Raw genomic sequence first — 50,029 nt, forward strand, 5'->3', positions numbered from 1 at the left:
TCTCTGTTTTCATTGCATTACCCTGTTGACCTGTCTGACCTTGCGGAATGTCTCAAGCCGCAGCACAAAAACCACACGATTTGCACCGTCGGCTACACGTTCTCTCTTTCCATTGTTTCTGTGTATGGATAAGGGAAAACATGGCGCAGCATCGTAACCGCAATCGTTTACTGACGCAAAACATACCCAGCCGTAAACAGCACACTATTAGTCGAAATTGTGAAGTCAACTCCATCAAGCAGAGGAAATGATTCAGGATGGTGAAAAATGCAACAGAAAAAACCACAACCATAGAACGGTGTTTTACCCAGCCAGCACCTGCATTTGTCATCATTCATTTGCAGAACAAATAGCTTGAGCGCCTGGCAACGCTGACTTTGCGAATTTTTTGCTTACCAAATGTAAATTAATTGTTTCACAGCAGATTCCGCGCGCTCCAGTATTGGCTCATCTTCTCTGACACGAGAGCGTGCCATGTCTTACCGACTAAGTTTACTGGACAAAAGCCCCATCGCGGAGCATGAAACCGCGCAGGACGCGCTCCTGCGCACGCTACAACTGGCGCAGCAGGCGGAAAACTGGGGCTATCACCGCTTCTGGATAGCTGAACACCACAACACTTCACAGCTGGCGAGCCCGTCACCAGAGCTGCTGATCGCCTGGATACTCGGCCAGACGCGGCGCATCCGCGTCGGCTCCGGCGGCGTGATGCTGCAACACTACAGCCCCTACAAAGTGGCGGAGAATTTTAATCTGCTGGCGAACCTTGCGCCGGGACGCGTCGACCTGGGGGTGGGCAAAGCGCCCGGCGGTTTACCGCTCTCCACCCGCGCGTTGCAGCAGGGGGTGAACCCAGACGAGAAGGGGCGCTTTGCCGATCAACTGGCGCAACTGGATAACTGGCTGTCGCTGACCCCGGACGAAAGCGCGGATGAATCCTTACTGGCAACGCCGCTTGCGCCAGTACAGGCGGAGCGTTTCCTGCTCGGTGCCAGCCTTGAGAGCGCCACACTTGCGGCATCCCTCGACTGGAATTTTGTCTACGCGGCGCATCTCAACGGCGACAAAACTCTTTTGCGTGACGTTGTCACTAAATGGCAGCAACTAAGCCGCCGCGACACGCTGGTTGCCGTGCAGGTGATTGTGGCAGAAAACCAGGCGCAGGCTGACATGCTGGCGCAGCAGGTTGAGGTGTGGGGCGTTGAGCTGGCGAACGGGCAAAAAGTGAGTGTGGCGAGTGAAGCGCAGGGGCAGGCCTTTGCCCGCCAGGCTGGCAGCCCGGCAGTGCGTATTGCGCGGCGCGAAAGCGCAATCATTGCCGGCACGCCAGAAAAGGTGCGGGCCGGGCTGGATGAGCTGCACCAGCAGTTTGGCATTGACGAATTTATTATCGACACGCCGGTGGCGGAAGGACGTGCGCGCGTAAACTCGCTCCTGCTGCTGGCGCAGGCGGTCGCGAAGACGCAAACCCTACAGGAGGTGGCGGGATGAGTTTTACCGAACAGTTAATTGCGTGGCGGCGCGAGCTGCATCAGCACCCAGAGCTTTCGCTCCAGGAGTTTGAAACCACGCGGCGCATTCGCCACTGGCTGGAGCATGCCGGGCTGCGCCTGTTGCCGCTCGATCTGCCGACCGGAGTGGTCGCGGAAGTCGGAAGTGGGGAAAAGGTGATTGCGCTGCGCGCCGATATCGACGCGTTACCAATTGAGGAGGCGGTTGACTCGCCGTTTGCCTCGCGCAATCCCGGAGTGATGCACGCCTGCGGCCACGATATTCATACCAGCGTGATGCTCGGCGCGGCTTTGTTGTTAAAGGAGCGTGAGCAGCACCTGCCGGGCAGGGTGCGCATCCTGTTTCAGCCAGCGGAAGAGAATTTTGGCGGCGCGAAACGGCTGATTAAGGCCGGTGCGCTCGAGAGTGTGAGCGCGATTTTTGGCATGCACAACGAGCCGGGCCTGCCGGTCGGCGCATTTGCCACCCGCGGCGGCGCGTTTTACGCCAATGTTGATCGCTTCAGTCTGAAGGTGAGCGGTAAAGGGGCGCACGCGGCGCGGCCGCATGAGGGCAATGACGCCATTCTGCTCGCCAGCCAGCTGGTTGTGGCGCTGCAAAGTATCGCCAGCCGCAACGTCAACACCCTCGAATCGGTGGTGTTAAGCGTGACGCGTATTCAGGGTGGCAATACCTGGAACGTGCTGCCGGAGCATGTCGAGCTGGAGGGAACCTTGCGCACCCATGATGCGGCTATTCGCGCGCAGGTGAAAAAACGCGTTGAGGCGATCGCCGCCGGGCTGGCGCAGGCTTTTGATGCCGGTATTGCGGTGACCTGGTTCGACGGCCCGGATGCGCTGGTCAATCACCCGCAGTGGGCAGACTTCGCCCGCGAGGTCGCCAACGAACATGGATACCGTACCGCAGAGGCGGATCTGCATATGGGTGGGGAGGATTTCGCCGTCTATCTCCAGCAGATACCCGGCGCGTTTGTCAGTATCGGCAGCGACAGCCCGTACGGCCTGCATCACCCCGCGTTTAATCCTGATGAAGGGCTGATTGATGAGGCGGCGCGCTACTTTGCCCGCCTGGCAGAAAAAGCCTTACAGCACCCTTAACAAACCTTTAAATGACCTGGGGCGGTGGCTCCGGGCCACCTGTTGCCTGAATTCCGGAGGGAGTATGTCTACAGCACGACAATTGCGGCTTGGCACCATCTTGCATGGCGCATCGGGAAATATGTCCGCCTGGCGACATCCTGCGGCGGTCGCCGACGCCAGTATTAATTTTGACTTTGTGCAGGAGACGGCACGTATCGCTGAGCAGGGGAAACTCGATTTCTTATTTGTCGCTGACGGCTTATATATCAATGAAAAATCGATCCCCCACTTCTTAAATCGTTTTGAACCGCTGACGGTGTTGTCGGCGCTGGCAAGCGTCACCCGGCATCTTGGTCTGGTGGGCACGCTCTCAACCTCCTATAGCGAACCCTTTACCGTGGCGCGGCAGTTCGCCAGCCTCGATCACCTGAGCCATGGCCGGGCAGGCTGGAACGTCGTCACCTCACCGCTGGAAGGTTCGGCGAAAAACTTCTCCCGTGAAAAGCACCCGGATCACGCCCTGCGTTACCGCATTGCCGATGAGTATCTCGATGTGGTGAAAGGGTTGTGGGACTCCTGGGAGGAGGACGCCTTTATTCGTGATAAAGCCAGCGGGCAATTTTTCGACCCGGCGAAACTGCACACCCTCAACCACCACGGCGACTTTTTCCAGGTCGCAGGCCCGCTGAACATTGGCCGCACGCCGCAGGGCAGGCCGATTATTTTCCAGGCGGGTGCCTCGGAGGATGGCAAAAAACTGGCGGCGCGCCATGCCGATGCCATTTTTACTCACCATGAAACGTTAGCGGAGGCGCAGGCCTTCTACCGCGACGTGAAGCAGCAACTGGAACAGCACGGGCGGCATCATGACGAGCTGCACATTTTCCAGGGCGTCAGCGTGATTGTCGGCGACAGCGAAGCGGATGCCGAGCAGCAGTATCAAACCACCGCCGCGCTGGTCTCCATTAATGATGCGCTCAACTACCTCGGGCGCTACTTCGAGCACCACGACTTTAGCCAGTACCCACTCGACGAACCCTTCCCGGAGATTGGTGACTTAGGGCAGAACAGCTTTCGCAGCACCACTGATGAGATCAAGCGCAACGCCCGCGAACGCCAGCTGACGCTGCGCCAGGTGGCACTGGAGAGCGCCTCGCCGCGTCCGCGTTTTTCCGGCACCGCTGAACAGGTGGCCGACGGCTTGCAGGCGTGGTTTGAGAGCCGCGCCGCCGACGGGTTCATCATCCAGGGCGGTACGCCGGATACCTTCCCGCGCTTCGTCGAAAAAGTGGTGCCGATCCTGCAAGCGCGCGGCCTGTTTCGCACCGACTACCCCGGCACAACCCTGCGCGAAAGTTTAGGCCTGGCGCTGCCCGCACATCCCCGGTCAACACAATAGAAGAAGAGAACGCTATGCAGAGACGCACCCTTTTACTGGCGGCAACGCTTGCATTGACGCCGCTGGCGCAGGCCAGCGAGGTGACCATCAATGGCACCGGCGTTAGCCTTGAGGCCAATTCCACGCCGATCCATACGGCGAAAAACCCGCAGGCGATAAGCCAGCTGCCGCAAGGGTACCGCTTTGTGCAGCCGGGTAAATTCACCGTGGCGGTTGCCGCGCTTAACTCGCCGCCGCTGACGGTGTTTGCCGCTGATAACAAAACCCTGCTTGGCAGCGAAGTGGATATTGCCCGGCTGGTGGCCGATAGCCTCGGGCTTGAACTGAATGTGGTGCCGACCTCCTGGGAGGACTGGCCGCTGGGCGTGGCCTCCGGCAAATATGATGCCGCGATCAGCAATATCACCGTCACCCAGGCGCGCAAAGCGAAGTTTGATTTCGCTACCTATCGCAAAGACTCCCTCGGTTTTTATGTCAAAACCGCAAGCCCCATCAAACAGATTCAGCAGGCGGCGGATATCGCCGGGCTGCGCATCATTGTTGGCTCCGGCACCAATCAGGAGGCGATCCTGCTGGCCTGGAACGCGGAAAACCTGAAGAAGGGGCTTAAACCCTTTACGCCGGTCTACACCAAAGATGACGCCGCGCAGACGCTGGCGCTGCAATCGGGCCGCGCGGATGCCTTCTTTGGCCCCAACGTGATTGGTGCCTGGAAAGCGGCGCTGACCGGCAAAACCCGGCTGGTGGGCAGTGTCGACGGCGGCTGGCCAAAAGCGGCGCATATTGCCGTGACGTTGCGTAAAGGCAACGGACTGGCACCGGCGGTACAGAGCGCGCTGAATGGTGCGATGGCGAGCGGCGATTACGACAAGGTGCTCAACCGCTGGGGTGAAGGGGTAGAGCGTATCGCGCAATCAGAAATTAACCCGCCAGGCCTTGGCGATTAAGGAGCAGAGGATGAACGAACGTTTCCGCGATGTCTCGCCCGACGCCGACGAGCTGCAACCGATCCTCGCCGGGCTGTTTGCCGAGTATGCCGCCCGCTACGGGGACTACTTCTCCCGCGACGCCGAAGTGGAGCTGACTGAGTGGTATTTACCGCCGCAGGGGCTGTTTATCGTGCTGGAGCGCGACGGAAAGATTATCGCCACCGGCGCTTACAAACCTTTTGATCAGCGCACTGCCGAAATCAAACGCATCTGGACCGACGCCTCGCTGCGCCAGCAGGGGCTGGCGGCACGCGTGGTGCAGGAGCTGGAGCGCCGCGCCGAGCTTGCCGGTTATAGCCAGATCTACCTGACTACCGGCTTTCGCCAGCCGGAAGCGGTACGGCTCTACCTGAGCCAGGGCTACCAGCCGCACTTCGACCTGACGCGCGATACGGAAGAGTACAGCCTGCCGCCATTTGATGGCCGGCTGCGCTTCAGCAAAGTGCTGTCGTCGGCCCGTCTGAGCAAAACCGCCTGAGGAGCGACCATGAAAAGTACCGAAACAATCAAAGTGGTGCCGGCCCGCTACCCGCTGCGCACCGTAGGGGCCATCGTCGCGCTGTTTGTGCTGGCGGCGGTGATCCAGTCCGTCGCTTTCAATCCGCGCTGGGAGTGGGGCGTCTTTGCCCGCTGGTTTTTCGACCCGGTGATCCTCGAAGGGCTAGGGCAAACGCTGCTGCTGACGCTGGTCGGCACGGTGTTGAGCGTCATTCTCGGCGGGCTGCTGGCGCTGGCGAGGCTCTCCTCGTCGTGGCTGTTGAGCAGCCTTGCCTGGGGCTATATCTGGCTGTTCCGCTCGCTGCCGCTGATTGTGGTGCTGATCATTTTGTATAACTTCTCCTACCTCTATGACTCGCTCGCCATCGGCATTCCCTTTACCGGCATTGAGTGGGCGCGCTACGAGACAATTAATGTGCTCGGCCAGTTCGCCACGGCGGTGGTCGGGCTGACGCTGGTGCAGAGCGCCTATACCGCAGAGATCATTCGCGGCGGTTTTCTTGGCGTCGATCATGGGCAGTATGAAGCCGCTGCCGCGCTCGGTCTGCCTGCCTGGCGGCGCACGGTGCGCATTATTTTGCCGCAGGCGCTGCGTACCATTTTGCCTTCGGGGTTCAATGAAATTATCAGCCTCGCCAAAGGCACGGCGATGGTTTACGTGCTGGCGATGCCGGAGCTTTTTTACACCATCCAGATGATCTACAACCGCACCCAGGAGGTGATCCCGCTGCTGATGGTTGGCGCTGCCTGGTATCTGGTGATCACCAGCGTGCTGTCGGCGATCCAGTATCTGGTTGAACGCTGGCTGGCGCGCAGTGAACGCCGCTCGGCTATCAATCCGTCCGTTTACCGTGCGGCAGCGACAACGCACACCACCCACGCCACGGAGCCTGCCCATGCCCATCTCTCCTGAAGGCCATATCTCGATTAGCGGCGTCAGCAAATATTTTGGCCGCCATAAAGCGCTGGATAATGTGTCGCTGGAGATCCCGCCCGGCACGGTGACGGTGATCCTCGGCCCCTCCGGCTCCGGCAAGTCGACATTGCTGCGCACCATTAATCACCTTGAGCGCGTCGACGAGGGCTTTATTCGTATCGACGGCGAGTACATCGGCTACCGCCAGCAGGGGGACAAACTCTACGAGCTGAAAGAGAAGGAGATCCTGCGCCAGCGGGTCAACGTCGGGTACGTGTTTCAGAACTTCAATCTCTTTCCGCACCTGACGGTGCTGGAGAATCTTATTGAAGCGCCGATTGCCCATAAAAAGCTGAGCCGTAAAGCGGCGGTCGAGCAGGCTTTTGAACTGCTGGATGTGGTTGGCCTGCGTAACAAAGCCGATGCCTGGTCGCGTCATCTCTCCGGCGGCCAGCAGCAGCGTATCGCCATCGCCCGTGCGCTCTCGCTGCGCCCGCGCGTGATGCTGTTTGATGAGCCGACCTCCGCGCTCGATCCCGAACTGGTGGGCGAGGTGCTGGATGTGATTAAAAAACTGGCGCGGGCCGGATCGACGCTGGTGGTGGTGACCCATGAGATCGGTTTTGCCCGCGAGGTCGCCGACCAGGTGGTGTTTATGGTCGACGGCAAAATTGTGGAGCAGGGGAGTAGTGAGGCGGTGCTGAACCAGCCGCAGCACGCCCGCACGCGCCAGTTTCTATCGAAAGTGCTGTAAGGAGTGCGTATGAAACAGGCATTACTGGCGCTGATAGTGTTCAGCGCAGGCCCGGTTGTGGCCGGGCAGATCGATCTGCGCGCCAATGAGCAGCTGATTGTGGCCAAACGGGATGAAGCGGCGATCGCTAAAATTCCGGCGAATTACCGTTTTGTCGAGCCGGGCACGCTGACGGTTGCCATCTCCGCGCTTAACTCGCCGCCGCTGGCTCTGCTGGCGAGCGATAACCGCACGCGTATTGGCAGCGACCCGGATATTGCCAGGCTGCTGGCGAGCAGTCTTGGTCTCAAGCTGAAACTGGTGCCGACCGCCTGGGAGGACTGGCCGCTCGGCATCACCTCCGGGCGCTACGATGTGGCGCTGGTCAATATTGCCGTCACCGAGGCGCGTAAGCAGAAGTTTGATTTCGCCACCTATCGCGCCGATTCGCTCGCTTTTTCGGTAAAAGCTACCAGCCCGATAAACGCGATTAGCGGCCCAGCCGACCTGGCCGGGCGCAGAGTGATTGTTGGCTCCGGCACCAACCAGGAGCGGATCTTGCTGCGCTGGAATGAGGAGAACCGCGCCGCCGGGCGCGAGGCGGCAAAACCGATTTACCTGACGGATGACGCCTCCGGCAATTTGTATATTCAGTCCGGGCGCGCGGACGTGGTATTTGGCCCGCAGTCGGTCGCGGCATATAAAGCGGCGCTGAATGGCACAACAAAAGTGGTCGGGCTGGGGCCGAAGAAAACCTGGGTGGCGACCACCAGCAAAAAGGGCAACGGCCTGGTGCTGGCTTTGCAGGCGGCGATCAACGGCGCCATCGCGCGCGGCGAGTATCAACAGGTGCTGGCGCGCTGGGGTGAGCAGGGCGAAGGGGTTGAGACTTCGCAGGTCAATCCGCCGGGCGTGAACTGGTAAAAAATGATAGCGCTAACATGATTGTGGCGGGCTTTTGCAGCTTGTTTAGTGCACCAAACTTGTAAAAAAAGTGAAAATGCGATCGGCTGCAAAAATGTCCGTCAGGAGGGTATCAGCTCAGCGGTAATTGGCGTGCTTGTTAATGTTAGCGCTAACATTTTTTGAGTGAAATGGTGAGGTAATGTACTGATTTAAAAGTGAACAGAGGTATTGATTGGAGTTATAGTTATACTACAAAATATAACGTAGCCAATGCTAACGCCTCTGCGGGCTCTGTGAGTGAAGATGGCAAGACCTTCTCGTGCTGTTATCTCCCGCGCGCCGACGCTGGATGACGTTGCCCGCGCCGCCGGGCTCTCCTCCATGACCGTCAGTCGGGCGCTTAACACGCCGGACCAGGTGCGATCGGAAACCGTGAAAAAGGTGCTCGCCGCCGTCAAAGCGACGGGCTACATTCCCAACGCGTTGGCCGGTGGGCTGGCCTCACGGCGCAGCAAACTGGTTGCCGTGCTGGTGCCCCACCTCAACGATCCGCTGTTTGCCGATACGCTTCAGGCAATGGGTGAAACGCTCTCACAGCGCGGTTATCAGATGCTGCTGTGCAGCGCCGGTTACACGCCGCAAACGGAAACCGAGCTGGTGTCGACCCTGATGTCACGCCGCCCGGATGGCATTGTGCTCACCGGTATCCATCACGCTAATGACCTGAAAAAGATCATCTTCAACGCCAGCGTGCCGGTGGTGGAGACGTGGGATATCACGCCAACACCCATCGACATGCTGGTCGGCTTCTCCCATGAGAAAGCGGGCCTGGCAACAGCAGAGTATCTGCTCGGCAAAGGCTACCGGCGTCCGGGGCTGGTATGGACGACAGAGAGAACGGCTGCGCAGCGTAAAAACGGGCTGTGCGAAGGGCTGGCGCGTCACGGCATTACCGATGCGCCTTGTGTTGAGTCGCAACTGCCTGCCCGCTTTGCTGATGGCCGCGCCGGGGCGGCGCAACTGCTGGAAACCACAGAGTTAGATGTGATTATCTGCGGCTCCGACACCCTTGCGCAGGGGGCGATTAGCGAGCTTCAGGCGCGCGGGCTGTGCGTGCCGCAGGATGTGGCGGTAATGGGCTTTGGCGATCTCGACTTTGCCGCAGCAACTGTGCCCGCCATCACTACGGTTGCTCTTGATCGTTACGCTATCGGCGCGCGGGCGGCGACACTGCTGGCTAATCGCATCGAAGGGCGCAGCGACGGCGAGCAGATTATCGATATTGGCTTTCACCTGACTGAGCGGGAATCGGCGTAAAAAGATGAGAATCAACATTATTGGCACCAGCGGCAGCGGCAAATCGACGCTGGGTAAGCGTCTGGCGCGCCAGCTTAACGTGCCCTATATCGATATGGACACCCTCTACTGGCGGCCCAACTGGCAGGGGACGCCGGACGAAGAGCTCTACGCGAAACTTGAACAGCTCCTGCAACAGCCCGGCTGGGTGCTGGACGGCAACTATAACCGCAGCCGCGACATCAAATGGCGTAACGTCGATCTGATTATCTGGATCGATTACGGCTTCTGGCGCACCCTGCGCCAGGCGGTGCTGCGGGCGATAAAACGCGCGCGGCACAAACAGGAGCTGTGGCCCGGCACCGGCAACTGCGAAAGCTTTCGCCGCTCCTTCCTGAGCCGCGAGTCGATCATTCTCTGGACCATCAAGACCTGGCGCAGCAACCGCGAGCGTTACGCGCGTGATATGGCCGATCCGCGCTATCAGCACCTGCGCTTTGTGCGCCTGACCTCGCCACAGAAGGCTGACGAATTTCTCGCCACTCTGACCTAAGCTTAAGCCTCTTGTGACATGCGAGGTAACCCTATGATCACCGTTTATGGCGTACAAGGCTTTGGATCGGCCATCAGCGAAGCGATGCTTACGCTGGCTGATATCCCTTATCAGTTTCACGATGTTAAAGGCTTTGACCAGCCCGGCCCGCAGCAGGAGATGCTGCGCACGCTCAACCCGCTCTGCCAGGTGCCTACGCTGCAACTGGAAGATGGCAGTGTGATGACCGAATCTGCCGCCGTGGCGCTGATGATCCTCGACAGTTATCCTGATTTGGCTCCGCCAGAAGGGACGCCGGAGCGCCAGCAGTTCTGGCGGCTGCTGATATGGCTGGTGGCGAATGTCTACCCGACCTTTACCTATGCCGATTACCCGGAGCGCTGGGTGCCGGACGCGGCGGAGCAGTTGAAAGAGAGCTGCATCGCTTATCGCAAAACCCTCTATCTGTGGCTGGAAAGTCAGTTGCAGGCCGCGCCTTATGCCTTCGGTGAACAGCTTACGCTGCTGGACATCTATCTCTGCGTGATGCGCAGCTGGGGGCCGCGCCGGGCGTGGTTTGCCAGCAACACGCCGAAGATAAATGCTATTGCCGATGCCGTCTGCACGCTGCCAAAACTGCAGGCGGTGCTGCGGCGCAACGAGATTATCGGCTAGCGCGGGTTGCCCGCTGTGTTATCGTCATTTTTTTATTAAAAAAGGAGCAGACCATGCCGCATATCGATATCAAATGTTTTCCCCGCGATCTGAACGACGAGCAGAAAAGTGCGCTGGCGGCGGATATCACCGAGGTGATTATTCGCCATCTCAACAGCAAAGAGAGTTCCATCAGCGTGGCGCTCACCGAGATCGCCCCGGAAGAGTGGCAGGTGAACGCCTGGGATAAAGAGATTGCGCCGCAGATGGAGAAGCTGATTAAAAAGCCCGGCTACAGCATGTAACGGCTGGCCGGGCAGGCCTTACTGCCCGGCAACCATCCTTTTACCGCTGGCGACAAAAGTACCGCCGCCGAGATGATGGATCGTGTTCAGCTGATCATCATCAAACTGCCAGCGCCCCTGCACAAAAGCGCGCTCATCGGCGGCGGCAGAGACCACTTCGCCAAACAGCGTGTCATATTTCTCCTGCGCGGCGGTCGGCGGCAGCAGGCGACACTCCATCCACGCCAGACACTTCTCTTCCACCACCGGCAGGCCCAGCACCGGCCCGGCAATCGCCGGAATGCCATAACAGTTGAACTTATCCTCATCGCGCCCGGTAATGCTGCCGACGGCGTAGGTCCAGTTGGTGGCGGCGACGCCGGGGATGACAATGCCGAACATGCCGCTGCGCTCAATCAGCTCGCGCGACCAGGTGCTTTTATCCACCACGATGGCGATGCGCGGCGGCGAAAACTCGACCGGCATCGACCAGGCGGCGCTCATTACGTTGCGACGGTCGATCTGCTCATCGCGGCTGGTGATCATCACGGTCGGGCCGTGGTTTAACAGGCGGCTGGCGTGCTCTAACGCCACCGGACGAAAATGGCTCATAACCTCTCCTTTAGCAAAATTTCCGCAACTACCCGGCGTGGCGGGCAACCACAATCTGCCCGCGGCCTTGCTCTTTCGCCATATAGAGCGCGAGGTCGGCGGCGCGCACCAGGTTATCAGCCCTGGCGTGGCGTGGCCAGGTGGCGAGACCGATGGAGACCGACACCGGGCCGATATCCTGCGACTCGTAGCGCATCGGGTGTTTAAGTATGGTGTTTAGCAGCCGTTCGGCGAGCATTTTCGCTTCAGTTTCGCTCTTACCCGGCAGGATCAGCAAAAACTCCTCGCCGCCGTAGCGGAAGGCGACGCCGCACTCGCCGAGCGTGTCGGTAATAATGCGCGACAGCTCGCGCAGCACTTTATCGCCTGCGTCATGTCCGTGCAGGTCGTTGAGCTTTTTGAAGTAGTCGACATCCAGCATCAGGCAGCTCAGCAGCGTATTGTCGACCATTGCCTGATCGATCATATTGCGCAGCGTCTCTTCAAGGCTATGGCGGTTACGCAGGCCGGTCAGGGAGTCATAGTTCGCTTTTTCGGTCAGCGTGTCGCGCAGCATCTGGTTGGCTAGCGCCAGCGCGAGGGTCTCCGCCAGCAGTTCAAGATAGATATAGGGCGGCTCTTTGCCCGGCGTGTAGTTATCAAAGGTCAGCAGGCCGATACTTTTGTTCTGCGCATTCAGCGGCACGCAGATTGCCCGTGCGGCGATCTCGGGCACGATGTGATCGCAGGGCATATCAACGTCACCGTTACCGGGGCTGTGTAACTGGCCGCGCTTCAGTGCCCAACAGCTTTCCGGCGCGAAAGGAGCATCTTCGCCGGGCGGCAGCGCCCAGCGGGCGACACAATTCATACGATTCGTGTTGTTATCCAGCAGATAGAGCCGCGCGCCCATATCGGGAACGATCTGCGGCGCAAAGCGGCTTACCACCCGCACAATCGCGTGCAATGAATCACACCCCTGCAAACGCTGGGTCATGCGCGCCAGCAGGGTGCGCGTTGCCCATTCGGCATCGCGCTCCAGCTCGAGGCGCTGGCGGGCGAGCCCGTTTTCACGAAAAATGCGGATTGCCTGCGCCATATCGCCAATCTCATCGACCTGCGCCAGCACCGGCGCTTCGACGTTGTAATCCTGCGTCGCCAGTCGGTTCACCACGTCGCTCAGCGTTACCACCGGGCGCAGGATGCGGTGTTTGATAATAAAACCGAGCACAAACAGAAACAGCAGGGCGGTCAGGCCGACCATAATCTCAGAGAGGGTGCGCAGACGCAGGGATAGGTCGGTGGCGTTCGCAATAGCACTTTGTGTGCGCTGATCGAGCAGGCTGCGAAAATGCGCGAAGCGGTATTCGGCTTCTGAAAGACGCTCCTCATAGCTGGCGCTAAAGAGCAGGTTCATCGCCTCATCGTTTTTTGCCGCCTCAACGTCGTTGATGGCAATTCGCTGCTCATCTTCCAGCTGATCGAGGGTCGTAAGACCATCACGCAAAATAAGCAGCTCCTCATCGGAAGCGCCATTATCGCGCAGCGCGGCGAGATGATTCTCCAGATCGATATCCTGCTCCGCGCGGGTCTTCCAGCTCTGAATGGCTTCAGGCTGCTTTTTTATCACCGCTTCGCGCGCCAGCTCGCTTAACGCCCACGCCTCTTTTTCCAGCGCATCAGTGAGGGTGTCGAAAAGGCGGCTTTGCGTCACCGCCTCGCGTTCATTGCGCTCGGCGCTGGAGGCCAGGAAGAGCGCGACGCCGGAGCTGAGCGTTAACACCACCGTGGCGATATAGGCAAAATTGGTTATCGTGGCGATACGCACGGGCATCCCTTTTTGGTTAAAAACAGCGTTCTTTTCAGTGTAGACATTCCTTAAAAATCAAGGCGCCATATAAGTGTCATTTCACCGTCACACTCCCTGCCTATAGTCAGCCGCAATCAAATCCCAAAGAGGATAACAAGATGTTTGCTCCCCTGACTTCTGCTCAGGTGGATGCGCCCTGCGGATGCAGACCGCGGGTTTCGCACGGCTTCCTGAAACAGGAGGGCGTCGATGAGCGCATTCACTGACATCCGGCTGCAAGGCGTTTCGTACGCTTTCGGCGCGCACACCGTTCTCAATCGTATCGACTTATCCATCCCGGCAGGCACCATCGTTGCGCTGCTCGGCCCTTCCGGCTGTGGCAAAAGCACGCTGCTGCGCCTGCTGGCGGGGCTGGCGCAACCGGTCAATGGCGAGATCTGGTTTGGCGATCGCTGCGTGGCGAAGGCGGGCTGGTCGTTGCCGCCCGAAGCGCGCGACATCGGCATGGTGTTCCAGGATTACGCGCTGTGGCCGCATATGAGCGTGGCGAAAAACGTCGCCTTTCCGCTGAAGATGCGCAGTGTTCCGCGCGCTGAGCGTGAGGCGCGCGTCGTGCAGGCGCTGACGCGCGTCGGGCTGGCGGAATTCGCCGATCGCAAACCCGCCGGGCTCTCTGGCGGCCAGCAGCAGCGCGTCGCACTGGCGCGGGCGATTGTCGCCGAGCCGGATGTGCTGCTGTTTGATGAGCCGCTCTCCAATCTCGATACCGCGCTGCGCGAAGCGTTGTGCCATGAGATGGCGCGCCTGTTGCGCCAGCTTGGCACCACCGCCGTCTATGTCACCCACGATCGCCGTGAAGCAGAGCTGCTCGCCGACCGCATTGTTCATCTCGCTTCCGGCGAGGTGGAGTCTGTTCGCACCGTTACGTCAACCTCAGGGGAATCTGCATGAAAGGTTTACTGTCCGTGAAAAAAGGAGTCGCCCTCGCTATGGCGCTGTCATCGATGATCATCTCCAGCGCGCATGCGCTGACGGTTTACACCGCCGGGCCGGGATCGCTGGCGAAAAACCTCGCCAGCGGCTTCGAGCAGCAGAGCGGGGTAAAAGTGAATATCTTCCAGGCCACCACCGGCAAAGTGATGGCGCGCCTGGAGGCGGAGCAGGCCAATCCGCAGGCGGATATTTTGATCTCCGCCTCGTGGGAGACGGCAGAGGATCTGCATAAGCGCGGCTGGCTGCTGCCGTTTACCAGCGCTAATGCCGAAAAAGTGCCGGGAACGCTGAAAAGTGCGGACTATGTGGCGCAGGGCATTTCGGCGCTCGGCATTGTCTGGAACAGCAAAAGCGGCACCCCGGAGCCGAAAGAGTGGCGCGATCTCACCGCGCCTGCGTTTAAAGATAAGGTCACAACACCAGACCCGGCGCTCTCCGGCGCATCGCTCGATTTGCTGATCGGGCTGCAAAATGGCATGGGCAATAACGCCTGGCAGCTTTTTGACGATCTGAAAAAGAACGGCATGGTGGTGAGCGGCCCGAACGCGCAGGCGGTGACGCCGGTGATGCAGGGGGCGAAAGCGGCAGTCTTCGGCGCGGTCGATTACGTCACCTATGGCAATATCGCGCAGGGCGAATCGCTGAAGGTCATTTTCCCGGCCAGCGGCACGGTGATTGCGCCGCGCCCGATGATGATCCTCAAATCGACCCAGCATGAGCAGGAGGCGAAAGCCTTTATCGACTATGTGCTGTCGCCGGAAGGGCAGAAAATGGTCGCCGACGCCTGGCTGATGCCTGCCCGTACCGATGTTGCCGCCAAACGCCCGCTGTTAAGCGAGCTGAAACTGCTGCCGACCCAGAGCGACACCGGCAGTGAGCGCGGCGAGATCCTCAAGCGCTTCAACACGCTGTTTGCCCAGTAAAACCCACTGCGGGGGCAACCCCGCTTTCAGGATCCCTTGCCGTGAATCAGACCGTTATCGCCCGGATAACCACGGCGCTGCTGGTGATACTGGTGGCGCTGCCGTTACTCTTTATTGTGCTGCAGGCACTCTTTCCCCACTTCAGCGCAGGCTCGCTGATCGACCCCTTTTCGGCGATCCCGCACCTGCTCGCCGAGCCGCAGCTGCCGGCAATGTTCAGCGGCACGCTGCAAATCGCCTTTGGTGTGGCGCTGCTCAGTGCGGTGATTGGCCTGCCGCTGGGCGTCGCACGCGGGTTGTTCGATCTACCGTGCCCGAAGCTGTGGGATCTGCTGTTTCTGATCCCGTTTCTGACACCGCCTTACATTGCCGCGCTCTCGTGGATGCTGGTGCTGCAAACCCAGGGCTACCTGATGCAGCTCATCGGGCTGGATCTCAATAATCTGCTGTTCAGCAAAAGTGGCATTGTGCTGGTGATGACGCTCAATATCTTCCCGGTGGTCTATTTCGCCGTCTCGCGCAGCCTGCTTGCCAGCGGGCAGCGGCTGGCGCTGGTCGCGCGGGTGCATGGCGCAACGCCGTGGCGAGCTTTCTACCACATCACTTTGCCGCTGCTGTCACCCGCCCTGGCGGCGGGGATGCTGCTGGCCTTCACGCTGGCGATTGAGGAGTATGGCGTGCCGGCGGCGCTGGGCACCCGCTCCGGGGTAGTGATGCTGACGGTCGGTATTGAGGAGAAGCTCGCCGACTGGCCGATCGATCTGCCCGGCGCTTCGCTGCTGTCGCTGGTGCTGATTGCGGTTGCGCTCGGCGGCTGGGCGCTGCAACGCAAACTGACCGGCGGCACCGATGTCACCAGCGTCTCCGGCAAACCCGCCGCGCATGTTGGCGCAAAACTGGGACTGTTTACCGCACCAGTGGTGGCGGTGATGGCGATGATCGGTTTTATCGCGGTGGTGCTGCCGGGGCTGTCGATGGCGGTGACCGGTTTTAGCGCCACACTTTCTGGCGGGCTGGCGTGGAACAATCTCACCGGCGCTCACTTTGCGGCACTCTTTGCCCAGCGCGGTGATGCACTGCCTGCGCTCGGCACCAGTGTTTCCCTCGCGTTTGCGGCGGCGCTGGTGACCGGCCTGCTCGGGTTATGCGCCGCCTGGCTGGTGGTAATGCAGAAGATAAAAGGGCGTGCGCTTATCGATGCGCTATCGCTTATGCCCGCTGCGCTGCCGGGTGTGGTGGTCGGGGTCGGGTTGATCCTGCTGTGGAACCGCGCGTTCTGGCCGGTTTCGCCCTATAACACGTGGGCGATTTTGCTGCTCTCCTACTGCTGTCTGCTGCTTCCGTGGCCGGTGCGCTACATCGCCAGCGCCATGCGCCAGCTCGGCGGTAATCTTGAACCGGCGGCGCGCGTGCATGGTGCCAGCGCGTTTCAGGCGCTGCGCTTTATTGTGCTGCCGCTGATTTCCCCGGCAATGCTCGCATCGATGTTGATGGTCTTCGCCATTGCTTCGCGCGAACTGGTTACCTCGCTGCTGCTGTCGCCTGCGGGCACGCAAACCGTGGCGGTCTTTATCTGGCGGCAGTTTGAGCAGGGCTCGGTGGGTCAGGGGATGGCGATGGCGACGCTGACGCTGATTACCGGGCTGGGCTTGATGCTGACGGCGCTGGCCATCATGCAGCGCAGCACAAAGGGATAAAGTGAAGGCACGAAAACGCCAGTGGCGGGGCAAATATGGGTTATAACCAAAGGACATCACACGCAAGGAGCCTGTATGACCCCGTTTTTAAGCGCTTATCTGGATCGCATCGACTGGCCTCACACGCCGGATATTTCCCTTGAGACCTTACGCGCCGTGCATCTGCACCATAACGCCGCGATCCCGTTTGAGAACATTGACGTGGTGTTGCCGCGTGAAATCGATCTCAGCGATGAGGCGATTTTCGCCAAGCTGGTCGTCGGCAGGCGCGGCGGCTACTGTTTTGAGCAGAACGGCCTTTTTGAGCGCGCGCTGCGCGAGATGGGGTTTGATGTGCGCAGCCTGCTGGGGCGCGTGCTGCTCGCTAACCCGGATCAGATGCCGCCGCGCACCCACCGCCTGCTGCTGGTGCAGCTCAACGGGGAACCGTGGATCGCCGATGTCGGCTTCGGTGGGCAGAGCCTGACCGCGCCGATCCGCCTGCAGGAGGAGATTGAGCAGGCGACGCCGCACGGCCTTTATCGCCTGCTGCGGGCGGGGGAAAACTGGCAGCTGCAGTTCCGTCATCACGAGCACTGGCAGACGATGTATCAGTTTGAGATGGGGGAGCAGTACCAGGCGGATTACGTACTCGGCAACTTCCACTCCGCGCACTGGCCGACCTCCCATTTTCGCCATCATCTGTTGATGTGCCGCCATCTGCCAGACGGCGGCAAAATGACCCTCACCAACTTCCACTTCACCCACTGGCAGCAGGGCAAAGTGGTGGTGGAGACGCATCTGCCCGACGTTGCCGCGCTGTATGAGACGCTACAGCAGCGCTTCGGGCTGGGGGTGAGCGATGCGCAGTCGGGCTTTACTCTGCAACAGCTGCAAACCGTGATGGACGGCTTTGATCTGCACAGCGGCAAGCGCTAGCAGAGCTCTTTCTCAATCATCCGTGCCAGATGGCGTTTGAAGGCAGATTCATCGACATCTGGCATGCCGAGGATGCAAATCCCGTCCATGCCGCAGACCATCGCAATCAGCCGCCAGGCAATATCCGCTGCCGGATCGTGCAGGGTAAATTCGCCCGCCGCCACACCCTGTTCGATAAGCCTGACGACTTTGACGTGCCACATCTCCATGGTCAGCAGATAAGCGCCTTTGATTTCCGGATCTTTACTCGCCAGCAGCAGCGCTTCGCGCCACAGATGAATATAGGGCTCCAGCCCGCCTTCATCGCTGCCGAGCATGGCAAACAGTTGCTCGCGCCACGGTGCGGTTTCCGGAACCAGCTCTACCTCCAGCAGTTCATCGATCAGCCGAATAAAGGCCTGCGATTTGAGTTCGTTCGACGAGATGAAATGGTGGTGTACCTGGCCCGTTGCCACCCCGGCTTCGCTGGCGATGCGGCGAACCGTCATGGCGGAAAAGCCCTCTGCCAGCGCGACACGCATGGCGGCTTGCAGGATCACTTCCCGGCGATCGTCCCGATTTAAATAGCTCATGAAATATTTTCCCCTTAAAACGTGCCGCGGAGTGTAACAAAAAGCTGGACATGCGTTCAACAATCCGTAGGATCGCATTTCTGGACAGGCGTCCAGAACGGATAAAAGAGGAAGAAGTTATGTTTCGTCAGTGGTTAACGTTGGTCATCATTGTGCTGGTTTATATTCCGGTGGCGATTGATGCGACGGTGCTGCATGTTGCCGCGCCGACGCTCAGCACCGCGCTGGATGCCAGCGGGAATGAGCTGCTCTGGATCATCGATATCTATTCGCTGGTGATGGCAGGGATGGTGCTGCCGATGGGCGCACTGGGCGACAAAATCGGCTTTAAGCGCCTGCTGCTGATCGGCAGCGGTTTGTTCGGCGGCGCGTCGCTGCTGGCGGCATTCGCCCCCACCGCAGGCTGGCTGATTGCCACCCGTGCGCTGCTCGCCGTCGGCGCGGCGATGATTGTGCCCGCGACGCTTGCCGGGATCCGCACCACCTTTTCTCAGGCGCACCATCGCAACACCGCGCTCGGCGTCTGGGCGGCGATTGGCTCCGGCGGCGCGGCATTTGGCCCGTTGATTGGCGGTATGCTGCTTGAGCACTTTTACTGGGGCTCGGTATTTCTCATCAACGTGCCGATTGTGCTGGTGGTGATGGCGCTTACCGCCCGGTATGTCCCGCGCCAGCAGGGGCGTGCCGATCAGCCGCTGCATCTTAACCAGGCGCTGGCGCTGATTGCCGCCATCCTGTTGCTGGTGTGGAGTGCGAAAACCGCCATGAAGGGCACGCTGCCGCTGTGGCTGGTAACCAGCACGCTGCTGATTGGTGGCCTGTTACTGACCGGTTTTGTGCGCATCCAGCTGGCGGCGAGCCGGCCGATGATCGACATGCGGCTCTTTACGCACCGCGTGATCCTCAGCGGCGCGCTGATGGCAATTATGGCCATGGTGACGCTGGTGGGCTTCGAACTGCTGATGGCGCAGGAGCTGCAATTTGTGCATGGCTTTACGCCTTTCGCCGCCGGGGTCTTTATGCTGCCGGTGATGATTGCCAGCGGTTTTAGTGGCCCGATTGCCGGGGTGCTGGTCTCAAGACTTGGGCTGCGTTACGTGGCGGCAGGCGGGATGGCGCTCAGCGCAATCAGCTTCTTTGGGCTGTCGCTGACCAATTTCTCGACCCAGCCAGTGCAGGCAGCAGTGCTGATGGCGCTGCTCGGCTTTAGCGCCGCCAGCGCGCTGCTCGCCTCGACGGCGGCCATTATGGCTGCTGCACCGAAGGAGAAAGCGGCGGCGGCAGGGGCGATTGAAACCATGTCCTATGAGCTGGGCGCGGGTCTGGGGATTGCGGTCTTCGGCCTGATTTTAAGCCGCACATTCTCCGCAACCATCCACCTGCCACAGCAGCTGAGCGCCGAGGCGGCGGCACAGGCGTCATCATCCATTGGTGAAGCGTTCCGCCTGGCGCGAGAGTCCGAGCCGGCGTTGGGAGAGGGGATTATTGCCGCCGCGAAGACGGCATTTACCCACTCGCACAGCGTCGCGCTCAGCACCGCCAGCATGCTGTTAGTGGTACTGGCAATAGGGATGTGGTTTAGCCTCGCACGCGTTGAGAAAAGCTGATCCCATCATCGCAACAGGGCGCTCTGCCAGCCGTAAAAGCGCGGGGCGCCCATCCCCCTTGTTCCCCGCAATAGATTCACCTTTCTGTAACTGACACCTGACGCAGATTGCGAAACCGCTGCCATCTTCAGAACGACCGCATCTCTCCTACCTCTTAGGAGGCACTAAAACGCAACGGCAGCGACTATTAGGTGTCACGCGCCAGGCGTTATTGATTTACCGCAATTAATTCACTCCGTGAAATGTTTAGTTTCCCCGCCGCAAGCGAAGATTGATTATTGAGGAAAGCAATGAACGTCAACCGCAGACAGTTTTTCCGTATCTGCGCGGGCGGGATGGCAGGAACCACGGTCGCTGCTTTAGGGTTCGCCCCGAAGATGGCGCTGGCTCAGACGCGAAATTATAAATTACTGCGCGCAAAAGAGACTCGAAACTCCTGTACGTACTGTTCCGTGGGTTGCGGGCTATTAATGTATAGCCTCGGCGATGGCGCAAAGAACGCCAGAGAAGCGATTTACCATATCGAAGGGGACCCGGATCATCCGGTCAGCCGGGGCGCGCTCTGCCCGAAAGGGGCGGGGCTGCTCGATTATGTCCACAGTGAAAACCGCCTGCGTTACCCCGAATACCGCGCGCCGGGCTCGGATAAATGGCAGCGCATCAGCTGGGATGAAGCGTTTAACCGTATCGCCCGCCTGATGAAAGCGGATCGCGATGCGCACTTTGTCGAAACCAACGACGCCGGGGTGAAGGTTAACCGCTGGCTCTCCACCGGTATGCTGTGCGCCTCGGCGGCAAGCAATGAAACGGGCATGCTGACGCAAAAATTTGTGCGCTCTCTCGGCATGCTGGCGGTAGATAACCAGGCGCGCGTCTGACACGGACCAACGGTAGCAAGTCTTGCTCCAACATTTGGTCGCGGTGCGATGACCAACCACTGGGTTGATATCAAAAACGCCAACGTGGTGATGGTAATGGGCGGCAACGCCGCTGAAGCCCACCCGGTCGGTTTCCGCTGGGCGATGGAAGCCAAAAATAACAATGACGCGACGCTTATCGTTGTCGACCCGCGCTTTACGCGCACGGCGTCGGTGGCGGATATCTATGCGCCGATCCGCTCCGGGACGGATATCACCTTCCTCTCCGGCGTGCTGCGCTATCTGATCGAAAACAACAAGATCAATGCGGAATACGTCAGACACTACACCAACGCCAGCCTGCTGGTGCGGGATGACTTTGCCTTCGAAGAGGGCTTGTTCAGTGGCTACGATGCTGAAAAACGGCAGTACGACAAAACGACGTGGAACTATCAGTTTGATGATAACGGCTATGCGAAACGCGATGAGACGCTGACTCATCCGCGCTGTGTCTGGAACCTGCTCAAACAGCATGTCGATCGCTACACTCCGGAGACGGTGGAGAATATCTGCGGTACGCCAAAAGCGGACTTCCTGAAAGTGTGCGAGGTGCTCGCCTCGACCAGCGCCGTAGACAGAACCACGACGTTCCTCTACGCGCTGGGCTGGACGCAACACACTGTCGGTGCGCAGAACATCCGCACCATGGCGATAATCCAGCTGCTGCTCGGCAATATGGGCATGGCCGGCGGCGGGGTTAACGCCCTGCGCGGTCACTCCAACATTCAGGGGCTGACGGATCTGGGTCTGCTTTCGACCAGCCTGCCGGGTTACCTGACGCTGCCGTCGGAAAAACAGACCGATCTGCAACAGTACCTGGCGGCGAACACGCCGAAAGCGATGTTGCCCGATCAGGTGAACTACTGGAGCAACTATCCGAAGTTCTTCGTTAGCCTGATGAAATCGTTCTATGGCGATGCGGCGCAAAAAGAGAACGACTGGGGCTTCGACTGGCTGCCGAAGTGGGATCAATCCTACGACGTCATCAAATATTTCAACATGATGGCGAAGGGTGAAGTAACCGGCTACATCTGCCAGGGCTTTAACCCGGTAGCCTCGTTCCCGGATAAGAACAAGGTTGTCAGCACCCTCAGCAAGCTGAAGTACATGGTGGTGATCGATCCGCTGGTCACCGAGACCTCCAGCTTCTGGCAGAACCACGGGGAGATGAACGACGTTGACCCGTCGGCGATTGCGACGGAAGTGTTCCGTCTGCCCTCCACCTGTTTTGCCGAGGAGGATGGTTCGATTGCCAACTCTGGGCGCTGGCTGCAGTGGCACTGGAAAGGGCAGGATGCACCGGGCGAAGCGCTCAACGACGGCGAGATCCTGGCGGGCATTTACCACCGTATGCGCGCAATGTACCGCACGGAAGGCGGTAAAGGCGCGGAGCCGCTGCTCAATATGTCCTGGCACTACAGCCAGCCGCATAACCCGCACTCCGAAGAGGTGGCAAAAGAGAACAACGGCTACGCGCTGGAAGATCTCTATGACCCCAACGGTCAACTTCTGGCGAAGAGAGGCCAGTTGCTGAACAGCTTTGCGCTGCTGCGTGATGATGGCTCCACCGCCTCGTCGTGCTGGATCTATGCGGGCAGCTGGACCGAGCAGGGCAACCAGATGGCAAACCGTGATAACGCCGACCCGTCGGGGCTGGGCAATACGCTCGGCTGGGCCTGGGCGTGGCCGATGAACCGCCGGGTGCTCTATAACCGCGCGTCGGCGGATTTCATGGGCAAACCCTGGGATGCGAAACGGATGCTGATCCAGTGGAACGGTGCGAAGTGGGTCGGGAATGACATTCCGGACTACAACACCGCGCCGCCGGGAAGCAATACCGGGCCGTTTATCATGCAGCAGGAAGGGATGGGGCGTCTGTTTGCGCTCAATAAACTTGCCGAAGGACCTTTCCCGGAGCACTACGAACCGGTGGAGACGCCGCTCGGCACCAACCCGCTGCACCCGAACGTGATCTCCAGCCCGGTGGTGCGTATTTACGCAGAGGATGTGAAGCGTATGGGGAAAAAAGAGCACTTCCCTTATGTCGGCACTACCTATCGTCTGACGGAGCACTTCCACACCTGGACCAAGCACGCGCGGCTTAACGCCATTGCCCAGCCGGAGCAGTTTGTTGAAATCAGCGAAACACTGGCCGCAGCAAAAGGCATCCGCAATGGCGATCGCGTTAAGGTCAGCAGCCAGCGCGGTTTCATTCGCGCGGTGGCGGTGGTCACGCGACGTCTGCAAACCCTGCAGGTGCACGGTCAGCAGGTTGAAACCGTGGGCATTCCGCTGCACTGGGGCTTTGAAGGCGTGGCGCAGAAGGGGTATATCGCCAACACCCTGACGCCTAACGTCGGCGATGCGAACTCGCAAACGCCGGAATATAAAGCGTTTTTGGTCAATATCGAGAAGGCGTAAGGGCGCGACATTATGGCTATGGAAACTCAGGACATTATTAAACGCTCTGCGACCAACCCTGTCACGCCGCCGCCAAAGGCGCGAGACTATAAAGCGGAGGTTGCCAAACTCATCGATGTCTCCACCTGTGTGGGCTGCAAAGCCTGCCAGGTGGCCTGCTCGGAGTGGAACGATATTCGCGACGAGGTAGGGCACTGCGTCGGGGTCTATGACAACCCCGCCGATCTCAGCGCCAAATCCTGGACGGTGATGCGCTTTAGCGAAACCGAGCAGAACGGCAAGCTGGAGTGGCTGATCCGCAAAGATGGCTGCATGCACTGCGCGGAGCCAGGCTGCCTGAAGGCGTGCCCCTCTGCCGGCGCAATCATTCAGTACGCGAACGGTATCGTCGACTTCCAGCAGGAGAACTGCATCGGCTGCGGCTACTGCATCGCCGGGTGTCCATTTAATGTCCCGCGCCTCAGTAAAGAGGATAACCGGGTCTATAAATGTACGCTCTGCGTCGATCGCGTCAGCGTCGGCCAGGAGCCCGCCTGCGTGAAGACCTGCCCGACTGGCGCTATTCATTTCGGCACCAAAAGGGAGATGCTGGAGCTTGGCGAGCAGCGCGTTGAGAAGCTGAAAGCGCGCGGTTACAGCAATGCGGGTATCTACAATCCGCAGGGCGTGGGCGGCACCCATGTGATGTATGTGCTGCATCATGCCGATAAGCCAGCGCTCTATCACGAACTGCCCAACGATCCGCATATCGACACGGCGGTCGGGCTGTGGAAAGGGGTATTGAAACCGCTGTCGGCGGCAGGCTTCCTTGCCACGTTCGCCGGGCTGATTTACCACTACATTGGCATCGGCCCCAATAAAGAGGTGGATGACGAAGAGGACGATCATCATGAGTAAGTCGAAAATGATTGTGCGGACTAAATTTATCGACCGCGCCTGTCACTGGACGGTGGTGATCTGCTTCTTTCTGGTGGCGCTCTCCGGCATCTCCTTCTTCTTTCCGACGCTGCAGTGGCTGACGGAAACCTTCGGTACACCACAGATGGGGCGCATTCTGCATCCCTTCTTCGGTGTGGTGATCTTCCTGGCGCTGATGTTTATGTTCGTGCGCTTCGTGCATCACAACATCCCGGACAAGAAGGACTGGCCGTGGGTGAAAAATATCGTTGAGGTACTGAAGGGCAACGAGCACAAAGTGGCGAAGGTCGGCAAGTATAATGCCGGGCAGAAGATGATGTTCTGGACCATTATGAGCATGACGACCGTGCTGCTGGTCACCGGTGTGGTGATCTGGCGCCCGTATTTTGCCCACTACTTTCCGATACAGGTCATTCGCTACAGCCTGCTGCTGCACGCGACCTCGGCGATTATTTTGATCCACGCCATCCTGATCCATATGTATATGGCTTTCTGGGTCAAAGGCTCGATCAAAGGCATGATCGAGGGCAAAGTGAGCCGCCGCTGGGCGATGAAGCACCATCCGCGCTGGTATCGCGACGTCGAACGTCTCGAAGCGAAAAAAGAGAGTACGGAAGGCATTAAGTAATGCGTTTACCGCTCCGGCATCCTGTCCGGAGCGGTTTTTTAGCTGCACCCCGTCGCGCTTTACTCCCGTTTTGCCGCGCGACTCAACGCAACATAATCTTCTCTTTTCTCCATCCATTCCCATCATCTCCTCCCTGGTTTTGTGCAGCGAAAATTAGCAATCCGCCATCATGCAAACAACGTCCTTTCTTCAGGCTTATGCCGAAATTGCGAGGTCGCTTCCTGAATAAAGCAACGCCATGCAAACGGTGAAAATCTTTGCGAGGCATCTTCCAGAATCCTGCATTCCCTTTGGTTTTCCTGGTGACGGCGCGCGGCGTTATGACGATGATGGCGCCCGGCGAAGAGCGTGCCGGGCGCTTTTTGTTATGGGTGCGACACTGCGCTACGCAAGGCCAGCTTCCTCTGCAACAGCGGCACCAGCAGAGGAAACAGAAGGGCGCTGAGGGCGCAAACTATCAGTAATGGCTTAAGGGCCTCGAGGGTCAGCGCTCTGGCGGAGAGCAGCCACGAAGAGAGTGAAAATGCGGCGGTGGTGGCGAGATGCATCAGCGCCGTTTGCAAGGAGCCAAATCCCGCGCGTTGCGCATTATCCGGGAACTGCAGGGTGAGCACCGATGAGGAGACCAGGCGGCTATAGGCCCCTGAGAGAAACAGCACCATAAAAAGCCAGGCATTAGAGCAGTGCAGTGCGGGGATCAGCAGGCTGGCAACGAACAGGGCGCTGGAGGTCAGCGCCAGCGCCAGGGCGGTATAGCGTTGCGTGAGCAGGCCGGTAAACCGGGTCGCGAGATACCCGGCGATACCACCGGCAAAAAAGAGCCAGGCAAGCTCCGTGACCGTTGCGCCAAGCAGCTGCAACAGCGGCACCAGTACAGGAATGAGCAGCATTGGGCTGAACTGTACCAGCGCATTGCCGGAGGCGAAGAGCAGCGTCTGCGCATCAAGGGTGATCTTCTGGCGTGGGCCTGAGCAGCCCTGCTGGGCGGGAATGACGCACACAGTCAGCACCAGCGCCACAAGGCAGCAGGCGCTGATTGAGAGCAGTGAGGTTTTCCACCCCCAGCGGGAGCAGATAAACAGCACCGCTGGCATGCCGACAATGCTGATCATGGAAAACGCGGCGATCACCGTCGACACCATCTTGCCGCGTAGCTGCGCTGGTGCGGCGTTGATCAGCAGGCTGGTCGCCACCCCCATTGTCGTGCCGCCGACCAGCCCGGCAAAAAAGCGCAGCGCCAGCAGCACGCCAAAGTGGGTGGTGAGTGTCGTCATAAGAGTCAATATGCACAGCAGCGCCATATTGCCGATTAAAAAGCGCTGCTGATTGATTGCGCCGATGAAGTAGAACGCGATCGCTCCAGAGAACATCGCGGCGAAGGTGTAGGCCGCAGAGACATAGCCGGAGAAGGCGAGCGGCACTGCAAAGGACGGGGCCATAAAGGCGAATATTGGATTGAAGGCCATATATTCCAGCGCGTTAGCGAACTGGATAAAGGAGACAACGATGGCCATGCTGGTAAGCATCCGGGAGGCGTTTTGTTGTGACATAAGTAACGAGTAAACCTGTAAAAAAGAGGAACAGGCACTCTAATACCTGGCACTTTTGAGAATAAGACGGTAAAAGTGACCGTCATTGTTATCAAAAATGGGATAAATATGCGGACAGGGCTGGATTTTACCGCGTTGAAGATCTTCTGTGCGGTGGTGGATAAAGGAAGTTTTGTGGCGGCGGCGAAGGCGCTGACCATGCCGACATCGAACGTCAGCCGGACGGTTGCCCGGCTTGAAGAGATGCTCAACGTGCAGCTTATTGAGCGCACAACCCGGCACCGGAAGCTGACGCCGTCCGGGCAGCTTCTCTATACGCGCTCAAAGCCGCTGCTTGAGTCGCTGGAGCAGACGGAGGCGGAGTTGATGTCGCGGCAGGTGCAGCTAAAGGGTCCGCTACGCATTTGCATTCCGAGCGAGATGGGGCCAGCGCTGCTCGGCGATCTGCTGGCGGATTTCGCCTGCCGTTACCCGGAACTGGAGATCAGCTGCATAACCAATCTCTCCGGCTTCGAATCCCTGCGCGAAGAGGTGGATCTCGCCGTTATCGTCACCCGTGGAGATCTGGATGACAGCGATTACATTGCCCGGCCACTGGCGACGTTTCCCTGCACCATTGTGGCTGCGCCTGCGCTAATTGAACGCTTCGGCCTGCCGGTTTCCATCCGCCAGTTTGAAAACTTACCCTGCATTACCACCGTCAGCGCGCTGAATGGCGCGGCCTGGCAATTTGTCGATGCCGCGGGTAAGCATGAGGTGGTCAACGTGAAAGGGCATTACCGCGTCAACAGTGGTGAGATGGCCTTCAAAGCTGCGCTTGCAGGAGTGGGATTCGCCATCCTGTCAAAACAGGCCTGCCAGCAGCCGATTAATGAGGGGCGTCTGGTAGAGATCGTTTTCCCGCAGGCAGCAGCGCCGCTGCGTCTGGTTGCCATCTACTCAAGCCGCCGCTATCTGCCGGTCAAAACGCGGGCGTTGATTGATTTTCTGCAGCAGGGGCTGCAAAGCCCCGCAGATTAAGCAGGGGCAGAAAAACTGTATTCATGGATTAAAACGTCAGCGGACGGGTTTCAACTGGTCTGCCTTACGCGAATGGTCAATAATGCCCGTCGCAAACTTTTAACAAGTGGTTAGTGGTATGAAAAAAACGGTTTTTTCGTTGGCACTTGCGACCTTTGGTCTTGGGATGGCTGAGTTCGGTATTATGGGCGTGTTGACCGAGCTTGCGAATAACGTGGGGATCTCGATTCCGTCTGCGGGGCATATGATTTCTGCCTATGCAGCGGGTGTGGTGATTGGCGCGCCGATCATGGCGATGTTCTCCAACCGCTTCTCGCTGAAAAATGTGCTGCTCTTTCTGGTGGCGCTCTGCTTTGTCGGCAATACGATTTTCACCTTCTCCAGCGCATATCCGATGCTGGTGATTGGTCGGTTAATCTCGGGTTTTCCACACGGCGCTATCTTTGGCGTCGGTGCCATTATCCTCTCGAAAATCGCGCCGCCGGGCAAAGTGACGATGGCGGTGGCCGGGATGATCGCCGGGATGACCGTCGCTAACCTGATCGGTATTCCACTCGGTACGTGGATCGGCCATCTCTTTAGCTGGCGCTACACCTTTGTGCTGATCTCGCTCTTCTTTGTACTGGTGATGGTGTCGGTCATTTTCTGGGTGCCGAGCCTGTATGACACTGCGCCGACCCGCCTGAGCGAGCAGTTTCACTTTCTGAAGAAACCGGAGCCGTGGCTGATCTTCGCCGCTACCATGTTCGGCAATGCCGGGGTGTTTGCCTGGTTCAGTTACGTGAAACCCTTTATGGTGAGCGTCTCCGGCTTTTCACAAAATGCCATGACGCTGATTATGATGCTGATGGGGCTGGGAATGGTGCTGGGGAACATGTTCAGCGGCAGAGTGTCGGCGCGATTCAGCCCGATACGCATTGCGGCAGCGACCGAACTGGTGATCATGCTGGCGATGGTGGCGCTATTCTTCCTCGGCGATAGCAAAGCGGGGGCGCTCTCGTTGGGCTTTATCTGCTGTGCCGGGCTATTTGCGCTCTCTGCGCCGCTGCAAATCATGCTGCTGCAAAATGCGAAGGGTGGCGAAATGCTGGGTGCCGCAGGTGGGCAGATGGCGTTTAATTTCGGTAACGCTGTGGGAGCCTGGTTTGGCGGGCTGATTATTGCTTTTGGCTTTAGCTATAACTATCTGGCGCTGCCAGCGGCGGTGCTGACCTTTGCCGCGCTTACCTCGCTGCTGATTTATAACCGTCGCATCACCAGACACCAGGCAGAAGTGGTGACAGTGTAACGCAACGCCGGATGGCGGCTCTGCCTTATCCGGCCTACGGGTGCTGGTTTGGGTGGGCGATGCTCGGTGATGAAACGCCGGATGGCGGCTTCGCCTTATCCGGCCTGCGGGTGCTGGTTTGAATGGGTGAGGCTCGGTGATAAAACGCCGGATGGCGGCTTTGCCTTATCCGGCCTACGGGTGCAGGTTTGGGTGGGCGATGTTCGGTGATGAAATGCCGGATGGCGGCTTTGCCTTATCCGGCCTACGGGAGATAAAAGGTTGCGGGGTTTCGTAGGTCGGATAAGCGCAGCGCCATCCGACACGAAGCTACGGCAGGAACGATTCTACGGCAGGAACGGTTCGCCCAGGGTTAACATCAGCCGATTGGCCCAGGCAAAAAAGGCGGTGGACTGAATAAGATCCAGCTGCTCAAGCGTATCCAGCCCCTCGCTTTCAAGGCGTGATATATGGTCACTGGTCAGCGCTGGCGGGGTCACGGAGAGCGCGGCGGCGGCGTCAATTTCCGCCTGCCAGCGTGCTGATTGCCCCTCATGCAACGCGCTGCCTGGCGCCACCGCCAACAACGTCTCTACGGCGTTATCCTCCTTTGATAACTGACTGGTTTTGCGTGCGTGTACTGAGGCGCAGTAGATACAGCCATTCACCTTACTTGCGACCGTCGCGGCCAGTTCGCGCTCGGCACGCGGCAGCCCACCGGGCGTATAAAAGATCCCTTTATCCGTCAGCGTGCGCTGCTCAAGCACCGGCAGGTTGCGCCCCAGCAGACGAAAATAGTCAGAATTGCTGTGGCCAAACCTGGCGAGAACGGCCTGCTCATCCACACTGAACTCTTCCAGCGGTTTTGCGGCGATCCATGGCTCCCAGCCCAACTCCTGCTGCGTGAAACGCACCGGCGCCGCTTTGCCGCTTCGCGTTTGCGCGTTTGTGTGCCAGCTGCCTGCGACAACAGGGGCGTCATTATGCAATACCGGCTTGCCATTCAGGAGACGCAGCCCGGCAAGCAGGCGGCTCTGAAAACTGACAAAGGCGATCAGTTGCGCCAGCGTAACGATATTTTCCGCACTCCAGCCCGCGGCCTGCAGGCTGTTTAGCGCCTCCGGCGTCGCTTTAACCGGCGAGAAGGTGAGCAGGCGCGCAAACTCAATCGCGGGTGCCAGCTGTGCTGACGTCGGATCGGTCAGACCCAGGCCCGCATAGTGCGCGGCGAGATCGTCCGCGTTATGCCATTTCGCCACCTTGGCCGCCACGCTAAAGCGCGCCTCGGCAGAAAAGGTTTCATCATGGGTGGTAAAAAGTGCGTCGTAGCTGCCTTGCGCATGTCGCGTTGCTGCCTCGCGGGTCTGGCGGGCGGCGGCGAGGGCAGATGACGGGGCAATCCCGGCAAGATCGGCGAGAATGTCGTGACGTAAGCTCATGGTGACTCCTTATAAAATATGCGGCGCAATATGCCCGGCAATCAGTTCAATAGAACGCAGCGTGTCCGGATGGGAAGGCTCCACCGAGTGCACCTGGAAAGAGATATCCGTGGCACGAAGCAGCACGGAATCCTGCCGGAGCGAGGCGAGAACGGTCTGCGGATCGCCAATATGCGCGTCGAACTGCTGGATATAATCCGTGACGTTGTCACCGATAAGGGCATGACCTGCGGCGCGATGCTGCTCTGCCTGACGGGTCAAACCCGGCGTGGCGACCTGAAGCGCATACGCAGTGGTATCAGCAACAAACGCGGTGCGGGAGGCGAGAATGCGCGGCGCAACGCCAGCTGGCAGGGCATCAAGATAGGCATCGACTATCGGATTCTGAATCTCATCCAGCCTTGAGCCAGGTTTATCAGCAGGGCGCGGCTGCGTGCGCGAGAGCATCAAACCGTGCCCGGCCCGTGCGGCACGCACCGCGCCCTCAATGGAAAAGGTCGCGATCCAGACCCGCTCCGTCAGTTGTGGTGCCGGCGGGTAAAGGTGATTATCCGGATGGGCGAGCGAATCGCCGCGCCAGGCGCTCTGAATCAGATGCAGTGACTCTTCAAATACCGCGGCACGTTGATCAATCGTCAGGCCAAATGGCAGAAACGATGTCGGCGTGCCGCCGGAACCAAAGCCGACTTCCAGCCGCCCGTCCGCCAGCAAGTCCAGTACCGCCGCGTCCTCCGCCACGCGCAGCGGATTTTCCAGCGGCAGGGTGATGATCGCCGTACCGAGGCGAATGGTCTGCGTATGCGCCGCGGCATGGGCGAGGAAAAGCAGCGGCGAGGGTAATCCACCCTCATGCTCATGAAAGTGGTGCTGGGCGATCCACGCACTGTCAAAGCCGTGACGCTCAGCGTGGCGGATCTGCTCTGTCGCCAGGCGATAGCGCTCTTTGGGCGGCGCGTTATCCAGTAGACGGGTAAAAAAGCCCAGGCGTTTTCGCGTCATGCGAACTCCTCCGTAGCGGGTTGAAAATGGGGAATGGCGTCAATAAGCTCGCGGGTGTAAGCATCCTGCGGTGCGGCAAACAGCGCCTCGACGCTGCCGTGCTCAACCACGCGACCGTTGCGCAGTACCGTGAAGCTGTGCCCGATACGCCGTACCGTCGCCAGGTCATGGGTGATAAACAGATAGGTCAGCCCCAGTTGCTGCTGAAGTTGTTGAAGCAGGGCGAGGATCTGCGCCTGCACCGTCACATCCAGCGCGGAGGTGGCTTCATCCAGCACCAGAATGGAGGGCTCCAGAATCAAGGCGCGCGCAATCGCCACACGCTGGCGCTGCCCGCCAGAGAGTTCACGGGCGCGGCGGCTCAGAAGTTCAACGGGTAAGGCAACCCGACCGGCGACCGCCTCGACCCGCGTTCTGCGTGTCGCTTTATCCACCGGCGCGAAATTTTTCAGCGGCTCTTCGATGATTTCAAACAGCGTCTGGCGTGGATCGAGCGAGGCGAAGGGGTTCTGATAAACGAACTGGATCTCGCGTCGCAGCTGGCGTCGCGCCTCGCGGTTCAGGTGCGTCACGTCACTGCCGTTAATCACCACCGTTCCGCTGTCCGCCTGCTCGAAACCAAGCAGAATACGCGCCAGGGTGGTTTTTCCGGAGCCGGATTCGCCCACCAGCGCATGGGTGCTGCCGCGGCGTACCTCAAAACTTACCGCCTCCAGCGCCTGCAAAGTATGGCCTTTGCCCAGCGAAAACTGTTTTGCGATCCCCTGCAGGCGAATCGCCGGGGGGGCGAGAGGATCGCCGGACACCGGGGCGATGGTCAGCGCCTCGCCGCGTACATCGCTGAGCAACTGTCGCGTATAAGGGTGGCGCGGTGCGCGAAGGACAACGCTGGTATCCCCGTGCTCCTGGATCTCACCATTGCGAAACACCAGCAACCGGTCGGCGCGTTCGGCGGCCAGTGCCAGGTCATGGGTGACAAACAGCACTGCAGTGCCCGATTCGCGCCGCAGCGTGTCCAGCAGATCGAGGATCCGTTTTTGTACCGTGACGTCGAGGGCGCTGGTCGGCTCATCGGCAATAATCACTTCCGGTTGCAGCGCAATGGCGATGGCAATCAACACACGCTGCTTCATACCGCCGGAGAGCTGATGAGGATATTGCGCCATGCGCTGCTCCGGGTGACTCAGCCCCACTTTTTGCAACAGCGAGAGCACCTGCGCGTTGCGCTCGGCAGCGCTCAGGTGGCGGTGCAGGCGCAGCACTTCGCCGACCTGCTCGCCAATAGTTTTTACCGGATTGAGGGCGTTACCCGGATCCTGCGGCACCAGGCTTATGCGCGCGCCGCGCAGGCTGTCGAGACGCTTCGCCGACCAGTGGCTGATGGTTTCGCCATTGAGCACGATCTCGCCCCGATCGCGGCGGGCATTCTCCGCCAGCAGGCCAATGATCGCCTGCGCGGTGGTGGTTTTCCCCGAGCCGGATTCACCGACAAATGCCAGCATCTCGCCGCGCTTCAGGCTGAAGCTGACGTTATGCACCACTTCACGCCATGCCTGCCCGGTGCGGTAGCTGAGGGTCAGATTTTCTACGGACAGAAGCGTCATGCGTGGCCTCCACTGAGCTGACGACTGATGCGGTTGACGGCCAGCACCACCATGATCACCACCAGCCCCGGGAAGGTCGTCAGCCACCAGGCGGTAGATAAGTAGTTGCGCCCTTCGGCGATCAGCAATCCCCACTCCGGTACCGGCGGCGGGGTACCGTAACCCAGAAAGCTAAGGGTCGAGAGCGCCAGGATGGCCTGACCAAACTGCAGGGTGGCAAAGGCCACCACGGCGGTAAGCGAATTGGGCAAAATATGCCGCCACACCACTGTCCAGAAGGTGCCGCCGCTGCCCCAGGCCGCTTCGACATAATCGGTGTGGCGAACGCGCACCACTTCGCCGCGTGCGAGCCGCGCGAAGCTGGCAACAGAGGCGACGCCGACAGCGATGGCCGCATTCACCGTTCCGAAGCCCAGCAAAATGATCACCGTCAGGGATAAGAGCAGGGACGGGATGGCGAGCAGCACATCCACCAGACGCATCAGGATCGACTCCACCCGACCGGCAAACGCGCCGGCCAGCACACCGATCAGCGTGCCCACCACCAGCCCCATGGTGACGGCGGCCAGCGCGGCGGAGAGCGAGTGCCTGGCACCATAAACAATCCGGGCATAGAGATCGCGACCCAACTGGTCGGTGCCGAGCCAGTGCCCGGCCTGCGGCGCAAGCCGCTGCGCACCGGCGATGCCTTCTTCCGGGTTCCAGCCGGTGAACAGCGCAGGGAAAAAGGCGGCCAGCAGCGCCGCAATGAGAACCAGCCACGCAAGCCATAAGCCCGGTTGCCAGCGCAACGGGCTGCGTAGCGGTGTGCGTTTTTGGGCCGCCGCCGCATAATCAACCAGACTCATGACGCGCCTCCGGTGACCGTTTGCAACCGCGGGTCAAACCACGGCATCAGTAAATCTACCAACAGATTGATCAGCACAAAGCCGAGTGCGGAGATCATCACTACCGCCTGTAGCACCGCAATATCCTGATTATTGACCGCCTGCTGCGTAAGCTGGCCCAGCCCGGCACGACCAAACACGGTTTCGGTGATCAACGCGCCAGCAATCAGTTCGCCGAGCAGCAAACCGGCGATATTGAGCACCGGCAGCAGGGCGTTGCCCAGCACATGCCGCCATAACACGCCGGTTTCGCTCATCCCTTTTGCCCGCGCCACGCCGACAAAGGGCTGAACCGACACCTGATCGATGCTGCGCATCAGGATCTGCGCCAGCGGCGCGGAGATCGGGATCGCCACGGTGATAATCGGCAGGATCAGCCCCTGTAGCGGCGTCGGGTTAATCACCGGAATCAGCCGCAGCTGGAAGGAAAAAAGCTGAATAAGGGCGATGCCGAGCCAGAAGGTCGGCAGCGAGATAAAGAGCACCGGCAGGGACTGGAACACGTTGCTCAGCCAGCGCAGCGCCGGTAAGCGCGAGGCGACCGCCAGCGTAAAGGCCAGCACCGCCGCCAGTAAGAAGGCGGGCAGCGCCAGTGTCAGGGTGTCGGGCAGGTTACTGGCGATCAGCTCGCTCACCGGCACCCCGGCCTGTACGGAGTAACCAACATCGCCGCGCAGCATGGCAAACAGCGTGTGGAAATATTGCTGCCACAGCGGGCTATCCGCGCCGTAAGCAACCCGCATCTCCTCGATTTGCGCCGGGCTGAGGCCCAGATCCGGGTTCTGAAATTTAATCAGTACCGCATCGCCGGGCAGCACCTGGAGCAGAAAAAAGGAGAGGGTAAAGGCGGCCCATAATACCAGCAGCCCTTGCCCGACGCGTCGCAGCAGATAGTGGCTCATCGCGATCCCCTTATTCTTTCTCGATCCAGGCGCCATAGAATGAGGGGCGTCCGACGGCTTCAAAGGCAACGCCTTTCACCGATGGCGCACCGGCAAACACCTGCGGCTCTTCAAAGATAGGGATCACATACGCGTTATCGAGAAGATAGCGCTGCGCATCGCCGGTGAGTTGCAGCCGTTTTTGCGGGTCAACTTCGGCTGAAATCGCCGTCAGCTTGTCATTAAGCTGGTCGTCGCGGAAATTCTTCACTTTGTCGCTGGAGCCGCCTTTTTGCAGCAGCGCATCGCGGTTGGCCGGGAAGAACATACTTTTCACCACGTCCGGGTCGGCGCGGCCCACTTCAGAAACGGTTAAGGGCGTTTTCAGCGGGTCGAGGTTATCCAGCGTGCGGCTGCCGGCATCGCCTGCTTTTACGCTCAGAGCCACGCCGACCTGTTTCCACTGTTGCGCCACCAGTTGCAGCACCTCTTTGTTTTGCGGCTGCGGCAGCGACTCATACACCGTCAGCGCCAGCCGCTGGCCCTCTTTTGCACGCACGCCGTCCGCGCCAGTTTTCCAGCCTGCTTCATCAAGCAGCTGGTTAGCTTTTGCCGGGTCAAACGCCAGTTTGTCGCTGAGGTTGACATACCCGGCGGCGGAGGCCGCGATCACCGAGGTGGCCTGCGGATAGTTGCGGGAGAAGAGGGTTTCAACCACCTGCTTTGCATTGGTGGCATGCAGCAGCGCCTGACGTACGCGCAGGTCGGCGACCAGCGGGTTGTCCGGGCGGAAACTGAGGCTGTCATTAACGCCGCGCGTCGGCGCCGCATAGATGGTAAAGCCCTGGTCGATGGCCTGCTTCTCGTCGTAGGCCTGAACCTGGCGGATAAACCCGGCCTGGCCTGCCAGCAGCGCGCCAATGCGCACGCTATCTTCCGGCGTGACAATGATTTTTATGCCGTCGAGATTGGCCGGGCCTTGCTGAGCGATATTTTTCGGCCCCCAGCGGTAATCTTTACGCGCCGTGAGGGTCACTTCACGGCCGAGTTTCTCATCGCTGACCACAAACGGCCCGGAGCCAATAATATGCCGGGCGTCGCCCAGCGAATCGAAGCTGCGTTGCAGCGTGCTAAGGGAGACCAGCCCGGATCCGATGGTCGCCGTTCCCTGCAGGAACCCCGGCGAGGGCTTTTTAAAGTAGAACTTCACGGTGTGCGCATCGATCACTTCACTGTGGTCGTAGTTGTTGATCACCTCTGAGACCGGCAGGCGCTGCGCTTTATTCCCCAGCCCGTAGGTATCGAAGTTTTTCGCCACCGCTGCCGCATCCAGCGGCGTGCCATCGGAGAAGGTCACGCCGGGACGAATTTTGAAGGTGTACTCCGTTTTGTCGGCGTTGCTGCTCCAGCTTTCGGCGATCCACGGCTCCACCTCCAGTGTTTTGGGGTTCTGCCAGGTGAGTTTGTCGGTAATTTGATTGAGGATGCCGCCATTCGGGTAGAAACCGCCCGCCGGGGGGTAGAGGTTGGTGTGTGCCTGCTGCTCAAGATAGATCAGCGTGCCGCCTTTAACCGGCGTTTGCGCTGCCTGGCTCAGCAACGGAGCAGCCGCGATCAACGCCGCTAACAGCGGTCTACGAAAAGGGAAGCGCATGGTGAATTCCTTTGTTATCTCTTGTTTTAACGTCGCCTTCATCATCCGGGGAGCGTCAGAACAAGGGAACAAAGGAAATGAGATAAGCTTTTCAGAAAAGCGCAAAACAGCGGGGATGGGGAGGCAAGCGTAAGAGCGGTGCAGGGCGCGAACACCCTGCACCGTGCGCGATCAATGACGTAAGTCGATCACCATACGGCCACGGATCTGGCCCTGCTCCATCTCTTTAAAGATGGCGTTGATATCTTCCAGCGGGCGCAGCGCCACTTTCGGCACCACTTTCCCTTCGGCGGCAAACTGGAAGGCTTCGGTAAGATCCTGACGGGTACCGACCAGCGAACCCACCACCTGGATGCCGTCCAGCACCAGGCGCGGAATATCGAGGCTCATCGCTTCCGGCGGCAGACCAACGGCGATCACGCGTCCACCGGCGCGAACGGCGTCGACCGCTGAGTTAAAGGCCGCTTTCGCCACGGCGGTAACTACGGCCGCATGCGCGCCGCCGGTTTTCTCCTGCACCACTTTCGCCGCATCTTCGCTGCGCGAGTTGATGGTCAGATCGGCGCCCATGCTGGCGGCAAGCTTAAGCTGCTCGTCATTCACATCAATGGCGATCACTTTGGCATTGAAGACATTTTTCGCGTACTGCAACGCCAGGTTGCCGAGGCCGCCCAGGCCATAAATCGCGATCCACTGGCCCGGCTTAATCTGTGACACCTTCACCGCTTTATAGGTGGTGACACCCGCACAGGTGATGCTGCTGGCTTCCGCGGAGCCGAGGCCGTCCGGCACTTTTACCGCGTAATCCGCTACCACAATGCACTCCTGCGCCATACCTCCATCGGCAGTGTAACCGGCGTTGACCACTTCGCGGCACAGGGTTTCATTGCCGCTGTTGCAATATTCACAGTGGCCGCAGCCCTGGAAGAACCACGCAACAGAGGCGCGATCGCCTGGTTTCAGCGAGGTGACGCCTTCGGCAATCTCCGTGACGATGCCAATCCCTTCATGACCGAGGATCACCCCGGTCTTGTCGCCAAAATCACCATTTTTAACATGCAGATCGGTGTGGCATACGCCGCAACACTCCATTTTCAGCAGCGCTTCGCCATGTTTCAGCGGGCGCAGCGTCTTCTCTGCAATAGCAACCTGGTGATCCTGAGTAACAACGGCAGCTTTCATCTTTAATCTCCTTGCTGGCAAAAGAACGGTGAAGCGCTATCGCCTCATCCCTCAATACCCCTTAAGAGTTAATGGTTTAGGAAAGGGATTCAATAGCCTGGCAACAGAATGACATACTTTGCCGCCATTACCCTTATATCAGGTAGGGTAAATGGCGAGTAATCAAACAGTTAATGTGGTTACAAAACGTGCTGCAAAGATGTCATGAATATGTGGGAAATATGAAAAAAGGCACCTTACGGTGCCTTTGAAGGAGAGATAAAACGGCTACAACAGCAAGCGAAGACGGGCGATCTCGTCGCGCCACTGCGCCTGCAAGTGAGGTTTTTGATGCTTCTCTTTACGCGCCAGATCCTCCTCCAGCCGCGTTTCCAGATCGATTAGCCGCTCCAGCAGAGCGTCATCATCGTCCGGTGCCGCAGCGGCGCAGGATTGCGTGTTAACCGCCGCAACCGGCGAGCCAGCGCGTTCGCGCAGACGGGCAAATACCGCGTCGGCATCATGCCACTCGCTCAGTTCGCCATCTTCCACCAGCCAGAAACGGTTACAGCTCTGGCTTATCAACTGCCGGTCGTGGCTCACCAGCAGCACGCCGCCGCTGAACTGCGTTAACGCCTGCGCCAGCGCCTCTTTGCCCGCCATATCAAGGTGGTTGGTCGGCTCATCGAGCATCAGCAGGTTAAAGCGCGCCAGCGACAGCCCGACAAAGAGCAGCCGCGAGCGCTCGCCGCCGCTGAGTGTTGCCACACGCTGGCCGTGACGAGAAAAGGCAAAACCGGCGCTGATCAAGGCCATTTTCCTGTCACCGGGCGCCGGGGCGAAAGGCTCCAGCGCGTCGAACAGGGTCGACTCGTCCGGCAACTGGTGCAGGCTCTGATCGTAATACCCGGCATGCAGCCGCGGATGCAGGCGCAGAGCCTCATGTTCCGGCTGGTGGTAAACCTGCCAGATAAGCCTCAGCAGGGAGGATTTCCCGCAGCCGTTACGCCCGAGCACCGCCACCCGATCGCCGCTTTTCAGGCGGGCAAGCGGGATGCGGAACAGCGCAGGCAACCCCGGCGCGGGGGAGACCGCCAGGTTCTCCATCTCCAGCAAGCGGTCAGCCGCTAAGGGTTCGCCATGCAGCGCCAGCCGCCACTGGCTGCCGTCGGTCAGCTCCGTCTGGCTCGCTTTCAGGCGATCCACCTGGCGTGCCATCTGTTTTGCTTTACGCGCCAGATCTTCGTTGTCGTAGACGCGACCCCATGTCGCCAGCCGTTTGGCGCTGGCGGTCACACGGTCAATCTCCTTCTGCTCCGCTTTGTGGCGCAGGGCATCGCTCTCATCCCGCTCCTCAAGCGCTTTGCGCGCCAGAGTGCAGGGCAAGGCGAAACCGTGCAGCGTATGGTCGCGCAGGATCCACGTGCCGTTGGTGACGGCATCCAGCAGCGCGGCGTCGTGGGAGACCATCACAAAACTGCCGGACCAGCTTTGCAGAAACTGCTCCAGCCACAGCAGAGTGGGTAGATCAAGGTGGTTGCCTGGCTCATCCAGTAACAGCAGGTCGGGTTCGCGGATCAGCGCCCGCGCCAGCAGCAGGCGGGTGTGTTGCCCGCCGCTCAGCGTCGCCGCCGTTAAGGCAATCTCCTGCTCGTTCAACCCCATCGTGGCGAGCAGCGATTCTGCGCGCCAGCGCTGGGTTTCCCGTTCAGCAGAGGGGAGCTGCGCCAGTACCGCATCGAGCAGCGTCATTGACAACAGTTCATCGGGGAGGTGTTGCTCCACGCGCGCCAGCAGGCAGTGATGCGCCTGTGTCACCATACCGGAAAGCGGGGAGATCGTGCCATCAAGCACCTTCAGCAGGGTACTTTTGCCGCAGCCATTGTCGCCAATAAGCCCAAGGCGATCGCCCTTTTTCAGGGTAAAGGAGAGGTCAGAAAACAGCGGACCGAAGGCGGTCTCAACACGGATTGATTGTGCAGATAGTAGTGTGCTCATTGCTTACTCAAGAGTTACAGGCGTGAAAACGCCTCGTCAAACATCGCTGACGACAACCCGGTAAGCCCGAGGGAAGGGAGAGTTATGCTTCGCTCAAGCAGAGGTTATCGCAGCACGATACCGGTAACGCTTGAGCTGGCGCGATCGCCAAATGCATGTGAAAAGTCAAACAATTCACAATACAGCATAGGTAGCCTCCTTTTTTATATTCAGTAAGTTGATGGGTGAAAAGGAGTTTAGCGAGGAAGTGAATGATTTACCAGCAACAAAAAACCCGGAGCAGCGTGCTCCGGGTTGCGGGGAGAGTTAAATCGAGGTACGGCGATAGTTGCGGTACTGCGGCTCCCAGAAGTTGTCATCAATGGCCTGCTTCAGCGCTTCCGGGGAGGTTTTCACCGCCACGCCTTGCTGCTGCGCCATTTTGCCAACGGCAAAGGCAATCGCGCGCGACACCACCTGAATATCTTTCAGTTCCGGCAGCACCAGCCCTTCGCCATTCAGCAGCAGCGGCGAGTACTCGGCCAGCGTTTCACTTGCCGCCATCAGCATATCGTCAGTGATACGCGACGCGCCGGAGGAGATCACACCAAGGCCAATGCCCGGGAAGATATAGGCGTTGTTGCACTGGGCAATCGGGAAGACTTTATCCTGAAACTGCACCGGGGCAAACGGGCTGCCGGTGGCAACCAGCGCCATGCCGTTGGTCCAACTGATGATGTCCTGCGGCGTTGCTTCCACCCGCGAAGTCGGGTTGGAGAGCGGCATTACGATCGGGCGCGGGCAGTGTTTGTGCATCTCACGGATAATCTCCTCCGTGAACAGCCCGGTCTGGCCTGAGACGCCAATCAGGATATCCGGCTTCACGTTGCGCACCACATCAAGCAGGGAGATCGCTTCGTTCTGCACGTTGATATCCCAGTTTTGCAGGTTTTCGCGCTTCTGGACTAATCCGGTCTGGAACGGCAGCAGGTTTGGCATGCCGTCGGTCAGCAGGCCGAAACGGTCAACCATAAAGACTTTCTGGCGCGCGGCTTCTTCGCTAAGGCCTTCACGCTGGGTCTGGGCGATGATCTGCTCGGCGATACCGCAGCCAGCGGAACCGGCCCCGAGGAAGACAATTTTCTGATCGCTGAGCTGGCTGCCCGCCGCGCGGCTGGCGGCAATCAGTGTCCCGACGGTGACGGCGGCCGTGCCCTGAATGTCATCGTTAAAGGAGCAGATCTCATCCCGGTAGCGGTTCAGCAGCGGCATGGCGTTTTTCTGGGCGAAATCTTCGAACTGCAACAGCACGTCCGGCCAGCGCTGTTTCACCGCCTGGATGAACTCATCCACAAAGGCGTAGTACTCATCGCCGGTAATGCGCGGATGGCGCGAGCCCATATAGAGCGGATCGTTGAGCAGTTGCTGGTTGTTGGTGCCGACATCCAGCACCACTGGCAGGGTGTAAGCCGGGCTGATGCCGCCGCAGGAGGTGTAGAGCGACAGCTTACCGATAGGAATGCCCATCCCGCCAATGCCCTGGTCGCCAAGGCCGAGGATGCGCTCGCCGTCGGTGACCACAATCACTTTGATATTGTGGTTCGGCACGTTTTGCAGGATGTCATCCATGCTGCCGCGGTTTTGCCAGGAGATGAACACACCGCGCGCGCGGCGGTAGATATCTGAGAAGCGTTCGCACGCCCAGCCGACCGTCGGGGTGTAGATCACCGGCATCATCTCTTCAAGATGATTTTCGACGAGGCGGTAGAAGAGGGTTTCGTTGGTGTCCTGAATGTTACGCAGGTAAATGTGTTTATCGATATCGGTCTTGAAGCCCTGATACTGCAACCAGGCGCGCTCGGCTTGCTCTTCAATGGTTTCCACCACTTCCGGCAGCAGGCCCAGCAGGTTGAAACTGCTGCGCTCTTCAACGCTGAAGGCGCTACCTTTGTTCAGCAGGGGAAACTCGAGCAACACGGGTCCTGCGTAGGGGATATACAGTGACCGATTCTTATTATGTTTGGCATTCATCTAACAGCTCCTTGAGAAACGAACGCGCGCACGGGGGGTGAGGTCGCACGCGGGTACAGCGGCGGGCGCAATTATAAAGCATTGAATGAGCAAATACTTCCCGATTGACCTATTCGTTGATTGAATTTTTATCAACTTTCCTGGTAAGCGGCATGTGAGGAGCTGAAATGTGATGCTGGCGGCATAAAAGAGAAGAGGGAGTAACGCGGAGTAAAGCCCGGATAAACACCACCCCGCAGGGTGGTGTGGGAGTGGGTCTTAACCCGCGCGGCGATGACGGCCGGAGCGGTGGGAGACAACGGTCTCCTCGTTGTTGTCTTTGGTGACAACCTTACGGGTGTTCGACACTTTGTAATCCAGTCCCATAAGATGACGTGCCTGACGGTTCGATTTCATGCTTACTCCTTAATCCAGTTGCGTGTTTCAAGGACAAGCCCGGTAAATGGCCGGGCGAAATACAATCACATCATTGCAAGGTATGTTTCCATACCGAAAGATTATCCTCGGCTATCGCTGCGCAAATCTCAACCCTGATGGGCACTTTTAAGAACAGTCTCGCTGACCTGTGCGCCACATCACGCTTTTGGCCCGACTAGCAGCGTCAGCGGCCCACCGAGGCGCCTGTTTTGCAGTGGTCGCAGGCTGGCGAGCCGCGCGCGCAGATCGTTATCGCAGGTTGAGAGCTGGCACCAGGCCTCCAGCCAGGCAAGATTTGTCGGGTGCTGCAAAAAGGCCATATCCTGCTGAGCGCCGCTTCTGTCGGTGAAGGGTTGCGGGTTATCCAGCCCGGCAATCACCTGCGTGGCAAGCCGCTGTAACGCAGCCCTATTCTCCTGAGGCATATCGACGCCGTTGGCACGGGCGAAAAGGGCGATCATCACCAGCGGTTGCAGGGCGTAATTGTGATAAGCCAGCGCCCGCTGGCGGCGACGCAGTTCATTAGGCAGAAAGCCGTCGGCATCAATCTGGTTCATAGCGGTGCGGTAGATCGCCAGGGACTGGTCAAAGAGATCCTGCCGCCCGGTTGCTACCGAGGTTGCCATTAACGCCCAGGCCGCCCAGTAGCTGTGATTATTGACCTTGCTTTGTGGCAAATCCCGCCATTCGCTGGCGGTTAAATCCCCCATCTTGCCCAGCCAGCGGGTGATGTTTTGCGTCTGCGTGGGCCAGGCGTTCAGCGGATGGCTTGCTGAAAATTGCAGCTGAAGCCAGCTTGATGAGAAGGTGGCCAGCGCCCATTTGCGCATCGATTTGCCGGTGTGGTTTCGCGCCTCGCCGAGCAGCGCCCCGGCCGTAGCCCAGCGATTGAGCGCGGTGACAACACAGGAAACATCGCGGGCATCGCCGCTGCGGTGCCAGGCGGTGATTTGCGCGCTGACGAATTTTTCCATATCGGCGATGGCGCGAGTTTGCTGGTGGAAAGCCGCTTCCGCCTGCGGATTGAGCGTGGCGCGGGCGCTGTCTGAACCTTCATATTTACTGCGAAAATCGAGTGCGCCGGTAAAGGGCGGTGGTGCGTCGGGGCAGGAGACGGTTTTAGCCAGCGTATGTGTTGCCGGGGGCTGGCTAAAGCCTGCGGGGGGAATAAGGTGGGCGGCGTGGGTTGCCGCTGTAAAGAGGATAAAGATCAGCCCTGCGCGCAGAAACACCATGCTACGTTCTCCTTCCGCTACTGGAAGGGGGACTATAGCATGGCCGTTTGTTTTTCAGCTGCCGCCAAAAACGTGCACCGCACGATGCAGGCGCGCGGCGCGTGCAGAGAGGTTTTCCGCCGCCTGGGTGACATGGTCAACCATGCCGCTGTTGTTTTGCGTCATGCCGCCCACGCGGGAGACCGAATCGTTAATCAGCGCCAGCGCCTGCGTCTGTTCATGGGTGGCGGTACCGATCTCTTTAATCATCGTCGACATGGTGACCACATTCTCGATCATCGCCGTCAGGTGGCTCTCCGTGCTGGCAACCATACCGACGCCGCTTTTCACATTTGCCACGTTGTGTTCAATCAGCGTCTGGATCTGCCGCGCCGCCGAGGCGGAGTGCTGAGCCAGATTACGCACCTCGGCGGCCACCACGGCAAACCCGCGGCCTGCCTCACCGGCGCGCGCGGCTTCCACCGCAGCGTTGAGGGCGAGAATATTGGTCTGGAAGGCGATGCTGTCGATAACGCCGATAATATCGACGATCTTGCTGTTATCTGCCGAGACTGCCTGCATCATCGCGATGGCCTGTTTCATCGCTTCTCCGCTCTTCACCGCGCCGGCGCTGGTTTCATCTGCCCTGCTCATGGCCTCTGCCGCCGTTTCCGCTGTCTGTTTCACCGCACTGGCAATCTCCTCAACCGCTGCCGCCGTCTGGTGCAGGTCGGCGGAGGTTTCTGCCGTGCGGCTGTGCAACGCGTCGCCTTCGCGGGCGATCTGCTCGCTTACCCCGCGAATGCCGGCAATTTGCGCTGAGACATCGCCGACCAGCGAGTTGAGGTTGAGCCCGGACTGATTGACCAGGCGCATCAGAAGCCCAATCTCATCGACGCGATTAAAGTGCTGGTAATCGGCTTTGCGCCCGGAAACGACGCGCTGCATTTGCGCGAGCACAATTTTCAGCGGTCGGGAAAATTGCTGCTGCAAAAAGAGCGTGAGCAGGGCGAAAATAATTAACACCGCTGCGGATTTTTCTACGGCATTAAAATAGATGAATTGCAATACCACTAACAGAGCAGCAGAGGGGATGATGCCGAAATAAATGCGTCCGGCCGAACTGATACGTTGAAATAAAGATAAAAATGAAAGTAAACCGCGGCGAACCAGCAATCCTTTATAAAATTTATAACCTTTAATTTTATTTTCATTAACACGCTGATAAAGCGCCGCGCTGGCGTCAATCTCTTCGCGTGCCGGAATATTACGCACAGAGATATAGCCGGTTAATTTCCCTTGCTGGTAGACCGGCGTGACGTTGGCGCGCACCCAGTAGTGATCGCCATTTTGACGGCGGTTTTTGACGATCCCGGTCCAGCTGTCGCCTTGCTGGAGGGTAAACCACATATCGCCGAAGGCGGCGGGCGGCATGTCCGGGTGGCGAATAATATTGTGTGGCTGACTTTTCAGCTGCTCTTCCGTAAAACCGCTGGCCTCAATAAATGCTGTGTTGGCATAAGTGATATGGCTTTGTGTGTCGGTTGTCGATAATAATGTCGAGTCTTCGTTAAGTAAATATTCGTTTTGTGTAACGGGTGTGTTGCGTTTCATAATAACCCCACGGTGGATCGCGCCATCTATTGCCGCAAGCGCAAAGAGCATAGTCATTTTCTTCATGAAATGTCGTTATTGTTATTGCCCGGGCATTTTCCATTAACTTAGGCGACACGAAAAGCAGTTGGGTTAATTATTTTTTAAGTGGCGCTAAAGAGTGAAGCGCAGAATTGTTATTATTATGAAAAATAAAAATGGGCTGCGAAATATCAGCTAGCATTAAGTAAATGCTTAAGCCAAATTGATGGCGGGCGATGTGGAAAGGGGACAAAAAAGCGCAGCGGGGAAAAGAGGTTTTAACATCGGGCTGCGAAGGGTGCGTGAAGGAATGTGTACCATAAAGTTACTTTAATCTGCGATCACGCTAACAGATTGGCCTCTGTTCAGCCAACGGGATGGGCAGGATATTGCTAGACTCCCGCGATGGCATCATCCATTCGGGTTCTTTGTGGGCATTTTGAGGGTAGCATCGCGTGTTAGCGACTTTGATATACCGTAGCCGACTGAATCGGGCATTAATTCCCTCTCAACTGACTACTATCGTCGAGCGAGCAAACCACAGCAACGCAACGTTGCAGGTGACGGGTATCTTATTGTTCGACGGCGAGTATTTTTTGCAGGTTCTTGAAGGACCGCTGGAGTCGGTTAACAGCGTTTTTGAACGCATCAACAACGATATTCGCCACGGTAATATCGTCGAACTGCTGCGGGACTTTGCGCCGCGCCGCCGTTTTGTCGATCGCGGCATGGTGCTGTTTGATCTGCGAACGGTGCAACCTGCGGCGGTGCTACGCGCTGTATTGCGCTTTGGCATGGTGCGCTACAACCAGGCGAGCAGCGATCGGGCCTACAAATTTATCCGCAATTTTATCTCCTCGGCAAATAACAACGGCGGCGTGCGCAATACTTCCCCCGACGAGTGGCGCTTTACCCGCAAAGCGTCGCCGTTTAGCCAGGAGACGCTGCCCATGCTCGAAGGGCAGCCCTGTCAGTTCGCCTTCCAGCCGATTATCGAACCGCTGCGCGGCAAAATCTCTTCACTGGAAGCGCTGATCCGCGGACCCGACGGCGGCAGCCCGCAGGACTATTTCGCGACCATTGCGCCGGAGAAACTGCACGAAGCGGATCTCGCCTCCAAAGCGTGGGCGCTGGCGATGGCACGTCGTATTGGCATCGGCAACCACAAAATTGCGCTTAACCTGCTGCCGATGTCGCTGGTCAAGATCCCGGGTGCAGTGGATATGCTCCTTGGGCACATTGCGCGCAATAAGCTCAGCCCCGGGCAGATTATTGTCGAAGTGACGGAAGATGAGGTGATCTCCAGCTATGACGAGTTCACCTGGGCGATCCGCCAGCTGCGCGCGGCGGGGATTGGGCTGGCGATTGATGACTTTGGTTCAGGGTTTGCCGGGCTGTCGCTGCTGGCGAAGTTTCAGCCCGATAAGCTGAAAATCGATCGCACTATCGTTACCGATATTCACCTTCATGGCCCGAAACAGGCGATTGTTAAAGCCATTCTCGAGTGCTGCGCCGAGCTGCAAATTAGCGTGGTCGCGGAAGGGGTGGAGAAGGTGGAAGAGTGGTGCTGGCTTGAAGCCGTTGGCGTCGAGCGCTTTCAGGGCTTCCTCTTCGCCCGCCCGCTGCTGAATGGTGTGCCGGCGATTAACTGGCCTGAGCGTATTCCTCTCAATAAAAAAACCTCATAGCACGAAACGCTTAACCGGTTTGGCTTATAGATCATCGTACTTCTATGCTTAACGTATCGACAGTGGATGTGACAAAGGAGCGTGGATGAAAATTAAAAAGCAGCTCGCACGGAAACTGGCACTCGAATCTTCTCTGGGGCGCAGTATTACCTTTTTTATCGTGGCGCTGCTGCTGGCAGGGATGGCAACCACCACCTGGACGCTGACCCGCTCCTGGGAGCGCGCGGTCGAGGATATCGAGCGCGATGCGGTTAACCTGTCGATCTCGCAGGCGCGTCAAGCAGAAGATACCTTTCTTCAGGCGGAGCTGGTGCTGCGCGACATTCGCCGTAATCTGCCGGTAGAGAACGTTGACCAGATCAACGCCCCACAGTTTGATATCTATCTCGCCGATCTGAAATCCCGCCTGCCGCAGCTGCATGGCCTGATGGTCTATGACGCTCAGGGCAATATGAAGTCGACGTCGTTTGGCAAAATCCCGGTGATGTCAAACAACAGCGACCGCGAATATTTTGTTTATCACCGCCGTAATGGGCACGGTGGCGTGCACATTGGTCATGTGATCCGTAGCCGCACTACCGGTGATTTAGTGATCCCGGTGTCGTTACGCATCAGCGATAAAGCGGGTGGCTTTGAAGGTATCCTGCTGGCGACGGTGCGGATCGACTACTTCCGCCATTTTTATGCTTACTTTGAGCTTGGTCAGCGCGACATGCTGGCGCTGCTGAATATTGACGGCACAGCGCTCTATGTGCGCCCGTATGGTGACGAGATCATTAACCGCAATCTCTCTGCCAGCCCGCTCTTTACCCGGGAGCTGGCGCGAAAAGATCGCGGTAACGGTACCTGGATCTCCGCGCTCGATCACGTTGAACGCACTTATGGCTTTGCCCGGCTTGAACGCTATCCGCTGGTGGTCGCTGCCGGTTACGACAGACCGGCGCTGTGGAACAGGTGGTTGCAGGAGAGCCTGCCGGATCTGGTGCTTAACGGCATGCTGCTGCTCGGCACCCTGTTGATGGGGTCGATTATTTTTCGCCAGGTGCGGCTCAATGTACGTAATCAGACCGAGCTTGCGGTGCTGCGTGATGAGCTGACCAGTATCAACCATACGCTGCAATTGATGGCGCTGGCCGATGGGCTGACGGGGCTTGCGAACCGTCGCCAGTTCGATCTCTTTTTAAATAAAAGCCTGAAGGCCTCAGCGCTGACGCAAAAACCGGTGGCATTGATCATGATCGATATCGACTACTTCAAGCGCTATAACGATTTTTACGGCCATGTTGCCGGGGATAACTGTCTGCGGATGGTGGGTGAGATCCTGCAAAAGCTAAAACTGAGGCCGAATGATTTGATTGCTCGCTACGGCGGGGAGGAATTCGCGATTGTTCTGCCGGATACTGGCCCTGAAGCGGCGCTGTTTGTTGCCCGTCAGGCGGTGACCGCGGTGCGTAATGCGCAGATCCCGCATGTGAAGACCAGCGCGCAGCAGAGTATTGTGACCATCAGCGCCGGGTGTTATAGCCTGGTTGCCGATCAAAATTATGATGATGCCATTCGCCTGAAAGAGGGGGCGGATAAGGCGCTCTATCAGGCGAAAATTGATGGGCGCGACCGGGCGCTCTCCGCCTCCTGATATGAGCCCTTGCCGGGTATCGCTGCGCTTACCCGGCTTACAACTGCAATTCTCCGTAGGCCTGATAAGACGAAGTCGCCATCAGGCGATCTGCATGCTTACCCAACCTGCAAATTCATCATCGACTACCCTTAATGTTTCTAATGAAGCTGCAAGGAGAGAGCACGATGAGCATGAAGACCAGCGATTTCTTCGTCCAGCGCCTGAAAGAGTGGGGCGTGACACGTATTTATGGTTACCCCGGAGATGGCATCAACGGCGTGCTCGGGGCAATTCAGCGCGCGAATAAATCCGGCGACGGCATTGAGTTTATTCAGGTTCGCCATGAAGAGATGGCGGCGTTTATGGCGGTTGGCCATGCAAAATTTACCGGCGAGCTGGGCGTCTGCCTCTCGACCGGCGGCCCGGGGGCAACCCATATGCTGACCGGCCTCTACGACGCCAAAATGGATCACGCCCCGGTGCTGGCGATTGCCGGCCAGGCAGAGACTACCGCGCGCGGAGCGAGCTATCAGCAGGAGATGAATCTCGATCGCGTCTTCTCCGACGTCGCCAACTTTGTCCAGGAAGCCGCGACTCCTGCGCAGGTGCGCCATCTGGTGGATCGCGGTGTGCGCGTGGCAATGGCGCAGAATGGCGTCGGGGTGGTGATTATCCCGAAAGATGTGCAGGACGAACCCTGGCAGGCTCCGCAACATGCCCACGGCTTTACCCACTCCGGCTCGGGCTATCAGCGCCCGCGCGTTATTCCTCATCAGGTCGATTTGCAGCGTGCCGCTGAAGTACTGAATGCCGGTAAAAAAGTGGCCATCCTGATTGGTGCTGGCGCACGCAATGCAGCGGTGGAAGTGGTGCAGGCGGCGAATGTGCTGGGTGCTGGCGTGGCGAAAGCGCTGCTCGGTAAAGATGTCCTTCCCGACGATGCGCCGTTTGTTACCGGCTCGATTGGTCTGCTTGGCACCGAACCCTCGTGGAAACTGATGCAGGAGTGCGACACGCTGCTGATGATTGGCAGCGGTTTCCCGTGGACCGAATTTTTGCCGGCAGAAGGCAGCGCCCGCGCCGTGCAGATTGATATCGACCCGGCAATGCTGGGGCTGCGCTATCCCTGCGAAGTCAATCTCCACGGCGACTCAGCAGAGACGTTACGCGCCTTGCTGCCGCTGCTGGAGCAGAAAACAGACCGTAGCTGGCAGGAGTCGATTGCGAAAAATGTGCAGAGCTGGTGGGAACTGATGGAGCAGCGCGCGATGGCACCGGCGAACCCGGTTAACCCGCAGCGCGTGGTGTGGGAGATGTCTCCGCTGCTGCCGGATGACGCGATTGTCACTTCCGATTCAGGTTCCTGCGCCAACTGGTTTGCCCGCGATTACCGCGTTAAGCAGGGGCAGCGCGCGTCGCTCTCCGGCGGGCTTGCCTGTATGGGCGCGGCGGTGCCATATGCGATTGCAGCGAAATTTGCCGCACCGGAGAAGGTGGTTGTCGCGCTGGTGGGCGATGGGGCAATGCAGATGAACAATATGGCAGAGCTGATCACTATTCAGAAGTACTGGCAGCAGTGGGCGAATCCGCGGCTGGTGATTTGCGTCTTCAATAATCAGGATCTTAACCAGGTAACCTGGGAGCAGCGGGTAATGGAGGGCAATCCGCGCTTTGAAGCGACCCAGCAGCTGCCGGATGTCCGTTATGCCGAGTTTGCGCAATCGCTGGGGCTGGGCGGGATTTTTGTTGATAACCCGGATGCGCTCTCAACCGCCTGGCAGCAGGCGTTGCAGTCCGACCGCCCGGTGGTGCTGGAGGTGAAGACGGACCCGGAAGTGGCGCCGTTGCCGCCGCATATTACCTTTAAGCAGGCGAAAGCCTTTATGGCCTCAATGGCGAAGGGAGATCGCGGTGCCGTGCAGGTGATTAGCGATACCGCCAGCCAGTTGTTCCATAAGAAGTGATGAAAAAGCCCGGTGAAAATGAACTCACCGGGCTTTTGCCAGACTGCCTGATGGCGGCTTCGCCTTATCAGGCCTACGCGGTGTAGTAGGCCGGGTAAGCGCAGCGCCACCCGGCAAGCAATGCCTGATGGCGGCTTCGCCTTACCAGGCCTACGCGGTGTTGTAGGCCGGGTAAGCGTAGCGCCACCCGGCAAGCAATGCCTGATGGCGGCTCCGCCTTATCAGGCCTA

At 58.9% G+C, this 50,029-nt stretch carries 40 protein-coding genes and 1 pseudogene (1 of these 41 only partly in view); 24 read left to right on the forward strand and 17 right to left on the reverse strand.

Annotated elements, in window-relative coordinates:
- Positions 1-13, reverse strand: the 5' end (the start) of a protein-coding gene (gene ansP, locus IAE50_RS03250; protein WP_076769817.1) for an L-asparagine permease. It extends 1,451 nt beyond the left edge of the window; 13 of the gene's 1,464 nt are visible here — the first part of the coding sequence; the start codon lies at positions 11-13; its stop codon lies beyond the left edge, outside the window.
- 461 nt (positions 14-474) lie between these two features.
- On the opposite strand from ansP, the gene IAE50_RS03255 reads away from it, so the two are divergent.
- The 11 genes and pseudogenes from IAE50_RS03255 (at position 475) to pptA (ending at position 10,819) form a co-directional block, all read left to right on the forward strand.
- Complete coding sequence (locus tag IAE50_RS03255) at positions 475-1,491, forward strand: LLM class flavin-dependent oxidoreductase (protein WP_200579535.1); 1,017 nt, start codon at positions 475-477, stop codon at positions 1,489-1,491.
- Positions 1,488-2,609: a M20 peptidase aminoacylase family protein gene (locus IAE50_RS03260; protein ID WP_200579536.1), complete on the forward strand. Its 1,122-nt coding sequence runs from the start codon at positions 1,488-1,490 to the stop codon at positions 2,607-2,609. Before IAE50_RS03255 ends, IAE50_RS03260 begins: the two co-directional genes overlap by 4 nt.
- A 64-nt stretch (positions 2,610-2,673) precedes the next feature.
- Positions 2,674-4,937 (forward strand): annotated as a pseudogene (locus tag IAE50_RS25915) (NtaA/DmoA family FMN-dependent monooxygenase).
- A gap of 10 nt (positions 4,938-4,947) precedes the next feature.
- A complete protein-coding gene (locus IAE50_RS03275) occupies positions 4,948-5,457 on the forward strand; it encodes a GNAT family N-acetyltransferase (protein WP_200133486.1) in 510 nt (169 codons plus the stop codon).
- Between the two features lie 9 nt (positions 5,458-5,466).
- Entirely contained in the window at positions 5,467-6,390 is a 924-nt protein-coding gene (locus IAE50_RS03280) for an amino acid ABC transporter permease (protein ID WP_023478874.1), read from the forward strand.
- Positions 6,374-7,147 (forward strand): amino acid ABC transporter ATP-binding protein, encoded by a 774-nt coding sequence (locus IAE50_RS03285; RefSeq protein ID WP_023478647.1) that lies wholly within the window; start codon positions 6,374-6,376, stop codon positions 7,145-7,147. Before IAE50_RS03280 ends, IAE50_RS03285 begins: the two co-directional genes overlap by 17 nt.
- Positions 7,148-7,156: 9 nt before the next feature.
- Positions 7,157-8,050, forward strand: a complete 894-nt coding sequence (locus tag IAE50_RS03290) for a transporter substrate-binding domain-containing protein (protein WP_200579539.1) — start codon at positions 7,157-7,159, stop codon at positions 8,048-8,050.
- A gap of 285 nt (positions 8,051-8,335) precedes the next feature.
- Positions 8,336-9,349, forward strand: coding sequence for a LacI family DNA-binding transcriptional regulator (locus tag IAE50_RS03295; protein ID WP_200579540.1), 1,014 nt, complete (start codon positions 8,336-8,338; stop codon positions 9,347-9,349).
- Positions 9,350-9,353: 4 nt separating this feature from the next.
- Positions 9,354-9,881: a shikimate kinase gene (locus IAE50_RS03300; RefSeq protein WP_094419840.1), complete on the forward strand. Its 528-nt coding sequence runs from the start codon at positions 9,354-9,356 to the stop codon at positions 9,879-9,881.
- A 33-nt stretch (positions 9,882-9,914) separates the two neighbouring features.
- Positions 9,915-10,535 (forward strand): glutathione S-transferase family protein, encoded by a 621-nt coding sequence (locus tag IAE50_RS03305; protein ID WP_200579541.1) that lies wholly within the window; start codon positions 9,915-9,917, stop codon positions 10,533-10,535.
- 53 nt (positions 10,536-10,588) lie between these two features.
- Entirely contained in the window at positions 10,589-10,819 is a 231-nt protein-coding gene (gene pptA / locus IAE50_RS03310) for a tautomerase PptA (RefSeq protein WP_023478779.1), read from the forward strand.
- An 18-nt stretch (positions 10,820-10,837) separates the two neighbouring features.
- Here pptA and IAE50_RS03315 read toward each other — a convergent pair whose 3' ends face one another.
- Both IAE50_RS03315 and IAE50_RS03320 read right to left on the reverse strand, forming a co-directional pair.
- Positions 10,838-11,410 carry a flavin reductase family protein gene (locus IAE50_RS03315; RefSeq protein ID WP_200579542.1) on the reverse strand — a complete coding sequence of 191 codons (573 nt, stop codon included), beginning with the start codon at positions 11,408-11,410 and terminating at the stop codon, positions 10,838-10,840.
- Between the two features lie 28 nt (positions 11,411-11,438).
- Complete coding sequence (locus IAE50_RS03320) at positions 11,439-13,217, reverse strand: diguanylate cyclase (RefSeq protein WP_094419844.1); 1,779 nt, start codon at positions 13,215-13,217, stop codon at positions 11,439-11,441.
- Between the two features lie 231 nt (positions 13,218-13,448).
- Here IAE50_RS03320 and IAE50_RS03325 point away from each other — a divergent pair, with 231 nt between their 5' ends.
- The 4 genes from IAE50_RS03325 to IAE50_RS03340 all read left to right on the forward strand — a co-directional run bounded on the left by IAE50_RS03325 (position 13,449) and on the right by IAE50_RS03340 (position 17,730).
- Complete coding sequence (locus IAE50_RS03325) at positions 13,449-14,150, forward strand: ABC transporter ATP-binding protein (RefSeq protein WP_200579543.1); 702 nt, start codon at positions 13,449-13,451, stop codon at positions 14,148-14,150.
- Positions 14,147-15,115 (forward strand): ABC transporter substrate-binding protein, encoded by a 969-nt coding sequence (locus IAE50_RS03330; RefSeq protein ID WP_200133495.1) that lies wholly within the window; start codon positions 14,147-14,149, stop codon positions 15,113-15,115. Before IAE50_RS03325 ends, IAE50_RS03330 begins: the two co-directional genes overlap by 4 nt.
- A gap of 41 nt (positions 15,116-15,156) precedes the next feature.
- The gene (locus IAE50_RS03335; protein WP_200579544.1) at positions 15,157-16,812 is read left to right on the forward strand and encodes an iron ABC transporter permease; all 1,656 of its coding nucleotides are present in this window, start codon (positions 15,157-15,159) and stop codon (positions 16,810-16,812) included.
- Between the two features lie 75 nt (positions 16,813-16,887).
- Positions 16,888-17,730, forward strand: a complete 843-nt coding sequence (locus tag IAE50_RS03340) for an arylamine N-acetyltransferase (RefSeq protein ID WP_200579545.1) — start codon at positions 16,888-16,890, stop codon at positions 17,728-17,730.
- On the opposite strand, the gene IAE50_RS03345 is transcribed toward IAE50_RS03340, so the two are convergent.
- Complete coding sequence (locus tag IAE50_RS03345; protein ID WP_054803976.1) at positions 17,727-18,302, reverse strand: TetR family transcriptional regulator; 576 nt, start codon at positions 18,300-18,302, stop codon at positions 17,727-17,729. The genes IAE50_RS03340 and IAE50_RS03345 overlap by 4 nt on opposite strands.
- 119 nt (positions 18,303-18,421) lie before the next feature.
- On the opposite strand from IAE50_RS03345, the gene IAE50_RS03350 reads away from it, so the two are divergent.
- The 4 genes from IAE50_RS03350 to fdnI all read left to right on the forward strand — a co-directional run bounded on the left by IAE50_RS03350 (position 18,422) and on the right by fdnI (position 24,793).
- Positions 18,422-19,909 (forward strand): SmvA family efflux MFS transporter, encoded by a 1,488-nt coding sequence (locus tag IAE50_RS03350; protein ID WP_200579546.1) that lies wholly within the window; start codon positions 18,422-18,424, stop codon positions 19,907-19,909.
- A gap of 290 nt (positions 19,910-20,199) precedes the next feature.
- Positions 20,200-23,247 carry a formate dehydrogenase-N subunit alpha gene (fdnG, locus tag IAE50_RS03355; RefSeq protein WP_200579547.1) on the forward strand — a complete coding sequence of 1,016 codons (3,048 nt, stop codon included), beginning with the start codon at positions 20,200-20,202 and terminating at the stop codon, positions 23,245-23,247.
- A 12-nt stretch (positions 23,248-23,259) separates the two neighbouring features.
- Positions 23,260-24,144, forward strand: a complete 885-nt coding sequence (gene fdxH / locus IAE50_RS03360) for a formate dehydrogenase subunit beta (protein ID WP_128482979.1) — start codon at positions 23,260-23,262, stop codon at positions 24,142-24,144.
- Positions 24,137-24,793: a formate dehydrogenase-N subunit gamma gene (gene fdnI, locus IAE50_RS03365; RefSeq protein ID WP_200579548.1), complete on the forward strand. Its 657-nt coding sequence runs from the start codon at positions 24,137-24,139 to the stop codon at positions 24,791-24,793. Before fdxH ends, fdnI begins: the two co-directional genes overlap by 8 nt.
- A gap of 365 nt (positions 24,794-25,158) precedes the next feature.
- Here the strand turns inward: fdnI and IAE50_RS03370 are convergent, their stop codons facing one another.
- On the reverse strand, positions 25,159-26,343 hold the full coding sequence (locus IAE50_RS03370) for an MFS transporter (protein ID WP_200579549.1): 1,185 nt from the start codon (positions 26,341-26,343) through the stop codon (positions 25,159-25,161).
- Positions 26,344-26,451: 108 nt separating this feature from the next.
- On the opposite strand from IAE50_RS03370, the gene IAE50_RS03375 reads away from it, so the two are divergent.
- A complete protein-coding gene (locus IAE50_RS03375; RefSeq protein WP_200133503.1) occupies positions 26,452-27,363 on the forward strand; it encodes a LysR family transcriptional regulator in 912 nt (303 codons plus the stop codon).
- Between the two features lie 118 nt (positions 27,364-27,481).
- Positions 27,482-28,651, forward strand: coding sequence for an MFS transporter AraJ (araJ, locus tag IAE50_RS03380; protein WP_200133504.1), 1,170 nt, complete (start codon positions 27,482-27,484; stop codon positions 28,649-28,651).
- Between the two features lie 326 nt (positions 28,652-28,977).
- Here the strand turns inward: araJ and IAE50_RS03385 are convergent, their stop codons facing one another.
- From IAE50_RS03385 to IAE50_RS03440, 12 genes are all read right to left on the reverse strand, one after another.
- The gene (locus tag IAE50_RS03385) at positions 28,978-30,069 is read right to left on the reverse strand and encodes an alkylhydroperoxidase domain protein (RefSeq protein ID WP_200579550.1); all 1,092 of its coding nucleotides are present in this window, start codon (positions 30,067-30,069) and stop codon (positions 28,978-28,980) included.
- Between the two features lie 9 nt (positions 30,070-30,078).
- Positions 30,079-31,068, reverse strand: a complete 990-nt coding sequence (locus tag IAE50_RS03390) for a putative FMN-dependent luciferase-like monooxygenase (RefSeq protein WP_200579551.1) — start codon at positions 31,066-31,068, stop codon at positions 30,079-30,081.
- The gene (locus IAE50_RS03395; RefSeq protein ID WP_200579552.1) at positions 31,065-32,672 is read right to left on the reverse strand and encodes an ABC transporter ATP-binding protein; all 1,608 of its coding nucleotides are present in this window, start codon (positions 32,670-32,672) and stop codon (positions 31,065-31,067) included. The genes IAE50_RS03390 and IAE50_RS03395 overlap by 4 nt, the downstream gene beginning before the upstream one ends.
- Complete coding sequence (locus IAE50_RS03400; RefSeq protein ID WP_042715343.1) at positions 32,669-33,520, reverse strand: ABC transporter permease; 852 nt, start codon at positions 33,518-33,520, stop codon at positions 32,669-32,671. Before IAE50_RS03400 ends, IAE50_RS03395 begins: the two co-directional genes overlap by 4 nt.
- Positions 33,517-34,461: an ABC transporter permease gene (locus IAE50_RS03405; protein ID WP_200579553.1), complete on the reverse strand. Its 945-nt coding sequence runs from the start codon at positions 34,459-34,461 to the stop codon at positions 33,517-33,519. The genes IAE50_RS03400 and IAE50_RS03405 overlap by 4 nt, the downstream gene beginning before the upstream one ends.
- Positions 34,462-34,471: 10 nt before the next feature.
- Positions 34,472-36,094 (reverse strand): TIGR04028 family ABC transporter substrate-binding protein, encoded by a 1,623-nt coding sequence (locus IAE50_RS03410; RefSeq protein ID WP_200579554.1) that lies wholly within the window; start codon positions 36,092-36,094, stop codon positions 34,472-34,474.
- 171 nt (positions 36,095-36,265) lie between these two features.
- A complete protein-coding gene (gene adhP, locus IAE50_RS03415; RefSeq protein ID WP_200579555.1) occupies positions 36,266-37,276 on the reverse strand; it encodes an alcohol dehydrogenase AdhP in 1,011 nt (336 codons plus the stop codon).
- Positions 37,277-37,543: 267 nt separating this feature from the next.
- Positions 37,544-39,253 carry an ABC-F family ATP-binding cassette domain-containing protein gene (locus IAE50_RS03420; RefSeq protein ID WP_200579556.1) on the reverse strand — a complete coding sequence of 570 codons (1,710 nt, stop codon included), beginning with the start codon at positions 39,251-39,253 and terminating at the stop codon, positions 37,544-37,546.
- Between the two features lie 306 nt (positions 39,254-39,559).
- Positions 39,560-41,263: an NAD-dependent malic enzyme gene (locus tag IAE50_RS03425; RefSeq protein ID WP_200579557.1), complete on the reverse strand. Its 1,704-nt coding sequence runs from the start codon at positions 41,261-41,263 to the stop codon at positions 39,560-39,562.
- Positions 41,264-41,521: 258 nt separating this feature from the next.
- Complete coding sequence (sra, locus tag IAE50_RS03430) at positions 41,522-41,659, reverse strand: stationary-phase-induced ribosome-associated protein (protein ID WP_023478646.1); 138 nt, start codon at positions 41,657-41,659, stop codon at positions 41,522-41,524.
- A gap of 179 nt (positions 41,660-41,838) precedes the next feature.
- Positions 41,839-42,915, reverse strand: coding sequence for a mannuronate-specific alginate lyase (locus tag IAE50_RS03435; protein ID WP_200579558.1), 1,077 nt, complete (start codon positions 42,913-42,915; stop codon positions 41,839-41,841).
- Positions 42,916-42,969: 54 nt separating this feature from the next.
- Complete coding sequence (locus tag IAE50_RS03440; RefSeq protein WP_200579574.1) at positions 42,970-44,508, reverse strand: PAS domain-containing methyl-accepting chemotaxis protein; 1,539 nt, start codon at positions 44,506-44,508, stop codon at positions 42,970-42,972.
- A gap of 476 nt (positions 44,509-44,984) precedes the next feature.
- Here IAE50_RS03440 and IAE50_RS03445 point away from each other — a divergent pair, with 476 nt between their 5' ends.
- The 3 genes from IAE50_RS03445 to IAE50_RS03455 all read left to right on the forward strand — a co-directional run bounded on the left by IAE50_RS03445 (position 44,985) and on the right by IAE50_RS03455 (position 49,799).
- Entirely contained in the window at positions 44,985-46,217 is a 1,233-nt protein-coding gene (locus IAE50_RS03445; RefSeq protein ID WP_200579559.1) for a diguanylate phosphodiesterase, read from the forward strand.
- 85 nt (positions 46,218-46,302) lie between these two features.
- Positions 46,303-47,853 carry a sensor domain-containing diguanylate cyclase gene (locus IAE50_RS03450; RefSeq protein WP_094419867.1) on the forward strand — a complete coding sequence of 517 codons (1,551 nt, stop codon included), beginning with the start codon at positions 46,303-46,305 and terminating at the stop codon, positions 47,851-47,853.
- Positions 47,854-48,020: 167 nt separating this feature from the next.
- Entirely contained in the window at positions 48,021-49,799 is a 1,779-nt protein-coding gene (locus IAE50_RS03455) for a thiamine pyrophosphate-requiring protein (protein ID WP_094419868.1), read from the forward strand.
- Positions 49,800-50,029: the final 230 nt, after the last annotated feature.

This window comes from Kosakonia sp. S42, from assembly GCF_016624785.1.
Taxonomy (GTDB): domain Bacteria; phylum Pseudomonadota; class Gammaproteobacteria; order Enterobacterales; family Enterobacteriaceae; genus Kosakonia; species Kosakonia cowanii.

Coding starts and splice junctions, on each gene's coding strand:
- IAE50_RS03255 (WP_200579535.1), top strand. CDS start 475: ATGTCTTACCGACTAAGTTTACTGGACAAAAGCCCCATCGCGGAGCAT.
- IAE50_RS03260 (WP_200579536.1), top strand. CDS start 1,488: ATGAGTTTTACCGAACAGTTAATTGCGTGGCGGCGCGAGCTGCATCAG.
- IAE50_RS03275 (WP_200133486.1), top strand. CDS start 4,948: ATGAACGAACGTTTCCGCGATGTCTCGCCCGACGCCGACGAGCTGCAA.
- IAE50_RS03280 (WP_023478874.1), top strand. CDS start 5,467: ATGAAAAGTACCGAAACAATCAAAGTGGTGCCGGCCCGCTACCCGCTG.
- IAE50_RS03285 (WP_023478647.1), top strand. CDS start 6,374: ATGCCCATCTCTCCTGAAGGCCATATCTCGATTAGCGGCGTCAGCAAA.
- IAE50_RS03290 (WP_200579539.1), top strand. CDS start 7,157: ATGAAACAGGCATTACTGGCGCTGATAGTGTTCAGCGCAGGCCCGGTT.
- IAE50_RS03295 (WP_200579540.1), top strand. CDS start 8,336: ATGGCAAGACCTTCTCGTGCTGTTATCTCCCGCGCGCCGACGCTGGAT.
- IAE50_RS03300 (WP_094419840.1), top strand. CDS start 9,354: ATGAGAATCAACATTATTGGCACCAGCGGCAGCGGCAAATCGACGCTG.
- IAE50_RS03305 (WP_200579541.1), top strand. CDS start 9,915: ATGATCACCGTTTATGGCGTACAAGGCTTTGGATCGGCCATCAGCGAA.
- pptA (WP_023478779.1), top strand. CDS start 10,589: ATGCCGCATATCGATATCAAATGTTTTCCCCGCGATCTGAACGACGAG.
- IAE50_RS03315 (WP_200579542.1), bottom strand. CDS start 11,410: ATGAGCCATTTTCGTCCGGTGGCGTTAGAGCACGCCAGCCGCCTGTTA.
- IAE50_RS03325 (WP_200579543.1), top strand. CDS start 13,449: ATGAGCGCATTCACTGACATCCGGCTGCAAGGCGTTTCGTACGCTTTC.
- IAE50_RS03330 (WP_200133495.1), top strand. CDS start 14,147: ATGAAAGGTTTACTGTCCGTGAAAAAAGGAGTCGCCCTCGCTATGGCG.
- IAE50_RS03340 (WP_200579545.1), top strand. CDS start 16,888: ATGACCCCGTTTTTAAGCGCTTATCTGGATCGCATCGACTGGCCTCAC.
- IAE50_RS03345 (WP_054803976.1), bottom strand. CDS start 18,302: ATGAGCTATTTAAATCGGGACGATCGCCGGGAAGTGATCCTGCAAGCC.
- IAE50_RS03350 (WP_200579546.1), top strand. CDS start 18,422: ATGTTTCGTCAGTGGTTAACGTTGGTCATCATTGTGCTGGTTTATATT.
- fdxH (WP_128482979.1), top strand. CDS start 23,260: ATGGCTATGGAAACTCAGGACATTATTAAACGCTCTGCGACCAACCCT.
- fdnI (WP_200579548.1), top strand. CDS start 24,137: ATGAGTAAGTCGAAAATGATTGTGCGGACTAAATTTATCGACCGCGCC.
- IAE50_RS03370 (WP_200579549.1), bottom strand. CDS start 26,343: ATGTCACAACAAAACGCCTCCCGGATGCTTACCAGCATGGCCATCGTT.
- IAE50_RS03375 (WP_200133503.1), top strand. CDS start 26,452: ATGCGGACAGGGCTGGATTTTACCGCGTTGAAGATCTTCTGTGCGGTG.
- araJ (WP_200133504.1), top strand. CDS start 27,482: ATGAAAAAAACGGTTTTTTCGTTGGCACTTGCGACCTTTGGTCTTGGG.
- IAE50_RS03385 (WP_200579550.1), bottom strand. CDS start 30,069: ATGAGCTTACGTCACGACATTCTCGCCGATCTTGCCGGGATTGCCCCG.
- IAE50_RS03390 (WP_200579551.1), bottom strand. CDS start 31,068: ATGACGCGAAAACGCCTGGGCTTTTTTACCCGTCTACTGGATAACGCG.
- IAE50_RS03395 (WP_200579552.1), bottom strand. CDS start 32,672: ATGACGCTTCTGTCCGTAGAAAATCTGACCCTCAGCTACCGCACCGGG.
- IAE50_RS03400 (WP_042715343.1), bottom strand. CDS start 33,520: ATGAGTCTGGTTGATTATGCGGCGGCGGCCCAAAAACGCACACCGCTA.
- IAE50_RS03405 (WP_200579553.1), bottom strand. CDS start 34,461: ATGAGCCACTATCTGCTGCGACGCGTCGGGCAAGGGCTGCTGGTATTA.
- IAE50_RS03410 (WP_200579554.1), bottom strand. CDS start 36,094: ATGCGCTTCCCTTTTCGTAGACCGCTGTTAGCGGCGTTGATCGCGGCT.
- adhP (WP_200579555.1), bottom strand. CDS start 37,276: ATGAAAGCTGCCGTTGTTACTCAGGATCACCAGGTTGCTATTGCAGAG.
- IAE50_RS03420 (WP_200579556.1), bottom strand. CDS start 39,253: ATGAGCACACTACTATCTGCACAATCAATCCGTGTTGAGACCGCCTTC.
- IAE50_RS03425 (WP_200579557.1), bottom strand. CDS start 41,263: ATGAATGCCAAACATAATAAGAATCGGTCACTGTATATCCCCTACGCA.
- sra (WP_023478646.1), bottom strand. CDS start 41,659: ATGAAATCGAACCGTCAGGCACGTCATCTTATGGGACTGGATTACAAA.
- IAE50_RS03435 (WP_200579558.1), bottom strand. CDS start 42,915: ATGGTGTTTCTGCGCGCAGGGCTGATCTTTATCCTCTTTACAGCGGCA.
- IAE50_RS03440 (WP_200579574.1), bottom strand. CDS start 44,508: ATGAAACGCAACACACCCGTTACACAAAACGAATATTTACTTAACGAA.
- IAE50_RS03450 (WP_094419867.1), top strand. CDS start 46,303: ATGAAAATTAAAAAGCAGCTCGCACGGAAACTGGCACTCGAATCTTCT.
- IAE50_RS03455 (WP_094419868.1), top strand. CDS start 48,021: ATGAGCATGAAGACCAGCGATTTCTTCGTCCAGCGCCTGAAAGAGTGG.